Source organism: Acinetobacter rudis (assembly GCF_000829675.1).
GTDB classification, from domain to species: Bacteria; Pseudomonadota; Gammaproteobacteria; order Pseudomonadales; family Moraxellaceae; genus Acinetobacter; species Acinetobacter rudis.
Genome location: NZ_BBRX01000021.1, coordinates 57672 through 115342, shown reverse-complemented (window position 1 = coordinate 115342; position 57671 = coordinate 57672). Strand labels below are relative to the sequence as shown.

Below are 57671 nucleotides of genomic sequence, written 5' to 3'. Positions count from 1 at the left end.
TGTATCGACTAAATAGCGAAAAGTTTTATTTTGAAAAGGTGTCCAGCCACAGTACATAAAATTACGTTGTTGCGAAACTGCCTGCTGGTCATGGTTCTCTTTTATTAACACTAAATCTGCCCAATAACCTTCACGAATATATCCTCGATCTTTGATACGAAATAAATCTGCAACTTGATGTGAGGTTTTTCGTACCAAGGTCTCAATGGGCAAAAGCCGGTCTGCAACGAGATCCATTAAAGCAGGAATTGCATGTTGTACTAAAGGTAGACCTGCAGGAGCCTGAAAGTAAGACTTTTGCTTTTCTTGCCAGGTATGAGGTGCATGATCTGTTCCAATAATATCTAGACGATCTGTATGAGCAACTGCTTCAATAAGTGTTTGCTTATCCATCAGGGTTTTAATTGCAGGATTACACTTAATCAAATGTCCCTGATGAGCATAATCCGATTCATCAAAACTAAGATGGTGAACACAAACTTCTGCCGTAATATATTTCTTGTCTAAAGGTAAATTCTTAAATAAACAAAGTTCTCTGGCGGTGCTAATATGTAGAACGTGTAGTTGTGTGCCATATTTTTCAGCCAAAGCAACAGCCAACTGAGAACTATTAAAACATGCTTGTTTATCTCTAATTTGAGGATGTAAAACTGCTGGTACTGCATCTCCATACTTTTGCCGATAATACTGTTCTAATTGCTTGATGCGCGGTGTAGATTCACAGTGAGACAATAAAATGGTAGGAACATTGGCAAATAAACGCTCTAAGACCTGTACATCATCAACAAGCATATTGCCCGTTGAAGCTCCCATAAATACTTTCACGCCACTTACAAGTTTAGGGTCTAAGTTTTCAACTATATTTAAATTGTCAGCACTTACTCCAAAATGAAAAGCATAATTGGTCATGCTGTATTTGGCTGCAATATCCTTTTTGTATTGTAATGCCGCTAAGTCTAAAGTTGCAGGCTGAGTGTTTGGCATATCCATAATACTGGTGATGCCTCCCACAGCAGCAGCAACCGACTCTGTGGAAAAGCGTCCCTTCTGAGGAGAGCCAGGATCACGGAAATGGACTTGATCGTCAATCATGCCTGGGATTAACCATGCACCATTTGCTTCAATTGATTTAGCATGATAAAAACCTGTAATACTCGATTGAATTTTGGCAATACGTCCTTGTTGAATCAATACATCCCCAATTTGGCAAAGTCCCTCATTGACAATATTGGCGTTATGAATAATCAAGTCAGGCAGCTGTCTAAAATTCATTTTGTAATGCCTTATAACCTTGAACCAATTCGATATTTGTACTTACCACACTCTCAGAAAACTCACTAATTGAAATATCTATTGGTGGAAATTGGCTTAAATCAGTTGTAGCGTGGATATAACTCATCGCGGGTACATAAAAATATTCAGGTAAATTACATCCATCAACAACAGCATTATGCCGAACGGCACTGTGATCTCCGACTTTACAATTAAATAGCACACTATTAAAACCCACAAAGACGTGATTACCGACCTCACAAGGGCCATGAATAATTGAACGATGTGCGATTGACGAATTACAGCCAATTGTGACTTTTGCACCAGCTTTAGAATGAATTACAACACCATCTTGAATATTAGAATTTTCTCTAATCAGAATTGGCTCTATATCACCATCTTCATTCAGTTCATCTGCACGTATTACTGCATAAGGACCTACAAAAACATTGGCCTCTATAATAACTTTGCCACAAATAATCGCAGTCTGGTCGATATAGGCAGATTGATCAATAAGGGGGAGGTGTCCAGAAGGATTTTTACGAATCATAGTATTTCTTACTTTAATCAAAATTAACGTAGGGGCTCAGTTAAGATGGTGACGCTATTACGCTCTAAACCGATATAAAAACAACTTGGACGATTGGTATGACAGGCTACTCCTGACTGTTCAACTAAAAATAAGATACAGTCGCCATCACAATCCAATCGCGCTTCAATTAATTTTTGTCGATGTCCTGAGCTTTCACCTTTTCTCCACATTTTTTGACGGGAACGTGACCAATAACAGACCTGTCTGCTATCAAGAGTTTCGAGTAGGGCATCACGGTTAATCCAAGCCAACATGAGTACTTCTTTGCTTTTAATATCTTGCGTAATCGCTGTGATTAAACCATTCTCATTCCAAGTAATAGCATCTATGACAGCGATAAAATCGTAGTTTTCTCTTGATTTACCTTGTTCCATACTTGTGAAAATTGAATGATTTAGCATGGCCAAGATCCTTGTGCCACAGCGTCATGGGCATGTAAACTTTCGGCATGAATCACTTTAAAATCAAAAGCAGTGATCTCAGGATAATCAATAAAGGCATGATATAAGCGGCGTAAAGCATCTTCACAAAACATCAAGTTTTGTCCATTTGCTAAAGCAAATGCTTGCTCATCTACTCGTTTTACAGCTGTTTGTACAGGGGTTGCGAGTGCTCGCTCTGCATGCTGAATAAATTGCTGAATTGGAATAGACTTCATGCTGGGTGATAAATTAAATTTCAGTTGAGCCGTGCTCCTTTGACTGTGTGGTGTAGCAACGATTGCATCGGTCGTACCTAACCATGTTGAAATTTGATTGACATCGTTTAACTTTAATTTCCCCAGAGAGACTGCATCTTCAAAGCGTTTTTGAATGAGATCTCGAGCCAGTGCTGCCGAACAAGGACAGGTAGAAGAGTAGCCAATTTCAATAGCAAAACTTGCTTTAAATTGCTGTGCTTTAAGCTCAGCAGATAAATGAAATGGATAGCTTTTCCAGCCAGATAAATCGCTGATTAGGGCTGGTTGCTCTAGATGGAAATTTCCCTGTAATTCAATTTTGGCGTGGCTAGATAAACCTTGATGACTGGTTAAAAAGTCCTGTAATACCTGCTGAATATGATCTAATGTGAGATCTTCAATTTTACAAATATCTAAAAGCCGAGTGTAAAGCCTAGACATGTGTATCCCTTTAGCCTGTGGGTCATCTAAACTGACGTAAGCATTCGCCTGACTTATATATCGGATATTTTGTATATATATAGGTAGAGTGATATTTTCCATTCCAACCCAATTTAATGGATAGGGGGGAGTTAAAGACGAAGACTGTGTGGAAATATCTGGCAGTAAAGTATGAGTCATATAGCACAACGTATACGGAATGAATTTATTGTTATGTTATAACATAACAATTATAAAAAGTAGACTAAAAATCAAATGCCTTGCATGTTGGAGATCACGAAACTATGGTAAAAATAATCAGAGCAGGCCATTGATGCTTAATTTAATATTAATTTAATTACATATTAATCAATTTCTTACTACAATATTGTTCATAATTTAAAGCGTAAATAAGAGAATGTCTTTCTAATATTAGTGTTATGTTATAACATAACGTTAATGGTTTTCAGATGTGATTCTCACCTAATCTTTTTCATTTGCTCGTGATAGAAACTTATGCAACGAATCGTGTTTTACATTTTATTTTTTGGTTTAGGTGCTTGTAGTCAGCCAAACATTGAACAAAAAATATCACAACAAACTTTCAGCTCTATAGCAAAAGTTACATCAATGGTATGGCATGAAAATCAAAAGCTAGCACTGACAAAGATACCTTCTAAGCCTTATTTAGATTGGCAATCTGATTTAAATAACCAACATAACATCAAAAGATATAAAGCATTTTTACGGCGTAACAATGTTGATGACATTATTCCAGATTTTGAATTATTTCAAACAGCACGAGACTGGCAAAAATGTCATGCCGAAGCGTTTGAGGTTCCGCCTCAGGAAATGTGGCCAAATATTATACCAACCTTGAAAATTCTAAAGCAGCTGCTTGATCAAAAGATTCTAGATGATTTTACAGTAACCTCTGTCTATCGAAATTTTAATTTAAATCGTTGTGCAAATGGGGCAGATCGTTCAAAGCATGTCTTTAATGCTGCTTTAGACTTTCGAATTTCATCTTTACATCCATCACCAAGTGAACAGCTGATGATTCAACAAAGTAAAAATAAGCTATGTCAATTCTGGAAAGAAAATGGCGCAAGTTTAAATATGGGCTTAGGTATTTATGCTTCAGGACAGATCCATATTGATAGTGCTGGATATCGAACATGGAGAAAAGATCATCGAAGCCGATCTTCTCCTTGCCTGAGTATACAACTCAGTCCTTAAATTTAAATCAAAGTAAATAAGTCCTAGTGAATAGCTTTTAAAGATGACTCAACACTTTATTGACTCTATTCCAATCCTAATCATTAACATGCAAAAGTGAGAAAGCCGATGGATGCTCAGCTAGCCAATCCTGTTAAATTACCAGTCACCGTATTATCTGGCTTTTTAGGTGCAGGAAAGACCACATTACTCAACCATATCTTAAATAACAATGAAGGTCGTCGTATTGCTGTTATTGTGAATGATATGTCTGAGGTGAATATAGATGCAGCGCTACTTCGGGCTGGTGATGCAGCATTATCACGCACCGATGAAAAACTGGTTGAAATGAGTAATGGCTGTATTTGCTGCACGCTACGTGAAGATTTACTTATAGAAGTTCGCCGTTTAGCTCAGGAAAATCGTTTTGATCAATTGGTGATCGAGTCAACAGGGATTTCTGAACCTCTACCTGTGGCTGAAACCTTTACATTTGAAGATGAGCAGGGAATATCACTTAGTGAGTTTGCTCGATTGGATACGATGGTAACAGTTGTTGATGCTTTCAATTTTCTTAAAGATTATAATTCTTATGACAGTTTACAACAACGTGGTGAATCACTAGGAGAACAAGATGAACGCAACGTGGTTGACTTATTGGTTGATCAAATTGAATTTTGTGATGTGCTAATTTTAAATAAAGTCGATTTAATCAATGAGGTAGAGAAACAACAATTATTCGCTATTTTACAAAAACTCAATCCTAGAGCTAAGATAGAGCTTGCTCAATTTGGCCAAGTTGCGCTAGACAAACTACTCAGCACACATTTATTTGATTTTAATGAAGCAGCTCAAGCACCCGGTTGGCTAAAAGAATTACGTGGTGAACATTCCCCTGAAACAGAACAATATGGTATTCACAGTTTTGTATATAGAGCACGACGACCGTTTCATCCACAACGTTTTTATGATTTTGTTCACTCGAAATGGACTGGTGTGGTGCGTTCCAAAGGCTTTTTCTGGTTGGCTTCACAACCAACACTTGCCTGTTCATGGTCGCAAGCAGGAGCAATGGCACGATATGATGTTGCAGGTCAATGGTGGAGTACTGTAGATAAAGAGGATTGGCCACAAGATATAGAGAGTATTAAAGCTATTGAAAAAAATTGGGATATTGATACTGGAGATGCTAGGCAAGAAATTGTCTTAATTGGGATGAATATGGATCAACAAGATTTAATTCAACAATTTGATCATTGTTTGCTAAGTGATACGGAAATGCTACTGGGTTTAGAGCAATGGCAAACTTTTGAACACTGGGAATAAGAAATTTTGGCATCTTCACCCCGCTAAATCATAGGTATTTACACAAATATTATGAATTCGGTTAGATTGGAAAATATGTTCTCCAATCTAACATTTCCAACTTAAACTCTCGTTTAATCAAACGTTATGTAGAGTTAGTCCGAATCATATTTAAAAGAGCAAAAAAGCCGTATTAGATGTTGGTGAAACCCAAAGGCTTTGATCCAGATGGAAAATTATTTCTTGATAAAAAGGTGATCCAATCACTGCACGCCTTATGATTGAAGAAGTTAAAGAATCGGATGGCACGGTTAGAGGTCGGTGGTGTTTGGTCAATAATGTTTCATCCACGATCACGGTTGTAGAATTGTCGACTTGATATTATTAGCGATGGAAAGCTGGATTATCCATTTTAAAAATACACTTAAATTATTATCCGAATATTCAAAAACAACTTGAGTGAAATCGTTGATTTTGCACTTAAAAATCTAGATCAGCACTTAAAGAAATAATATCAAAATATGGCGAACCACTTAGCTGTCAATATATATGTATTTGCATATATATGGATATTCATATATAAATGTCCTGTTACCTTATCAAGTTTAATATTTATGTCACAGGTCAAAATTTACCACAATCCAGAGTGTGGTACTTCCCGAAATACTTTAGCTTTAATTCGAAATGCAGGGGTTGAGCCGGAGGTTATTTATTATCTAGACACCCCTCCAACAGTCGATGAACTGCGTACTTTAATTCAAGATGCGGATTTATCTGTACGCCAAGCAATGCGAACCAATGTTCCGCCTTATCAAGAGTTGCACTTGGCACAGCAAAACTTAAATGATGAAGAGCTGTTGAATATTATGGTCAAACATCCCTTACTTATAAATCGTCCATTTGTAGTAACAATACTTGGCACACGGTTAGCTCGTCCTTCTGAGGTTGTTTTGGAGCTATTGGTCCAGCCTCAGTTGGGAGCATTTAGTAAGGAAGATGGAGAGCAGGTAATTGATATTCATGGACGACGTATAAAAGCAGAGGATAAGTAAATGATCAGTCCTGTTGATTTTTTCAAAGCACTTTCAGATGAAACTCGTCTGAATATCATTCTACTGGTTGCTGCCCATCAAGAGCTTTGTGTATGTGATTTACAAGACAAATTAAATTTAAGTCAGCCTAAAATTTCTCGTCATTTAGCGTTATTACGCACATCTCGTTTGCTTGCAGACCGAAGACAAGGGCAATGGGTTTACTACAGTTTACATCCAGATTTAACAGAATGGGCATTACAAATTCTTGAAACAATGAAAGCAACAGTTGAGTTCCAACACCTAACGCCAAATTCGAATCTTAAAAACAATTGTTGTGAGTAAGGATATGTCACAAAAACGCCTTTCGTTTCTGGACCGTAACTTGACGTTATGGATATTTATAGCCATGGCACTTGGGATTGCGATCGGAAATTATTTTCCTCAGGTCTCGACCTCTCTTCATCAACTCAGTATTGATTCAGTTAATATCCCCATTGCTATTGGCTTAATTTTAATGATGTATCCACCACTGGCTAAAGTTGATTATGCAGCCTTACCCCAGATATTTCAGGACAAGAAAACACTGGTACTTTCACTTGTTCAAAACTGGATTGTTGCACCTATTTTAATGTTTGCTTTGGCTATCCTATTCTTACAAAACTATCCTGAATATATGACTGGGCTGATTTTGATTGGGCTTGCTCGTTGTATTGCGATGGTATTGGTGTGGAATGGTTTAGCGGGTGGTAATAATCAATATGTTGCGGCATTGGTCGCGTTTAACAGCATATTTCAAATTTTATTTTTTAGCACTTATGCTTGGTTTTTCTTAAGTTTTCTACCTCCGTATTTTGGTGTAGCTTCTCAAGTGATTCAAGTCGATTTTTGGACCATTACTCAGGCAGTATTTATATATTTAGGTATCCCATTTTTACTTGGGTTTTTCACACGTCTAATTTTAGTCAAGTTAAGGGGGCTAAATTGGTATCAAAATCAGTTTATTCCTAAGATCAGTCCACTCAGTTTAATTGCTTTATTATTTACGATCTTAGCCATGTTTAGCTTAAAAGGTGGTGATGTAGTTAGTCTTCCATTTGATGTCTTAATGATTGCTATACCATTGGTTATTTACTTTGTTTCAATGTTTTTTATTAGTTTCTTCATGAGTAAATGGATCGGTAATGACTATGCAAAAACCACAGCTATTTCATTTACCGCAGCGGGTAATAATTTTGAACTTGCTTTGGCTGTTGCAATTGCAACTTTTGGTTTGGCATCGCCAGTAGCTTTTACAACAATTATTGGGCCATTGGTTGAAGTTCCAGTACTTATTGCTTTAGTTACAGTCTCACTGTGGTTAAAAAATAAATGTTATTCTCATGGTTAAACTTACAATGTATTTTACTATTTATGTAAATTTAAATAGTTTCGTAAAGAAAACCCATACTTACTTCTTGGTAAGTACTTACTAAAAGTAAGTTTTGATATTAAGATATTTAAATCAGTTCATTTGAATGCATGAAATTAAATATATTTTTACTCAGGAGTGTTGGATATTATGCGTACACTAACAAAAGTTATAACTCTTGGTACTGCTTTATTTGCGAGTGCTACCTTTGCAGCGCCATTAACATATCAAACCTATAACCCACAGCAACAGGCGATATTCCCAGTTTCATCTACGCTCATTTCGGGTGATAAAGATGCAATTTTAGTCGACAGTCAATTCAGTATCAAAGACGGTGAAAATCTCGTTAAAATTATTCAAGACAGTGGAAAAAATTTAACTCATATTGTGATTACCGCAGGCGATCCAGATTTTTATTTTGGTCTTGAACCTGTAGTTCAGGCATTTCCAAATGCTAAAGTTGTTGCAACCCCTAAAGTTGTAAAACATATAGAGCAAACAAAAGTCGCTAAACTGGCGTATTGGGGACCTATTTTAAAAGACGGTGCGCCTCAGCAGGTTATTGTACCCACAGCTTTAGAGAGCAATACATTAAAACTAGATGGTGAAAAGATTGAAATCAAATCTCCTCACTCATATGCTGCCTATTTATGGGTTCCAAGTAACCGAACTATTTTAGGCGGTGTAGGGGTTTCTTCTGGCATTCATTTATGGACAGCAGACACTCAAACGCTTGAGTCTCGTAAAGACTGGTTGAGCACTTTGAGTAAAATGAAAAGATTACATCCAAGTGCAGTCATCCCTGGACATTATCTCGGTGAAATTCCACAAGGAAGTAGTGCAATAGACTTTACGGCTCAGTATCTTAAAGATTATGAAAAAATTCTTAAAGCATATGAGAGCAAGGATTCAGTTCAAGTGATCTCGGCTGTAAAAGAAATATATCCATCATTGGCTGAAGAAAGTTCTCTTGAATTAAGCTCTAAAGTTCATACAGGTGAAATGCCTTGGAACTAATGGTAAAAAATCATAGCTAGGCTGTGATCACTAGAGCATGTTTCAAAATACATCAAATAAAAACAAGGAGTAATATAAAAATATTACTCCTTTTATCTTAATTGCATAAAAATTCTAATCAATTAACTTTAATTTGAACGATATCTTGACTGTATAAATGCTATGACATTAATAACTGCCTAAAAAAATGAAATATATAGAGAATAGCACCAGTTTTAAGCTTGGAAGATGTCTAAAATAAATATTTTGGCCCTATATAAATTAGTACTGAACTTGCTAAATCCTACTTTTTGATGTTCCCGTCATTCACACTGTATTTGAATGGGCTTCACCATTAGACAATAAAAAATATGCAAAAATTCTAAAAAGGCAAAGCACTAATTGAAATGAAATTAGTAATAGGACTGCCGATTTATTTTAAATTAAAGGATTGAAATAGCCATGACTAGCTTTTCAAAGATTGAGACTCAGTCACAGCAAAATGTGCAGAAAGATATAAAAAAATCCTTAGTTGCTAGTGGTATTGGCAATTTATTGGAATGGTATGATTGGACAATTTATGCAGTTGCTTCAGTTTATATTGCATCGGCATTGTTTGATAAAACTGACCCAACATCCGCATTATTAAATACTCTTGCTGTATTTGCGGTTGGATTTGTCTCTAGACCGATTGGAGGATTTGTATTTGGCCCTCTAGCAAATAAATATGGCCGCAAAAATATTATGCTGGTCACTATGGTAATGATGGCATTAGCAAGTTTAATGATTGCTTGTATTCCATCATATGAAAAAATTGGTGCGTGGGCATCAGCTTTATTATTGATAGCAAGATTAGTACAAGGCTTTGCACATGGCGGTGAAACAGCTACATCATATGCATATATTGCAGAAATAGCGCCACCACAAAGGCGAGGCCTATGGTCGAGTATGTCATTTTTTGCAGTCGGAGCTGGCTCATTATTGGCAACACTTTTTTTAGCATTACTTAATGTTATTTATACAGATCATCAAATGCATGATTGGGTATGGAGAGTACCTTTTGCAATTGGTGGCGGTTTAGCATTTTTTGCCATTTATCTACGTAGAAATATGGTCGAAACACATATTGAACAAAACAGTGAGGCAAATGTAGAAGAAGTTAATTGGCCTTTTTCAAAAATCATGAAAGCTGGCATTAAGCTGTTCTTCTATGAAGCGGGTTCAACATTAACTTTTTACACATGGGTGACATGTGCAGCCATTTATGCAATTGGCATTCAAAAAATGCCTGCTAAAGATGCATTTATGATGAGTTGTATCGCCCAAGTCATCTATTTAATTTGTTTACCATTTCAAGGACGACTATCTGATTATATTGGACGAAACAATAATTCATTAATTACTTATGTAGGGTCATCTTTATTACTTTTTCCATTGTGGTCTTTAATTAGCCATGAGCCTTGGACGCTATTAGTCGCTCAAAGTATTGGTTTGTTTACCATGGGGTTTTTAATGTCGTGTAAACCAGCCGCCATGTCTGAACAAATTCCAACAAAATATCGAACCAACTTTCTTGGATTTTTTATGTCATTAGCGGTCACTATTTTTGGTGGTACGGCGTCATATGTAAATACTTGGCTTTATTCTATTGATAAAGGATGGGTGTTTAATATTTATTTAATCGTCATATCCATCATTGCATCTATTGCGGTTTTAACATGGAAAAATAACAAAGGTATTGATTTAAACCAAGTGAAATAAAGCGGTTAATGCAAAGATCTTCGATGGATCTTTGCATTTTTTAATAGGGTTTTTACTCATATTTAATGGAGCTAAGATGCAAACAAGATTATTGAGTGATAGAAAGGTTTTAATTACAGGTGCAGCGAATGGTATTGGTGCTGCTCTAGCTGAGCATTTTGCTCAATTAGGGATGACTGTTGCTTTAGTTGATTATCATGCTGATCGACTAGCGGAAAAACATCGAGAATTGGCAGATCAAGGATATAAAGTGAGTTCATATTGTACAGATATTGCTGATTTCAGCAAATGTCAGGCTGCGTATGAGTACTTCTATAATGAAATTGGCTTTATTGATACGCTCGTAAATAATGCTGGTATATCACCAAAACATGAGGGAAGTGCTCATAAAATCTGGCAATTATCGCCAGAAGAATGGCAACGTGTGGTTGATGTTAATTTAAATGGCACATTCAATTTTATTCGGCTTTTAGTGCCACAAATGATAGAACACAAGTTCGGAAAAATTATCAATACTTCATCTGTAGCTGCACATGCTTACCTGCCTGTCGTGGCATGTCATTACAGTACAACCAAAGCTGCGATTATTGGATTGACTCGTCATTTAGCGGGTGAGCTGGGGACATATAATATTCATGTCAACGCAATTGCACCAGGACGCATCGAGACACCTATGGTATTAGAGGTTGGTGATCAAGTTAATCAACGGGTAATTGATGACACTCCATTAGGCCGATTAGGCTCACCTATGGAAGTCGCAAAAGTTGTAGAGTTTCTGGTTTCAAATGACAGTAGCTTTGTAACGGGTCAAGTTGTTGATATTGCTGGTGGTTGGCTAATGAGGTAGTGAATAAAAGGGAGGTTATCTCCCTTTGTCTTTCAGAATTTTTTAATGATAATGATTGGTCCTGATTATTGCCTGTCTTAAATTTTCTGAGTTTAGTGCAGGTTCAAAATGTTGACTATAATCATTTTGCAGCGTATTGGTAATGATGATATCCAGCATATCATCGCTTATTTCTTGTTGATAACCCAATTCATAGAGCGTAGTCGGTAAGTCCACTGATCTGAGAAAATTAATCAACTCAATAATAAATTGATGCTCTCTATTTTCTAAAACAGCTTGAACAACTGTACCATACGCTACAAGTTCTCCATGTAACTGAGATGCCAATTCGGGAATGGCCGTTAATCCTCGAATAAGTGCATGTGCTAAAGACAAACCGCCACTTTCAAAGGCTAATCCACTCAGAAGTACAGTCGATTCCACAACGCGTTCAACTGAAACACTTATCTGGTGTTGTTTTACATCCTCATAGGCCATTTTTCCCCACTGCATCAGATTGTAGTAAGTATGATTTGCCAATAATAAAGCAGTTTCTAAGGGGGAAGTAGAAAATGAATTTAAGCCATGTGCTTTTTTACACTGATTGACTTCAAACATCTTACTGATCGCATCACCAATACCTGCTGCAAAAAAGCGTGCAGGGGCATGGACAATTGTATCGAGATCGACCAATACAATATCGGGGTTCCGCTGAGTTTTTTCTACTGCCTGAACTTTATGCTGGTCATCATAGATAATAATTAATCTGCTTGTAGGGGCATCGCTAGATGCAACTGTAGGGCAAATAATCATTGGAATATGAAGCCTTTTTGAGATACCTTTAGTGGTATCCATCGCTTTACCACCCCCTAAAGCAATAAGTGAATCTATACCATGTTGCTGCATCGTCTGAGTTAAATACGCTATCAGCTTATAAGTACATTCACCTGCAAATTTATAGCAAATATATTCGACATTTGATTGGCTTAAAGACTTTGTGACTTTATTTAAAATACGACCTTCGGTCGCTGGATCATAGATCAGCCCAATTTTTTTAAACTGCTGCCTGTTCGCAATATCACCAATACTGCTTAGCGCATGTTCTCCTTGAATATACTCTCCAGGAAAGCCCATTATTTTTAACATATTACATCCCTTAATAGTTTTATTTGGTTTTTCAGCAATGAAAATACAAAATGCCAATCATTGGATAAATTGGCATTTTGCGTTGAAGTACATCAGATCACTATCTGATTATTTTTTCTAATTCACTCATTGGAACACCAATTTTTTTATAATGTTCTCTTGTCGCCTCTAACTTTGTAAAAACATCCTCATAACCTACAGCTTTACCATAAGGATCTACATAGGTATAACCACCATGTACAATAAATAAGGTGATCATTTCAGAAACATCTTCAGGAACAAAAAGAGTATGTGTTTCACCCGGTGGTTCATATGCAAATGATTTTTCTTCTGCAACCCAATCATGCTCTAGATAATACCAACGACCTTTTAGTACAAATGCATGTACAGCACCAGTATGACGATGTCTAGATAACACACCGCTTTTTCGTACACGTAATAGGTTTACATAATAACCAGCGCTAGTATTTAAAAGTAATGGTTTAAAACTGACAGATTCAGATGTAGGTACCCACAGTTGATCATCTTTTAATGCTTCATCTAAAACACCCGGTATCACAAGATCTGGTGACATATAAGGTACTTGTGGTAATTGAAAAGGCATCAGTTCTTCGTTGGCTGAGTAATCTGGATTCCTTGGCTCTGACATCTCTTTCTCCTAAAATAATGTATTGGATTAAAAGAGATACTAGCAAAAGTAAATTGTTTGTAGATTGCATCAAATTCAAACTTACTATGAATATCAGGCACAGTTAGTGTAAATTGAAGCTGTTATATTCAAAGTTGGTCGCAGCATGAATGAGAAAAATATAGTGGATAACTATCGACAACTAATGGCCTTTATCTGGGCATATGAACATGGCAGTTTTTCTGCGGCTGCACGAGCGAATGATCTAACACCATCTGCAATCAGTAAACTCATTAGCCGGCTCGAAAATCGCTTGGGGGTCCGACTTATTCAAAGGGGTGCAAGACAACTGACATTAACTGAAGAAGGCGTTGCATATTTAAACAGTGCACGCAATGTAGTTGCAGCAATGAATGAGGCAGACTCATTGTCAGAAGCATTTCCAAACCGAGTGAGTGGTGTCTTAAAGATTAGAACCATGCCAACCTTTGCTCAACATCAAATTTTACCTTGGTTACCTGAATTTTTAGAGAAATATCCATCGTTGAGTGTAGATTTTGAACTGAATGCGGTGTATCAAGATGACTTCGATCGTGGTGTTGATATCGCCATTTATGGAGGAATACTGCCATCTTCATCTCGGATCGCGACTCGTATTGGCGAAAGTGAATGGATTACATGCGCCTCACCGAAGTATCTTGAAAAATATGGCATACCCTTACACCCACAAGCATTATTACAACATCGCTGTTTTCATTTCAATTTTTCTAGTAGTTGGAACAATTGGGATTTTATGGAAAATAATGAAAGTGTTATCGTTCCAGTCAAACCGATTGCATCATTTTCACAAGGCACTTTTCTGCGAGATTTAGCACTTAGAGGGGAAGGTGTGGTCAGGCTGGCTGACTACCATATTGGTGAAGATATTAAACAAGGACGACTTACACCAATTTTGGGAAATTTTCGTTCTGGAATAACTGAACCACAGTATATTATTTATGCCAACCGAAAACTACAAAGCCCTAGAATTAAATGTTTTATTGAATTTCTACAACAAAAGATTAGAAATAAACCTTGGCAAATTGATGTTTAGTTTTTCACCATTTAAAAGTTGAAATGGTCTTTTACAATCTACTTCTATAGTAAAAAGAAAGTGATCTTAGCGATCACTTTCTAAAGCATTTTGAGTTAAATGGAATCGATTTGATTCTATTAAAATTATGCTAGATAAATTATCGAGAGTAACAACTTTTAAAATATAAAGTGGCTTAATATGTCGCAGTTTTCTTTAATGCTTTTATCACGAGAAAACATGCGATTAATTCTAAGAATGCAACGAAATATAAGCCACCAGAAAGGCTACCTGTATTGGTTTTAATAAAGCCAATCATATAGGGTGCAACAAAACCTGCTAGATTACCCACCGAATTAATTAAGGCTATACCACCTGCAGCTGCTGTACCTGCCAAAAATAACGTTGGGATTGACCAAAAAATTGGGAAAGCAGCTAAGATGCCCGCAGCAGCAATTGTTAGACATATCATGGCTAAATAGATATTGTCCATAAAAAATCCAGTTCCGAATAAACCTACAGCAGCGAATAATGTTGCGATAGCGCAGTGGAAGCGACGTTCACCTGTTTTGTCAGAATGATAGCCATTCCAAAGCATAGCAAACGTACCTACGATAAAAGGAATAGCAGAAATTAATCCAATAATCAGATTGTTATCTATGCCAAGAGTCTTGACGATTGAAGGGGTCCAAAATGCAATCGTTGCATTACCAGCAACAATACAGAAATAAATTGCTGTACATAACCATACTTTTTTGTTCGAAAACATACTTCTTAAAGTACTATGTTTGCCCGGAACGAATGCTTCATTACGGATGGTGCTGATAATAAACTTTTGTTCAGATCGAGTTAAAAACTTTGCCTTATCAGGTGAAGCTGGTAAATACTTTAAAACAAAGAAACCAGCGATGACAGATGGAATTCCTTCTAAAATAAACAACCACTGCCAATTTGCAAGACCACCAATGCCACCCACCATTTTATCCATAATCAAACCAGCAATTGGGCCACCCACCACGCCTGCAATAGCAAACGAGGTCATAAATAGTCCATTAATTTTTGCTCGCTCTTTAGCGGGGAACCAATAGGTTAAATATAGAACAACGCCAGGAAAAAAACCTGCTTCAAAAACTCCAAGTAAGAAACGTAATAGATAAAATGTCCATTCAGAGTTGACATAAGCCATTGCAATCGAGGTGAGACCCCAAAGTATAGTGATACGGGCTAAAGTGACTCGTGCTCCGATTTTTTCAAGCAGTAGATTACTGGGTATTTCGAAAAAGAAATAACCAATAAAAAAGATACCTGCACCTAAACCATATACAGCTTCACTAAATTGTAAATCATTCAGCATTGCCAGTTTGGCAAAACCAACATTGATTCGATCAATCCAAGCCAAAATAAATAAGAACACCAAAAAGGGAATCAGCCGCCAAGCAACCTTTGCAAATATCCGTTTTTGTTCAGTCAGACTATATTCGCTTATTCCAACAGATTCTTCCTTGATCATGATTTGGTCCTTGATTGAGAGGGTTGAGCCTTGATTAATTTTTCAATCAACAGTGAGAGATTTAAAATATGCTGATCTTGTCCATGTAGTGCAGCAATTGAAATTCCAACAGGCAGTGCATCCTTACGTTGCCAAGGTAAACTTAAAGCACAACCGTCTAGGAAATTGATGACTGTAGTGTTTCTTAAAACCAAAGCATTGGTTGCAAAAAAATGTGCTTCATCTTGCTCAAGTGGTTCAAGTAATGGCGCAACAATTGCAACTGTTGGGTAGATTAAAGCATCAAAAGCAGCGAGTTTATTTGAGATACTTTGGATGAGATTTTGACGTTGTTGTTTTATATATAAATAGTCTGCAGCATTTATATTTTTTCCACGAACAATACGCTGAGCGACACGTGGATCATATAAAGTATATTTTTCAGGGATCGATAATAAATCGCGATGAATAAACCATGACTCGGCAGCAGTAAGCCCACCAGCATGATTAATTTTTCCAATTTGATCTAGTTCAGATAAATCAATCTTATGAAAGTTGACCCCATGTGATTTTAAAAGCTCAATCGTGTGTTGATACGCCTCAAGTACATTGTGGTCGGCACCATCAAAAAAATAATCATCTGTAATCGCAATATTTAATTGATGCGGCTGGATCTCTATTTTTTCAAACTTTTCACCAGATAAAATCTCATCAACAATAATGTTATCTTCAACGGTGTGCGTAATCGTACCCACTGTATCAAATGAGTATGAAAGCGGGAAAGCTCCCTCAGTCGATATACGTCCTGAACTTGGTTTAAAACCAACTAAACCACAAAATGCTGCTGGAATTCGCAATGATCCACCCGTATCTGAACCCAGTGCAGCAACACAATGCCCAAGTGCAACAGAAACTGCTCCGCCTGATGTTGAGCCACCTGCAATCCGTTTAAATGAATCGGCGAAAGTGGGGGTTCCATAGTGTGGATTTAATCCCAGACCAGAAAAGGCAAACTCGCTCATATTGGTGCGTCCAAGTAATACTGCACCTGATTGGCGGAGTAAATGGACAGCTTCAGCGTCTTTTCGAGCAACACTGTCATCTGCCAATACTTTAGAAGCAGATGCAGTAACTTGATTTTTAACATCATACAAATCTTTAATGGATACAGCTAAACCTGCCAAAGGTGAAGCCACATAACCACTTTTGCGAGCCAAGTCAGCAGACTGTGCTGCTGCTAATGCAACGTCTTCATCTAAAGAAATATAAGCTGTACCACCATCAGCTTGATATTGCTTAATTTGAGCAATAGATTGTCGAATCAGGTTTTCAGAACCCTTTTCCTCAGCGTTAATTATCTGTTGTAGTTTTTCAATCATGTGATCATTGCACCATATCAAGCGTGGTCACTGTATAGTGATGTGTCAATGTACGATTTAAAATAGGATCATGAAGCTCTAAATAAAATGCATCACCATGTGAAATTTGAGTTAAAACTGCTTGGGTACCACACAACATCGCATGATTTTTAGGAAATTGATCACCTTGAGTTAGTTTTTTAATGAGATCAGGTATTGCAAGTAAGTTACTGGTCTGACCTTCTTGGTAAAGTTCTTTTTCACCATTGATCATCCGATAGCTACGCATTACCAAAGCATCCCAATGATCTGCAACATCTGTATATAACCACGCATCTTGAGAGATTGGTTTGCTGCAAACTTGTTTTGAAATCGCAACATTATAACTCTCAACTTTACGATCGGTATGATCAGAGCCAATTGCAATCAATAGTCCATGTTCACTATCGATCAAGACACATTCCACTTCACCTGAGGAATGCGGTTCAATCACTTGAATCTCATTTGAAGTCGTCAATAAATCAGATGACAACTGATAAAAACAGGGCACTGATGTTGGACGCTTTACCCCCAATTCTTCAAGTTCAGCAATGTGCTCTTCTATAGCTTCAATATTACGACCTGCCCAACCTGCAACGATCAGTCGATTGATCTCTAACTCAATAGAAGGGTTAGATTCTTAAGAAGAAAAAGAGTGTAGATTGAGTCTGATCTTAGACATGGCAATATTCCTTTAGAGATTTCAGATAAATCCAACTGCTGAGACACTACGATTTAATAATAGTGATCCGAAATCTATTTGTTAAATTACTGTGAAATTTCACTATAATTTATGATGAAAAATTTTTAAACCCTTTTTTTGTGTAAAAATAGAGAAATTAGTCATATTGAGGATTTTAAGGATGTCTGAAACGAAAACGAGCAAAGTTCAAGCCAAAGACAAAACACGTGCGCTCTCATTGAACGAAATTGCGTATTTACGTTTTAAACAGGCATTGGTGACATTACGTTATAAACCAGGTGAATATTTAAATACGGCACAAGTAATGGAAGATTTGGAGCTGGGTAGGACTCCTATTAATCAGGCAATTCATCGACTTGCAGGAGAGGGCTTGTTGCAAATTATTCCTCGTAAAGGTGTAATGGTCTCACCACTTTCTATTAATGATGCTTTAAAATTGATTGAAGTACGTTTGGCCAATGAACTGTTATGTATCCAATTGGTTTGTAAACGAATTACAGTAGAAGAATTAGATCATTTAAAATCGATTCATGAAAAAGTACTTGCTGCACGTAATGCACTAAATACTGTTGAAATGATGACATTGGATCGAGAGTTTCATGAGGCTTTATCTGAAATCACTGCAAATAAGTGGCTCGCGGATATTTTAAGTGTCATCCACGCTCAAGCACAGCGGTTTTGGACTTCAACCTTATCAAATGAAATACATATGCAAGAGGTTGTAGAGGAACATGCTGCGATTATTCATGCTTTAGAACATAAAGATTTAGCTTTGGCAGAACAGGCAGTCAGTAGTCATATTTTATCGTTTAAGCATTCATTATTAAATTCATAATGATCTGGTTGAACTGAGGAATATATTAGAAATATACATTCCTCAGTTGTGAACTAAATAACATTTCTAAGTTCTCTAGCAGTTTCCTGAAGTAACGGTAAAATTTGCTGAATTAAATAGTCTTTTGTGGATCTAGCGGTCGGAGACACAATATTGAGAGCGGCAACAATATTGCCATTTGGTCCATAGATGGGAACCGCAAGTGCATGTACACCGAGCTCATGTTCTTCGCTTGAATAACACCAATCTTGTTGTTTAATCTCTTCTAATAACGCTAGAAACAAAGCATTGTCGATAATACTGTACTTGGTCAAACGTTTTAATGGATATTTATCAAGCCATTTAACTTGTTCTGAAACTTCCAAATGAGCAAGTAATATTTTACCCGCCGAGGTCGCATGTGCTGGCAAACGGTTACCCAAATGTAAACCATAAGGATTAACTCGATCTGTTTGTTGAGGCGATGCACTGCGTGCGATAGTGATTGCTTCATAGCCATCTAAAACCATCACCGAAAAAATAAGTGAAGTTTGTGTAGTTAAAAGATTAAGTAGTGGTTGGCAAATTTTAGGTAATTGAGAACCACTTAAATAAGCACCTGAAAACTTTAAGACTTTAGCGGTTAAATAATAATAATGCCCATCAAAATCTAAATAACCCAAATATTCTAAAGTAAGTAAATGCCGCCTTGTTGCCGCTCGAGTTAATCCTGTTTTTTCTGCAGCCATAGAAACATTGAGACGATGCTTTTCTGGACCAAAACACTCTAAAATTGCCATGCCTTTACTAATGCCTGCAACAAAATCTTCATGACGGATAATTTTTTGATTATCCATGTTTTTTAGAACTTTTTTAGTATCCATAAGCAATTTTTTCTCCCTAAAAAGTCGCCATTTATAGAATATTGAATCCGCATTGAGCCTAATCTAAATTATGCATAATATAACGCAGGAATAGAACAATTGTTCGATCATCGAACACAAAACCCAATCATCGAACACTAATGTATTTTTCAACTAGATGAATTTAAAAAAAAACATAAGAATTGACCATAGGAATTCTAATGAAATTACTCGGGATTGAGTAAAACCCTTTTTTGCCTCTTGAGTACGCTTTCATTGAATTTCGTTTTTGAGACATTTAGCTAGACGGAGTTATCCCCCTAATGATCGATAAAAGCTCAGCTTCAATGACAGAAGCACTCTCACAGATTAAAGATGGTTCGACCATTATGATTGGTGGTTTCGGTAGTGCAGGACAACCGGCTGAACTCATAGATGGTTTAATTGAGCTTGGTATTAAAGATCTGATTATTGTGAACAATAACGCAGGAAATGGGGATTATGGTCTAGCAAAACTGCTTAAATCTGGTGCCGTAAGAAAGATGATTTGTTCTTTCCCTCGCCAGTCTGATTCTTATGTTTTTGATGAGTTATATCGTGCAGGTAAAGTTGAATTAGAGCTGGTACCACAAGGTAATTTAGCGTGCCGTATCCAAGCAGCAGGCATGGGCTTGGGGCCAATTTATACACCTACAGGTTTTGGTACTTTGCTTGCAGAAGGCAAACCGACCATGAACTATGACGGCAAAGATTATGTCTTAGAACTTCCAATTAAAGCAGACTTTGCATTAATCAAAGCATTAAAGGGTGATCGTTGGGGTAACTTGGTTTACCGAAAATCTGCACGTAATTTTGGTCCAATCATGGCAATGGCAGCAGGGGTAACAATTGCACAAGTTTCAGAGATTGTTGAACTTGGTAGCCTAGATCCTGAACACATCATCACACCAGGGATCTTTGTGCAGCATGTTGTTCAAGTGAATACAGCTCAATAATTAGAGACGGAGCCTTAAAATGAGTTATACAAAATTAACCCGTGATCAAATTGCTGAGCGTGTTGCCCAAGATATCCCAGACGGTGCTTATGTGAACCTTGGTATCGGTTTACCAACGAAGATTTCAAGTTATTTACCTGCAGATAAAGACGTATTTTTACATTCTGAGAATGGTCTTTTAGCATTTGGTCCGCCTCCTAGTGAAGACAATCGAGATCCTGAACTGATTAATGCTGGCAAAGAGTTTGTCACTTTACTTGATGGTGGAGCTTTCTTTCACCACGGCGACTCTTTTGCCATGATGCGAGGCGGTCATTTAGATATTGCTGTGCTTGGTGCTTTTCAAGTTGCAGCAAATGGAGACCTTGCAAACTGGCATACAGGAGCCCCAGATGCGATCCCAGCTGTAGGCGGAGCGATGGACTTAGCAGTTGGTGCAAAAAAAGTCTTTATTACCACTGATCATGTTACGAAAAAAGGTGAACCCAAAATTGTATCGAAACTGAGTTATCCAGCCACGGGACTAAGTTGTGTGGATCGTATTTATACAGACCTGTGCGTGATTGATGTCACAACTGAAGGTCTAAAAGTACTTGAGATGGTCGATGGACTGAGTTTTGAAGAATTACAAAGTATGACGGGTGCAATTTTGTTGCCAATGGGGAGTTAAATGAAAATCTCACCTTAAGTCAGTCCTTGCTAAAACCCGTTGAATAAAACAAGGCAATTCGAGATTTTCAAAGATAATTTTTTAAGCAATATGGCTTAGAAAGAACACCCCATCGACTGTTCACCTTGGCAAATAAATAAGGAAATACACATGAAAAATGCATACATCATCGACGCGATTCGTACACCATTTGGGCGCTATGCAGGTGGGCTTGCTTCTGTACGTGCAGATGACTTGGGCGCAGTTCCCATTAAAGCACTCATGGAACGAAATTCATCAATTGATTGGGAAAAAGTAGATGATGTCATTTATGGCTGTGCAAACCAAGCTGGTGAAGATAATCGTAACGTTGCACGTATGTCAGCCTTATTGGCAGGTGTTCCATACCAAGTCCCTGCAACGACTGTAAACCGTTTATGTGGCTCATCACTTGATGCGATTGCCATTGCAGCACGAGCAATTAAAGCGGGTGAAGCAGATCTCATCATCGCTGGTGGTGTTGAATCTATGTCCCGTGCACCATTAGTGATGGGTAAATCCGAAAGTGCTTACAGTCGTGTACAAAAACTTGAAGATACTACGATGGGTTGGCGCTTTATTAACTCAAAACTAAAAGCATTGTATGGCGTTGAAACTATGCCACAAACTGCTGAAAATGTAGCAGAACAATTTAAAATCAATCGAGAAGATCAGGATCAATTTGCGCTAAGCAGTCAACAACGTACAGCAGCTGCACAAGCACGCCATTTCTTTGATAAAGAAATCGTTCCTGTAACCGTTATACCCGCTAAAGGTGATCCCAAAGTTGTGCAGATTGATGAGCACCCACGTGCATCAACCACCCTCGAAGCATTAACTAAACTAAAACCAGTGGTTAAGGCTGAAGGCTCTGTAACTGCTGGAAATGCTTCAGGTATCAATGATGGGGCAGCAGCATTACTGATTGCATCTGATGAAGCCATCGAAAAATATACATTAAAGCCACGTGCAAAAATTATTGCTGCAACAGTAGTGGGAGTTGAGCCTCGTATTATGGGGTTTGCACCAGCACCTGCGATTAAAAAGCTATTGGCTCAATCAGGCTTAACTTTAGAACAAATGGATGTCATTGAACTCAACGAGGCTTTTGCAGCTCAAGCATTGGCAGTGACACGTGATTTAGGTTTGGCTGATGATGATGCTCGGGTGAACCCCAATGGTGGTGCAATTGCCTTAGGCCACCCACTGGGTGCTTCAGGTGCACGTTTGGTCACTACCGCATTGAATCAGCTTGAGGTCATTAAGGGTGAATACGCATTATGTTCAATGTGTATTGGTGTGGGTCAAGGTATTGCCTTGATTATTAAGCGCATTTAATGAGGAATTTAGCACCATGAGTCAACTATATGCCAGTTTATTTTATCAACCACAGGTGACTGAAATTTTCAGTGATCGTGCGTTGGTGATGTACATGGTTGAAGCTGAAACTGCATTAGCCAAAGCACAAGCAGAAGTCGGCGTTATTCCGCAATCTGCTGCTACTGTGATCCAACAAGTTGCTCAAAATGTGCTTGATAAAATTGATTTTGATGCATTAGCCGTTGCGGCAGGTTTAGCAGGCAATATTGCAATTCCTTTTGTGAAACAACTCACTGCGATTGTAAAGGCACAAGATCCTGAGGCAGCCCGCTTTGTGCATTGGGGAGCAACAAGTCAGGATATCTTAGATACCGCATGTATTTTGCAATGTCGGGATGCTTTAGCACAAATTGAGACGCTACTTCAGCAGTGTTATCAAACCACTTTAATGCAAACCGAAATTTATCGGCATCAAGTCATGATCGGGCGAACCTGGCTACAACAGGCTTTACCGATAACGTTTGGACACAAATTGGCACGTTGGGCATCAGGATTTAAACGAGATTTAGATCGTCTGGAAACGATTAAATCACGTGTATTTACTGCACAATTGGGCGGTGCTGTAGGTTCATTGGCATCATTGCAGCAACATGGTTCAGCGGTTGTAGCTGCTTATTCCAAATGTTTAGGGTTATCACAGCCAAGCTGTACTTGGCATGGGGAGCGTGATCGACTTGTTGAACTCGCCAGTACTGTTGCACTGATCATGGGTTCACTTGGAAAAATGGCGCGTGACTGGTCATTGATGATGCAAACTGAGATTGGTGAAGTTTCAGAGCCAACAGCAAAAGGCCGTGGTGGTTCTTCAACAATGCCGCATAAACGTAATCCTGTAGCCGCAGCAGCGATATTAGCAGCTGCTAACCGTGTTCCTGTCTTAATGTCTAGTCTGTACCAAAGCATGGTGCAAGAGCATGAACGTAGTTTAGGAAGTTGGCACGCAGAATGGCTGGCTATCCCAGAGATCTTTCAGCTAACAGCTGGATCGTTAGCGCGGACATTGGACGTTTTAAAAGGGATGGAAGTTGATGTTGATCGCATGAAAAACAACCTAGAGTGCACATCTGGCTTAATTATGGCTGAAGCTGTGATGATGGCTTTAGCACCGAAAATGGGTCGTTTACAAGCTCATCATGTTGTAGAGGCAGCTTGTCAAACTGCGATTGAAAATCAAGTTCATCTTATGAGCGTTATTTCCGAGCTTGATGAAGTTAAGCAACATTTTACTCTGGATCAAATTCAACAATTTTTTAGCTCTGACTCGTACTTAGGCAACATTCAAGATCAAATCGATACAGTGTTGCAGGAAGCAACAGGAGAAATTCAATGAGTTTTACCGTTACCAATCGGCAAGGTAGACATTTATCTGTAAGCAAATACGGACCAGAGCATGCTCCAGTCATTGTACTCTCTAATTCATTGGGCACAGATCAACAAATGTGGCAGGCCCAAGTTGAGGTTTTGGCTCAAAATTATCAAGTGATCACTTATGACACACGTGGACATGGCCAAAGTGAGGTCATCGCTGCAAGTAGCTTAAAAAACCTCGCAGAAGATGTGATTGATATTTTAGATCAATTGCAGCTTAAACACGTTCATTTCTGTGGTATTTCCATGGGGGGAATAACTGCCCTGTATTTAGGCATACATCATGCAGAACGCTTTTTAAGTATTACGGTTGCTAACTCTGGTGCAAAAATATGGACTACCGAAGGTTGGAACTCACGTGCAGATGATGTAAGTGCAAATGGTCTAACGGATATCGTGGCTTCAACCCACACACGTTGGTTTAGTGATCATTTTGATTATCAAAATAGCGCAGTGGCACAGCGTACAATTCAAAGTTTGGCCACGACCTCAGCTGCGGGTTATGCAGAATCTTGCCGTGCTTTGGCACATGCCGATTTGCGTGAAGAGCTGCAACAAATTTCAATTCCTACGCTGATTATTGCAGGTCAAAACGATCCTGTAACGACAATTGCAGATGCCCAATTAATGCAGCAAAAAATTCCGCTCAGCGAACTTGTTGTACTTGATGCATCACATCTTTCAAATATTGAGCAAGCAGATAAATTTACCCAGGCATTAAGCCAGTTTATCGCATCAATTCAATAGCTTAAAGATTTAAATGGATTTAACGCCTAGGAGGTAGATATGGCATCTCAAGGTTCTTCTGCTCAAAATTTGAGTATAGATGCCCAAGCAATTATCAATGATGCACCCATTAGCCGATATCAATGGCTCATTGCAATTGTTTGTTTTCTAATTGTTTTTGTCGATGGAATCGACACTGCTGCGATGGGATTTATTGCACCAGCTTTAGCACAAGATTGGGGTATTGACCGATCTCAACTGGGTCCAGTCATGAGCGCTGCTCTTGGTGGCATGATCATTGGTGCTTTAGTTTCTGGCCCCACAGCTGACCGATTTGGCCGCAAAGTTGTGCTCACCATTTCAATGCTGATCTTTGGTGGCTTTACTTTAGCTTCAGCTTATGCAAATGACCTCAATACGTTGGTGATATTGCGCTTTATAACAGGAATTGGTTTAGGTGCAGCTATGCCTAATGCCACGACCTTGTTTTCTGAATATTGTCCAAAACGCTCACGTTCATTGCTTGTGACCTGTATGTTCTGTGGTTATAACTTAGGGATGGCCATCGGTGGTTTTATTAGTAGCTGGTTAATTCCCAACTTTGGTTGGCACAGTCTATTTCTTTTAGGTGGATGGGCACCATTACTGCTCACCATATTGGTCTTACTATTTTTGCCAGAATCTTACCGTTTTTTGATTGTTAAAGGCGGTCATCACGACAAAGTTAAAAAAATTATTGGACGTATTGCAGCCGATAAAATTCAAGGTGTGAATGAGTTTCATGTACCTGAAGAAAATATTGATGGTAATGAAAAGAAAGGTGTTTTTGGTATGTTGTTCTCCCAAAAATATGCCAAAGGAACAGTCTTACTCTGGCTGACCTACTTTATGGGCCTAGTCATGATTTACCTTCTGACCAGCTGGTTACCGACCCTGATGCGTGAGACAGGAGCCAGTATGGAACGCGCTGCATTTATTGGTGGCTTATTCCAATTTGGCGGTGTGGTCAGTGCCTTATTTATTGGCTGGGCGATGGATCGTTTTAATCCAAACAGAATTATTGCAGGTTTCTATCTGATTGCAGGGCTATTCGCTTTTGCCGTAGGTCAAAGCTTAGCAAGTCCTACATTATTGGCTATTTTAGTGCTTTGTGCAGGGGTGGCAATGAATGGTGCGCAATCTGCAATGCCAGCGCTAAGTGCACGTTTCTATCCCACTCAATGTCGTGCAACTGGTGTGGCTTGGATGTCAGGTATTGGTCGTTTTGGTGCAGTGTTTGGCGCTTGGATCGGTGCTGTATTGCTCGGAAATGATTGGTCGTTTAGCGCAATCCTCAGTTTACTTTTGATTCCAGCAACAGCAGCAGCTTTCGCAATTTTTATTAAATCATACGTTGCACATACCGATGCAACCTAATGGAGATTTGAACATGAATGATGATGAGCGTTATCAACAAGGCATTGCCGTTCGTACTGAAGTTTTAGGCGAAAAACATGTCAATCGTTCAATCGATAACTTAAATGACTTCAATGCTGATTTTCAAAACTTCATCAGTCGCTTTGCTTGGGGTGAAGTGTGGTCTAGACCAGGCATGCCACGTCATACACGTAGTTTAGTGACTATTGCTATTTTATTGTCATTAGGTCGTGAAGATGAATTAAGAATGCATCTACGTGCATGCTTCAATAATGGCGTGACCAAAGATGATTTAAAAGAATTACTTTTGCACTGCTCACTCTATGCAGGTTTACCAGCAGCAAATGCAGCAATGCATATCGCAGAAGAAGTATTTGCAGATCTGGGGATTAGCCCAGAAAAGCTCAACGGATAAGTAGAAAAAGGAAGAGGGTTATGTCAAAACTTATTTTGGGTGCATATGCACAACGCAATACAGATGATCATCCGCCAGCTTATACGCCAGGCTATAAAACGAGTGTATTACGCTCGCCTAAAAATGCATTGATTTCAATTGCAGAAACCTTAACTGAAGTCACTTCACCACGTTTTAGTGATGAACATTTTGGTCCCAAAGATAATGACTTAATTTTGAACTATGCCAAAGAGGGTTTACCAATTGGTGAGCGTATCGTGGTGCATGGTTATGTACGTGATCAGTTTGGTCGTCCAGTAAAAAATGCTTTATTAGAAGTCTGGCAAGCAAATGCCTCGGGCCGTTATCGTCATCCAAATGACCAATATATTGGTGCAATGGATCCTAACTTTGGGGGATGTGGTCGTATGATGACAGATGCCAATGGTTATTTTGTTTTTCGTACCATTAAACCCGGCCCTTATCCTTGGCGTAACCGTATTAATGAATGGCGTCCTGCGCACATTCATTTCTCACTACTTGCAGATGGTTGGGCACAGCGATTGATTTCACAGTTTTATTTTCAAGGTGACACATTGATTGATAGCTGTCCGATTATCAAAACGATTCCATCGGAAGAACAGCGCCGAGCACTTATTGCACAAGAAGATAAGAGTAATTTCCTTGAAGCAGATAGCCGTTGTTACCGTTTTGACATCACACTTCGTGGTCGCCGTGCAACGTATTTTGAAAATGAATTGACTTAATTTAGGGAAGAATAAAATGACACAGTGGAATTTTCAGGAATTACATGAAACTCCATCTCAAACTGGAGGCCCTTATGTTCACATTGGTTTATTACCTAAACAAGCCAATATAGAAGTATTTGAACAAAACTTTGGCAATCAACTTGTTCAAGAAAAAACACTCGGTGAGCGTATTCGTCTAGAAGGACGTGTATTTGATGGCTTAGGTCTGCCACTACGTGATGTTTTAATTGAAATATGGCAAGCAGATGCGAATGGTGTTTACCCAAGTGATGCAGATATTCAAGATCAATCTGCAGATCCTAACTTTTTAGGCTGGGGACGTACAGGCGCTGATTTTCAGACAGGTTTTTGGAGTTTTAATACCATTAAACCTGGCGCTGTTCCAGGACGTAAAGGAACAACTCAAGCTCCTCATATCGCACTGATTATATTCGCACGTGGTATCAATATGGGCTTGAATACTCGCGTTTATTTTGATGATGAACCACAAGCGAATGCTGATGACCCTGTGCTAAATACTATCGAATGGGCAACACGTCGCCAAACATTAATTGCAAAGCGTTTAGAGCGCGACGGTGAGGTTGTTTACCAATTTGACATTCATATTCAAGGTGATAACGAAACTGTATTTCTAGATATTTAACCACCATCAGATGCAAGCATTAGGATGAGCTATGAGATATTGGCTGATCCTAATGATTGGCTATTGTGTGATTGGAGAATCACACAACTAAAACTTGTTGGATAGCACTGAAATAGTAAGGAACTCCAATGTCAGTGATCAAAAAATCATTCATGCATATCTGTATGGGGACGCTCATTTTTACTGCGACGTCTCATATAAAAGCTGCGGAACCAACCAAGATGTATGCACCATCTTATGTAGTTAAAAATATTGATCTTACTGAAAAATCAGTCAAGACAATTGTACCAATTACAGCAAAAACTGCTGAGCAAGCGTTGGCTCAGGCGCAGGTCATTGCAAATAACCCCAATGCTGATTTGGCTGAGTTTCGTATTGACTTACTCGATTTTGCTAAAGATGCTAAGCAAGTCGTCACATTAGGACAAAAACTCAATCAAATACTTAAAGATAAGCCTTTGATTGCAACGATTCGCACCCACAACGAGGGCGGCAAACTTGTGGTTTCTGATTTGGAATATGCAGATCTATATCAACAATATTTAAAGCATCCTTTTATGCAATTAATCGATATAGAAATGTTTCGAGATCAAAAGCTAGTGGCTGAGTTAACACGACTTGCACATCAAAATAAGGTTTTGGTGATTATGTCCAATCATGATTTTTCAAAAACTCCAGAACAGGCAGAAATAGAGAAGCGCCTCTTGCAACAAGATCGAATGGGCGCAGATATCTTAAAAATTGCAGTAATGCCGCAGTCTAAAACCGATGTGATGACTTTAATGAATGCCACACTAAAAGTTAGTCAACAAACGCAAAAGCCTTTACTGACCATGTCTATGGGACAGCTCGGGACAATTTCACGTATTGCAACCTCCAATATTGGCGGAAATTTAAGCTTTGGCATGATTGGAGAGGCATCGGCACCAGGCCAGATAGATGTTTCTCAGCTCAAGCAGTTACTTAAATTAGTTCAACCTACAACACCATAATCTCCTTCAAGATTTAAAAGGAATTTGATAATGAAATCTTCAATTTTAAAGATGACGACACTGAGCATAGGTCTCGCACTGGTCAATTTTGCACATGCTCAAACATATATTGTTGATCGTTATCAAGATGATCACAATAAAGGTTCATTACGTTGGGCGATTGAACAATCTAATGCAAATAAAGCGCAAGAAAATGAAATTTTAATTCAAGCAGTTGGTAAAGCACCCTACATCATTAAGGTTGATCAACCCTTACCACCGATTAAATCTGCTTTAAAAATGGTGGGTACACAATGGGAAAAAACAGGAGAATTCATTGTCATTGATGGATCTAATTACATCAAAGGTGAAGGTGCGAAAGCATGCCCGGGAGCAAATCCAGAACAATATGGTACCAATGTACGTACAACAACATTACCTGGTTTAGTGCTGCAAGATGTTCATGGTGTGACATTAAAAGGTTTAGATATTCATCGTTTTTGTATTGGGGTACTGATTAACCGCTCAAGTAATAACTTAATTCAGCATAACCGAATAAGTAATAACTATGGCGGTTCAGGTGTCATGTTGACAGGTGATGATGGCCAAGGAAATTCGACATCAACCACAACCATCAATAATAAGGTGATTGACAATCTTTTTGTCGACAACGGTGATGGTTTAGAATTGACGCGTGGCGCAGCATTTAACCTAGTTGCCAATAATACTTTTACATCAACGCCAACCAATCCAGAGCCATCTCAAGGTATTGAAATTTTGTGGGGCAATGACAACGTTGTTGTGGGTAATAAATTTGAAAATTATTCGGATGGTTTACAGATTAACTGGGGTAAGCGTAATTATGTTGCTTACAACGAGTTAACCAATAACTCTATTGGACTAAGTATCACAGGTGATGCCAATATTTTTGACAGTAACCGTGTTCATGGCAACAGAGTGGGTATTGCAATTCGTTCTGAAAAAGATGCGAATGCTCGTACAACACTCAGCAAAAATTTAATTTGGAATAATGGACAAGAGATTAAGCGCTGTGAAGCTGGTGGTTCTTGTGTGGAAAACCAAAAAACAGGTGCAATTGTATTTGGAGTTCCTGCACTAGAACATGCAGATTTCGTTGGTTCACGAGGTGGTGGGGTCGTTATTGAAGAGAAGAATCTTCAAAAAACATGTACAGATCCTAAGCAACAAAATTGCAATGCATTGCCAAATCAATCCATTCAATCGCCAAAACTTAGCCTCAATAAAGGCGTAGTGATAGCGCAAATTCACGGCCAACCTAATCAACGTTATCAATTAGAGTTTTTTGCCAACTCGAAAGTAAATGCTCAAGAGGCTGAGCGCTATTTAGGTTCTGCTACGGTAAATACCAATCAACAAGGACAGGCACAACTGACATGGAAGAAAGTCGTTGGTCAAGCTTCTGTTACAGCCACGATCACAGATCACCTTGGTGCAACTTCTGAATTAAGTCCTGCACTGTACATCAAATAAAATTATTTGGATCGATAAGCTCCAGACAAGAGAACTCATGGAGTGTGAGTTTTCTTGTCTAAAAAAAGGAATTTTAAAATGGAAAAAATGTTTAAAATCAGTTTATTAGGTTTTATAGTGTGCGGTTCACAGTTGAGTCTGGCCAATGACTTTTGGTCAGATGATCGGCAGTGGTTACTTGGAGATTGGGGAGGAGAACGTACTCAACTTGAAAGCAATGGATATAAATTTATAGCAGCCATCACCAGCGAAGCAGCAACCAATCTAGACGGTGGATATAATAAGAATCATACCTTTGAAAATGCAGCTCAACTCGCCTTGGGCGTAAACTTTGATTTAAATAAAATTGCAGGATGGGAAAATACAACAGCAGCCCTCATGCTAACAAAACGCGATGGTAATGCACTCACCATGTCACGGATCAAAGATCCGCGCAGTAGTGCTTTAGGAAATAATCAGGAAATTTACGGTCGTGGTAAAATATGGCGTTTAACACAAGCGTGGATTAAAACGGAGTCAAATGACCATAAAGTGCAATTTAAAATTGGACGTATGGGAATGTCTGAAGATTTTAATGCTTCACACTGCGAGTTTCAGAACTTATTACTTTGTGGTGGGCAACTCGGTAAATCGATTGGATCTATTTGGTACAATTGGCCAGTAAGTGTTTGGGCTGCCAATGTTAAATATCAATTTTCTCCAGATTGGACAATATCTACAGGGGTTTATGAGGTCAATCCAGACAACGCCAAAGCCAAATCAGACAGTGATGGTTTTAACCTTGATATGAATAATGTTGAGGGCGCCATGATACCGGTTGAATTGACGTGGAAACCTAAACTTGAGTTTTTTAATGGCCTTGCTGGTGAATATAAGCTTGGTGCACTGTATTCAACTGCAGAAGCAAAGGATATAAAAAATGCAGGAGAAATCCATGAGGGTAAATATAGTTTTTGGCTCAATGCTCAGCAGAAACTCACACAAAAAGAAAATGACGCTAAACGTGGTTTATATGTCAGCGTAAATGCTGCTTTTAATGATAAAGCAACTACCACTGTAGAAAGTACGCAACAACTGGCCTTGTGGTACAAAGGTGCTTTTGATTCACGGCCAAATGACACGATTGGATTGGGTTTTGCAAATTATGTGGTTAATAAACGTGCTCGTGAGTATCAAACTGCGGTAAATGAAAGCCGTGGCTATGATCATTATCAAGCTTTTGCAACAGACTATATCCCCGTACAGCATGGCGAACTCAATGTAGAGCTCAACTATAGTTATCAATGGTCACCAGCTGTCATGTTAAGGCCTAATCTTCAATATGTTTATCAGCCTGCAGGAGTCAAAGAGGTTGATAACGCTTGGGTTGCAGGCTTAACAATGCGTGTAAATTTCTAAATTTATTAGAGCAGGAAATTCAGCGCATTTTCTGTGCTGAACTCCCTTTGGTTTTAAAGATGGGCTAGATGAATAATTTCACCTCACTTTTCCGCCGTACGCATTAATGCTGATGCCAGCTCTTGCACTCGTTGTTGATTAAGACGAAATGATGGCCCCGCAATACTGACTGTGCCAAATGGCTTTTACCCTTGCAGTGGCTTTGCTTTACAAAAGACATCACTCATTTTTAATAAATTTTCTGTAAAAACTTTTAATGTCTGCTCAATAATAGCTATTTACATATGATCTGACTAAATAGATTTTTAGCACTAGATAAATCTTATGCCTAGTTTACATATTTTTTTTGATTCTCTTAGAATAAATTTAACTTATAAATATTTGCATAACAGCACTGCATAAACTCAAAAATAAATATCAAAAATTAGTCTTATAGTTATCCTGAATAATTTTATATTTAAAATCTATATTCATATTTAAATAAAACAAATATTAAATATTTGATTATTTTATTGATCACTTTTCTTTATGATTTTCAAATAGTAGGGAGTGTTAATATGAGTAATATTGTAGTGAACATATCAAAAGTTGATAAAGAGTTCAAAACCAATGATGGTAAATTTAAAGCAGTTAATCAGGTTTCATTAGATATTAAAGAAAAAGATATCTATGGGATTATTGGTTTTAGTGGAGCAGGAAAGTCAACTTTATTAAGAATGATTAATTTATTGGAAGTACCCGATCAAGGTGATATCCAGGTATTTAATCAATCACTGCTAACACTTTCAAATAAAGATTTACTCAAGCAACGTAAAAATATTGGAATGATTTTTCAACATTTTAATTTACTTCAAAATAAAACAGCACTTGAGAATGTTGAACTGCCTCTAGAGTTTGCAGGTGTTGCACGTAAAGAGAGAAAGAAAATTGCATTAGAATGTCTAAAAATCGTTGATTTAGAAGATAAAATCAATGTGTATCCAGCAAAACTCAGTGGTGGGCAAAAACAACGCGTGGCTATTGCTCGTGCTATAGCATCTCAACCTAAAATCCTACTTTGTGATGAGCCTACTTCAGCAGTTGATCCACAAACCAAGCAATTAATTTTGAAATATCTGAAAAAAATTAATGAGCAATTAGGTATTACGATCATTATCGTTACTCATGAAATGCAATTGATTCATGATATTTGTAATCGTGTATCTGTAATGGAAAATGGTGAAATAGTTGAATCCTTTGATTTAAATGAAATACATCAGCAAGAGCCTAAGTCACTTATTTCTAAAATACTATTTAATGAAATAAAACATCAAAATAGTGAGAGAAAATATGCTTAGTTCAATTATCCCTATTTTACCAGAAATCAAAAAAGCATTATTTGAAACATTATATATGGTTTCAATTACAGTTTTTCTTGGTGTGCTGTTGGGTTTATTCGTTGGAACACTTCTTTATATTAGCCGTGAAGGTTCTTTTGCAGAAAATAAATGGGTCAATTCAATCTTAAACTCGGTAGTGAGCTTTATTCGGTCATTCCCATTTCTGATATTGGCAATCGCTGTTGTGCCGATTAGTCGTTTTATTGTCGGCTCTTCGATAGGAACCAGTGCCGCAATAGTGCCATTAACCATAAGCTGTGTACCTTATTTTGCTCGATTTGTTGAGTCGGCCTTGCTAGAGGTAAATCGAGGTGTAATCGAAGCTGCACAATCTATGGGGGCAACTCGATATCAAATCGTAACCAAGGTGCTATTTTCAGAAGCTCGTTCAAATATTGTAAATGCTATCACGATCGTAACCATTAGCTACTTTTCATACTCAACCATTGTGGGAATAGTCGGTGGAGGGGGGATCGGTGATTTTGCAATTCGCTACGGATTCTACCGTTTTGAAACTGAGATTCTTATTTTTACTGTAGCAATCATTATCGTGATCGTGCAGGCACTTCAAATTATTGGCAATTACTTTGTTCGTATTCTAGATAAACGTATTTAATCATTAGGGCATCATATGCATCATTTAAATAAATCTTTCGCTGTTATTTTTACACTCAGCACGACATTTGTACTCACTGCTTGCTCAAAAAGTGAAAATCAGACGAACTCGCCATCAAGCAATGTCCAAGTCAATGAGGTGGTTACGGTTGTAGCAACAGATACCAAACCTTATTCTAGTTTGCTGGAATATGCTAAAGAAGAGTTAAAAAAACAAAATGTAAAATTGGAGATTACTTACTTAACAGATCCGCTAAGCATTAATCGAGTCGTTGCTGAAAAACAATATGATTTAAATTATTACCAGCATGAAGCTTATCTTGACTCGGTTCGTATAAAAAATAATTGGGATCTTAAACCGATTGCTTATACCTTCAACACCATTTTCGGAGTGTATTCAGTTAAGTATAAATCCTTAACTGAACTGCCTAATGGTGCAACGGTGACCATTCCTGGTGATCCTGCGAATAATGCACGTGCGCTTGAACTTTTAGCGCAAGGACAGCTCATTAAACTCAAAGAACATGCAGCGGATCATCAAGTTAGTCAACGCGATATTATATCAAATCCACATCATTATAAATTTGTAGAAGTGGAACAGCCGATGTTACCTACAGCATATCGTGATTCAGATTTAACAGTCATTACTGGGGTTTATGCTGATCGCGCTGGATTGATTCCTAATCGAGATGCGCTGTTAAAAGATCAAGCTGCAAAAAAATGGGCTGCTGTTTTAGTCGCAAATTCTGACTCTGCAAAAAAACCTGCCGTTATCAAAGTCCAGCAATTCTTTGACTCACAACCTGCCTATGATTTTGTCACGAAAAATTATGCAGATTTCATCATCTGGAAAAAATAATCAAAGGAGAAAGGTGTGAAAAAACAAATACATTTTAATGCCTTTGAGATGAATACTGTGAATCACATGGCGCATGGTTTATGGACACATCCAGATGATCAACGTATTCACTATAAAACAGCAGAGTATTGGGTAAATTTGGCAAAGTTACTTGAGAAAGGTCTATTTGATGCAATTTTCCTTGCGGATATTGGTGGTGTCTACGAACCATATCAAGGTTCTTATGACGCTGCAATTAGACGAGGTATGCAAACGCCGATCAATGATCCCTTTATCAATGTCGGTTTAATGCTTGGTGTAACAAAGCATTTAGGTTTTGCTGTAAGTGCTTCGACAAGTTATGAAGATCCATTTAACTTGGCTCGTCGTTTTTCCACCATCGATCACTTATCAAATGGTCGTGTTGCTTGGAATGTAGTGACTTCCGCACTTGAGTCAGCGGCACTCAATCATGGACATGATGCAATCATTCCTCATGAAAAGCGCTATGAAATTGCCAACGAGTTTTTAGCCGTATGTTACAAACTTTGGGAGCATAGTTGGGAGGATGATGCTGTTTTGGCAGATAAGTCCAATTACCAATATGCTGACCCCAATAAAGTACATACCATCGATCATGCTGGCCAGTATTTCAAGGTTCGAGGTCCACATTCGAGCGAGCCATCCATTCAAAGAACTCCTGTGCTTTTTCAAGCAGGATCATCGACTACAGGGCAAAAGTTTGCAGCCAAACATGCAGAAGGTGTTTTTGTGGGCGGACAAGAACCTGAACAAATCAAAAAAACAGTACAAAAAATCAGACAGTTTGCTATCGAAAATGGACGTTTTGCTTCGGATATTAAAACTTTTGGGTCACTGACAATCGTCGTTGCCCAAACTGATCTTGAAGCGTCTCAAAAGTTAGATGAATTAAATCGTTATTTTTTGCCTGAAGCATCGTTTATTCAATTCTCTGGAAGTACAGGAATTGATCTTGGTTCATTAGCGAATAAGGACCTATTTGGGCAAAGGCATTCGGAGGGCAACCAATCTACAGCGCAATTTTATAATCACAAAACAGACTATACCGTTGCTGATGTAAAAGATGAATTATCAAAGTTTGGTGCGCGTTCTATTTTAATCGTTGGTACTCCTGAAGAAATTGCAGACCAGATTGAAGAGTTAATCGAATACACCGATCTCGATGGATTTAATATTTATCAAGCGATCACCCCAGCTACTTTAAAAGACGTGGTTGAGTTGGTCATACCAGAACTGCAAAAAAGGGGCCGTTACCGTACAGCATATAGCGATACTTCATTTAGAGATCGCTTATTTAATCATGGAAATAGAATTTCTCCACGACATATCTCACATCATCATCAAATCGAGGTTGAAAATGACAGTTCTAATTGATCCAAGTCGAAATACTATAAGCCGTAAATACAGCTATATTCAAAGTGAAGAATTTCTTAATTTTTTGGACTTTTTAAAGAAAGATACTCAAGAACGTCAGGCACTGGGCGGAGCTGCACCTTTTAATGCTGTAGCTCAAGTTAAGGCTTTAAAACTTGGTGCATTACGCTTACCAGTCGAGTTTGGTGGAAAGGGCTTAAGTATTGAGGAACTCTTTAAAGTTCTAATTGAAATTGCCCAATATGATAATGATCTACCACAAATATTACGCTCACATTATCAGTTTGTTGAAGAAGTATTACGTTCAACAGATCACAAGTTCCAAAACTTTTGGATTACAGAGTTTGCTAAAGGTGCCATCGTCGGCAATGCATATACAGAGCCAGTAAATAAAACTGTAGTCGGTAGTGGCGAATATCAAACAAAATTAATAAGTGTAGGCGAACACTACACCGTGTCTGGTACGAAAATATTTTCTACAGGAACCTTATATGCAGATTATGTTTCTACTAGAGTTAATAACGAACAAGGAGAAGCTCTTTCAGTCATTATTCCTACCAATAGAGAAGGAGTTCAACGTCTAGATGATTGGGATGGTATTGGTCAAAAATTTACAGCCAGCGGCACAACATTATTTGAAAATGTAAAAGTGTTTGAGTCTGAAATTAATCCAATATCTCCTGAACAAGTCAAATTTAAGCCATTTACTCAATTATTTTTACACGCAATTATTGCTGGAATAGTTAAGGCAATATCACGTGAAGCAACTGAGTTGGTTCAAAACCGAAAACGTACTTTTATTTATGCAGTGAATCCTAATCCTCGACAAGATCCGTTATTACTTGAAACCGTAGGGGAGATTGCGGCAAATGCTTATATCATTGAAAATGCTGTACTCAATGCAGCACATGCGCAAGATATTGCGTTTAAATCAACAGTCAATGGAGTGTCAGATTATCATCTCAGTCATCAGGCTGCACTTGAAGCCTCTTTAGTAAAAATTGCAATAGAGCCTTTAGCCTTGGCAGCAGCAACTAAACTCTTTGATGTAACTGGCGCATCTTCGACACGTTTAAAATACGACCTAGATCGTCATTGGCGTAACATCCGGACTTTAAGTTCTCACAATCCTGCAAGTTTCAAAGCTTACGCAATCGGAAATTTATTGGTTAACGAACAAGACCTTCCCAATAACGTCTATTTTTAAACTTTTTAGATACTGAAAATCAGAAATCATCTCATCTACCTAGTTATCTAAGTAGGTGGGTGCTCAGCTGACAACATAACTTATATTATTTGATTGAAAACACTTAAGAATAATAAAGTTTTTAAGTGTTAATAATTTTCAAAAAATAAAAGAAAAATTTATATTTTCAGCCTGTTTAATGCTGTATTTAATCGCGTAATATTTCAATATCATACTGATTATTTTTGCAATTTTATGAGTATAAAATTGATATCTATTTTTCATGAGTAATTATATTCTTCATAATGTAAATTTTTTATAAAAATAAAGTAATAATCCATTAATAAGAATATAAAGTGTTAAGTGGCTTCTAATAAAAAATTAATTCAATTATTGAAATCTAATTGCATATTATGAGGTAATAAAAATGCTATATAATTCAATAGATAAAATAATCAATGACAATGTATTTATTAAGTTTCATAAATTTTGTGAACACATAGATGTCTTTTTGAAAATAGAAGGCATGAATACAGGTGGTTCGATAAAAATGAAAACTGCAGCAGCATTAATACAAGATGCTATTGATAATAAAGGATTGAATCAATCCAAACGGTTTATAGAGTCAAGTTCAGGGAATCTCGGAGTTGCTTTAAGTGTTATCGCCGCGGCAAAAAGATTTCATTTTATTTGTGTGGTCGATAAGAACACCTCTCGACAAAATATTAAAATGATGCGTGCATTAGGTACTCAAATCGTAATTATAGAGCAGAAAGATGATCAAGGAGGTTACCTCGCTAATCGATTAGCTTACATCAAAGAGGCTACCAGTAATGACCCTGACTTAGTTTGGTTGAATCAATATCAAAATAGATCAAACCCTAATATTCATGCAAAAATGACAGCCAAATCTATTTTAAATGAGTTTAAAAAAGTTGATTACCTCTTTATAGGCGCAGGCACTACAGGTACTTTGGTTGGCTGTGCACAGTATTTTCATCAGCACTCTCCAGAAACCAAGTTAATAGCTGTTGATTCAATCGGTTCAATTACTTTTGGTACACCAAGCCAAGCACGTTATTTACCAGGCTTAGGCTCTAGCATTCAGCCCTACTTTTTCCAAAAACACCTAGTGAATAGGATGATTCAAGTACCAGAAACAGAAACTATCATGATGTGTCGTGAAATTGCTCTTCGCTTTGGTTATGTTGGCGGTGCATCTACTGGGACAGTACTCGCTGCAGTGAAATATATGCAGAAAGATATCTTAAAAAAACAAGACGCGACTATAGTTGTTATTTCACCCGATCTCGGTACTGGATATTTAGATACAGTATATAACGATGAATGGTGTGATCAGACCTATGGTTCGAATTGGAAAACAATAAATAAAGAGATAAAGGACATAGGTTATGCAGGATAAACAGTTTTCTTTTGAAATAATTTCTGGCGATTATATAAATGATGTTATTTCCACTTCTCGTAGAGCGATTATTAAACTTATAAGTCAAACTTACCTTACTCATCATTTAGGTAAAACAGAAAATCCTGATAGTTATTTTTTACATTTTAAGAATAAACCAGAAGCAAGAATTATTGCATTACCAGCAGCTATAGATGATCCTGAAATTCATGTTTGTGTTTCTGGTATTAAGTGGATCGCTAGCTATCCATTGAATATAGATAAAAATTTACAACGTGCATCTGCAGTAATTATATTGAATGATTATAAGACTGGATATCCTTTTGTCTGTTTGGAAGCATCTCAAATTAGCGCAGCAAGAACTGCCGCATCTGCCGTACTGGCTGCTCAATATTTAAGTACAAAAGGAAAAAAATCAAAGAGTCTATCCATTATCGGCAGTGGGATCATTGCTCGCACGATTTTGACTTTTTTTATCGATGATGGTTGGTGCTTTGATGAAATATTAATTTATGATCTTTCTGAAGAGCATCGTATCAATTTTTTCAAAAGTTTAAACCTGAAAAAAACTTGCTCAGTTCGTGTCGTCTCTAATTTAGAGGAATCATTGTCAGCGGATATTGTCCTTTTTTCAACGACTGCCACTTCTCCATATGTAACGGGTGATTTTAGATTTGCACCGCAACAACTCATACTGAATATATCCTTACGTGATTTATCTCCTGAAATTATTCTAAACAGTAATAATGTTTTAGATGATATTGAACATTGTATGAAAGCAAATACATCTGCGCATTTAGCAGAACAAAAATACGCTCACCGTGATTTTATAAATGGCACCTTGTCACAAGTTATAAATAATGAAATAACTCTAGATAAAAGAAAAGCGACCATTTTTTCACCCTTTGGTTTGGGCGTCCTTGACCTGAGTCTAGCCATGTTTATTTATCATTGTAATAAAGAGTCTTCTGGCCGGTATATAATCCCTAATTTTTTTAAAAATCCAGAGCGCTGGAGTTTTAAATAACAATATATCAAGCAGTTGCTTAAGTAAAAAATAATCAATTCATTGGTGTTTTCAAATTTTTTCTTAAAAGATCGGTTAAATAAGATTATTTAGTCATATGGATTAGAATGAGCGTTTAAAAACTTATTCAGCATATTTCTAACAATGGCTAAATCCCATCATAGTGACAATAAGTTTCAGTAAGGAGCTGTATGATGTCGATTATAAATAATAAAGAAATTATCGTACTTGTTGATGCTTGGTCAGGAGGTAAAAATTTAATTCCAGCATTTCAGTCTCTAGGATATTACTGCTTGCATATCCAGTCATTATTTTTAGCAGAAATATTCTATGCAGATAATCAGTTGGCAATTTCTCGAAGTGATAAGCATATTATTTTTGATGGTAATCTAGAAAAACTTGTAAATAATTTAAAAGATTTCAACATTAAAGCTGTATTAGCAGGAAGTGAGAGCGGAGTTGCACTTGCAGATTACCTTAATCATGTACTGAATCTTCCTTTTAGCAATCAGTTTAAACTTTCAGAAGCCAGACGTAATAAATTTTTGATGCAAGAACGACTTGGTGATTGCGGTGTGGCCTCAATAAAACAACAATTGATTTCACGTAAGGATAGATTACGGCATTGGTTAACTAAACATGGTCAATGGCCAGTTGTATTAAAACCAGTGCAAAGTGCTGGCACAGACCATGTTTTTATTTGCCATAACATCACACAATGTTTTGAGGCATTTGATTCTATTTTATTGAGTAAAGATATTTTCGGTCAGCCCAATCAAGCAGTATTATCCCAAGCATTTCTGCTGGGTGAAGAATTTGTGGTTAACGGGGTTGCCTGTGAAGGGAAATATTTTTTTACCGAGTTATGGCAATCAACAAAACAATATCGTAAAGACGTCCCTATCTATGAAACGCAGTACCTTTTGCATGAGGAAAGTGCCAAGTTCAGTAGTTTAACGGTATACACGACACAAGTATGTCAGGCACTCGGTATAGAGAATGGGGCATTTCATGCAGAAGTCATGATGACCATAGATGGACCTGTGTTAATTGAGATTGGCGCTCGAGTCGCAGGTGGTGCAGACCCTTATGTGATTGAAGAGTGCTTAGGACATTCTCAGATTGGTAAATTATTGCAAGCGGTTTTACAGCCAAAATTATTCCATCATGACATGCTATTTCGCCGTGACTTAAGTAGTCGTCAGTGCGCAGCCTATGTTTACTTAATTTCCCCATTTAAAGGTCAATTACGTCGCTCACCAGAAGCGTTTTTTATTTCTATCGAGGGGGTAATTAGTGTTAATTACCACTATAAAGCAGGAGATATTCAACAAGAAACTAAAGATCTGATCAGCTCACCAGGTTTGGTGATTGTTATCAGAGCTAATATCTATTTATTAAATAAAACAATTGCAGAAATTCGTAAATTAGAAAAAGAGTTTTTCCAAAAAAATCTAGTCGCTTACCAAGGGGAATAACATGAATCTAGAACTATTGATAAATCAATATAGTATCGATTTTCCTTGGTATTTAAAATTACTTAGAAATAAGAAAATAGATTACTCTCGTATAGAATCATTGCCATTGATGACAGAAAAAATATTAACTCAGCATTATTACCATGCAAATATAAATTTTTCTTCTTACCATCGTTATTTTACCTCTGGCACTACAACTGGAAAGCCTAAGAGCATTCTATATTCTGAAAAAGATCAGCATCATTATCTACAACAAAGATTAGCTGTTATTGGTCATTTCTGTGGTGGCATGAATACTCGCGCATGCGCTGATTTAGGTACAGGGCATGCAGCTGCTACTGCTGGTCAAATCTTTGAAATGATGGGCTGCAATGTTGAATTAATAAACTTTACTCAACCAATTGACCAACACATTAATGTGCTAAACAGCTTCCAACCCGAAATATTTTTTACTATGCCAATGATTCTCGATAGGCTCATTGCGACTGGAAAACTTAATTTCCAACCGAAGAAAATTATCACACTAGGTGATGTCGCTAGTCAGGTTTGGCAAAGAAAAATAGCAGATTTTTTTAATATTGACCAAACACAAATACTTGATCTTTATGGCAGCATTGAAATCGGTTCTATTGCTCATTTTAATCATTTATATGGGCATTATCAGTTCGATCCATATATTTTACCAGAAGTAGTACCAGTACAAAGTATTTACCCTGATTCAAACTATCAAGGGAGGGGAGGTATTTTATTACTCACTTCTTTTGCTCGTGAATACTTTCCAGCGGTTCGATTTGTCAGCAATGATTTAATTGAGGGATTTTCATATAAAAAACTCAAGGATCGTACAATTTATACGTTTCAACGTTGTCTCGGAAGGTTTTCCAATGAGTTCAAGCATGGAGAGCGAATTCATCTGAGTGATATTAATGATGTTATGGCTAAAAATTTACCGTATCACAACTTTGACCTTGATGACCAAAGTGGAAGATTAGCCATTCGTATTGCAACAAAATCAATCATTCCGATGTCAATAATTAAAAATATTAAGCATGACTTGTTAGCTAAAAACCCAGATGTTGCTCAAATGATCTCTTCTGGGCTTGTCCAAAACATTCTTATTCAGTGTGTGGATGAAAAGGAAATAAATATAAATATCAGTAAACGTCGTTATTGATGTGCTATGAATGAGGAAAATTTATGTGTGGTATTGCAGGAGTTATTAATTTTAATCGTCAACCAGTATCACCTTACACATTGTCTTTAATGTTAGATGCACTAAAGCATCGAGGACCTGATCAACAAGGGGTTTACTGTAAAGATCATATTAGTATAGGAATGCGACGTTTAAAAATTATTGCTTTGGTGAATGGACAACAACCTTGTTACAGCAACGATGGTCGCTATATTTTAGTATTTAATGGTGAAATCTATAATTACCGAGCTTTACGCTCTGAACTTATATCAAAAGGATTTCAATTTAAAACAGAGTCTGATGCTGAGGTGATCGTTAATTTATATCAGCTCTATGGTAAAAACTTTTATCAAAGGCTTGATGGAATGTTTGCTTTGGCTATTTATGACAATAAAGAAGATATCGTCCTATTAGCACGGGATCCTGCAGGTAAAAAGCCACTGTTCTATTCATTTCGCAATGGAATCTTAAGTTTTTCATCAGAGCTAACCTCATTACTCAAAGATTGTAGTATCCAGCGCAGTATTGATCTCGTCGCATTAGATTATTATATGTGTTTTCGAGTCGTTCCAAGCGATCGTTGTATTTTTAACAACATTCATAAAGTACCAGCAGGATGTAGCGTCAGTTTTAAGCGCGGAAATGAAAGTCTATATCAACATTGGCAAGTTAACTATCAATCAAGGGAAGATAACAAGACACTGACACAATGGGTAAATGAAATAGATGAATATTTGAATCAAGCTGTTGCAAAACGTCTTATGGCTGAAGTACCTATTGGCACGATGCTTAGCGGAGGATTAGATTCAAGTCTAATAACAGCTATAGCCTTGAGGCAAAGAAAACAACATCAATTAAAAACTTTCGCGGTTGGTTTTCATGAAACGAGTTTTAACGAGTTGGATTATTCAAAACGCTTAGCTCAAGATCTGGGTACTGAGCACTATGATTATATAATTACAGCACCAAAGGCACTTGAGGCTGCACATGACCTAATTTGCCATTTTGGTGAACCATTTGCATTTCCATCTTCTATAGCAAGCCATTTTATGTATCAATTGGCCTCTAAACATGTCAAGGTCGTATTAGGCGGAGATGGTGCCGATGAACTTTTTGGTGGCTATGCGCGTTACGAGCTGGTGAATACTTTTCCTCATTTACCAGTTCAATATAATCTGCCACGCAAAGTAGGTGTTATAGATCGAAATTGGAAACAAGATGAATTCCCAACATTCTATCAAACATTATTAACAGATGGCGTGAGCAGGGCGTTGCGCCAAGAACTGTATAGCAAAAAATTAAAGCAACAATTATTGCAAAAGAGCAACGAATTAGGCTTAGAGAGCTATAAATATGAGCTTGAAGCGCATAAAGATCAGCTTTCATCTGCGATGGAATATGACTTCAATCATTGGATGCAAGAAGCACAAATGGTTAAAGTCGATATCGCCTCCATGGCAAACTCCCTAGAGGTTCGCATCCCATTTTTAGATAAAGAGGTTATTGCATTTGGGAGTAACTTACCCGCTCACTTAAAACTTAATAAAGATAAAGAAAAATACCTATTGTACTGCCTCGCAAAACGTTACCTCCCGGACTATATAATTAATCGTAAAAAACAAGAGTTGGCAGTACCTATAGAACAGTGGATGGTATCGTTAATGAAACATACAATTATTGATACTTTGACCAGTGAACAATCATTATCAAGAGGATATTTTAACCCTGATAAAATGAGGGCTTTTATAAAGCAATTTAAGCATAGCCATAGTTATGCCATATGGACGCTATATATGCTCGAAAAGTGGCATCAACAATTTATTGATACTTGGTGAAATTGATGATGAACAAAAAAGAGCATTTTATCGGTGTTTTTTGCACTTTAATGTATATTTTGATCGCATCAATACAGAGTGTAATGCTGAATACTTGGCTATTGAATGTAAATGTTTTTTTGATCGTTGCATTGAGTTTTTTTGTTGTGACTATGGTATTTGCTATCATCAGTTTTTTAAAGCACCGACACGTTTATAATTCTTTATTTTCTAAACCGTATTTGCTCATCGCATTAAATTTATTGTCAGTTTTTAATTGGCTTTTTTATTTTATAGCAGTTAAATACCTTGAACCCTCTGTCGCTGTGACCTTAACACAAGGCATTGGGCCTGTGAGTATGACAATTTATTTGCTTATAAAAAATCAACCTGTCAGTTTAGTCACACGTTATTGTCATTTTGTCATCTTCATAGGAGCGATATCTTTATCACTCTATACAGTCATTTATAGTGTCCATAATGTATATAGCCGTCCAGAATTGGTTTTAGGGATAATTATTGCAATTATGTGTAGCATAAGTATTACAGCTACTGTATTGATCTCTAAACAGTTTTCTATAAAAGAAATACCAGCTTCCGTACTCTTATCTGTGCGATTTCCTTTATTGATTATCATTTGTTCTATTGTATTACCATTTCAAAATAATATAGTTATAAATAGAAATACTCTATTGATCATCTTATATGTTTCACTTATTGGCGTGAGTACTTCGCTCTATTTTTTACAAAAGGGTATAGAGCTAGCTACACCATTAACAGTATCAACTGTATTAGCGCTTTCACCAATGACTGTATTTTCTATTCAATTGATTAACAATCACATGCAATTTAATTCATTTATTTTTATTATCATCGCATTAATTACTATCGTTTCAATGGTTTCTATTGGCTATGACTCAAAAAAAACTTAACCTGATCCAAGTTAGCATTAAAACCATATATAAATGGATCAAAAATATTTTCGAAAACATCGCTTAACAAAAAAATGAAAAACCAATTATGATTTGCAATGAGATTTAGCTCATGTGTTATAGAAAATCTCAGATAATATCTAAATCAAAAATAAGCATTCATTGAGATAAAATACATAAAAAAGCAAGTTCCAGAATCAGTAAACTCAAATTATTGTAACAATATAAATCAATAAAATAAAAGAAAATATGAAATTTTTAAAATATATTCGTTGTTATTAAAAATATCTTAAACAAGAATAATAAATTATTTAAAACTCAATATTAAGTATTATTTCCATTTGAAAACAACTATGGTTTCGCATTAATTGCATGCAGCAATTCTTTATGACAAGATCAAATTCAACTTTAGAATAAATATATTCAATGAATAATTTTTCTATTGTATTTAATAAGCTTATATTTTTCATTGTTTTAATTTAAAAATCTTATTGAAATTTTTAGTGAAACTGAAAATGGAGTATAAATAATGACTATTGATTTGGATGATGCAATTGCAGCAGAAACAAAGTTGTCTCATGTTGACGGTGATAATGGTGAGTTAATAATCTTGGGTGAAAATTTAAAAGATATCGTAAAACTGGAGTTTGAAGAGGTATTATCAAAACTTTTTAAAAATCTTTTTCATATAAACTACACTCATGATGAAATTAAAGTTTTATTGGCAAAAGCAAGAAAAGAAGTATTTAGCCTTTATGAACCAAATGATGTATTTCTTTCCGAAATGCCAATTGTCGATGCAGTTCGCACATTAATTTCAAAAATTAAAGATGGAAATGATATTGAGACTGCTATAAAACTTATTGCAGCCATCGGTGTGTTTACCGCAGCACTCATTTCAAAGCGTAATCATAGAAAATTACTTGTCCCTGATCTAAACATCAACCATGCAACTGATATTTTACGAATAGCAGGACTCGATTACTCAGAAATTCATTCGACAGCATTAAATACATATTTGGTCACTATTATTGATCATGGACTGAATGCATCAACATTTACGAGTCGTGTTGTAGCATCAACTCATGCGGGGTTAACATCCTCTGTTATAGCAGCTTTAAGCGCTTTAAAAGGGCCATTACACGGAGGTGCTCCAGGTCCAGTTTTAGATATGATTGATCAAATATCCAGTCAAGAAAATGCGTTACCGTGGCTTGAAACTACACTTAAGAAGGGTGAAAGACTGATGGGGTTTGGTCACAGAATATACAAAGTGAGAGATCCTAGAGCGGATGCATTAAAAGAAGCACTTCTAAGCTTAAATGATTCTTTTGTTGTCGATAAAAATAAATTAAATTTAGCTTATTTCATCGAAATAACAGCTTTAGATGTACTCAAAAGAACTAAGCCGAATCGTCCTTTACATACAAACGTAGAGTTTTATACAGCGCTATTATTAGATAGTTTGGGCTTTAATCGAGCTGACTTTACGGCTATTTTTGCTGCAGGCAGAGTTGCGGGCTGGTTAGCACACGCCAGAGAGCAAATAATGTATGGACGTCTAATTAGGCCTCAATCAAAATATATAGGTAATCTACCTAATAACAATACCATGACCTAAATTGAGCTATCCATTTTCTAAATTAGTCTATAAAGCTCTTGATTGAAACTAAAAAGCCTAAATAATTCTATATTTAGGCTTTTTATATATTTATATCATTTAATATAAAAGTTAAATCCAATGAAATAGAGAGTTTAATGAGATTAAAAAATATTGAGCCTCTTAGTCACCACTTAAAACTTCAAACCACAAATTATCTCAATAAAAACTATATGCATCATCAAGATAAAAACATTGATTCTTAGTACGCTACTGTTTACCTTAAAAATTATTTATTTTCTATAAAAAAATAAAAAATATAGAGAATCAAAAACAAAAAAAACTCAAAATAAAATACCAGCTTAATAAATTTAATATTTTTAATTAATCGAGATTATTACTTAATATTTAATGCGACCAAACAGTTATATTTAAAATAAACAATTAAAAACATAATATTACACACAGGTATATTTATTTTTATTCAGCTCAATTATATTAAAAAAACCAAACATCGCTCTAAAATAGGAAATCAAAACTAGACTTTAAGGGTTTAAATCTTTATCCATCATACTTACTTAACTTTGTTTTTAATAAAATTCTTAATATTTTAAATGGAATTCAATAGTAGTTAACCACAAGATTTTCATAAAAATATAAAACAAATCATTTAAACTTGGTAGATACAACTATGGTGAAAATAATTGATTGTACATTAAGAGAAGGTAATCAGGCGCGGCAATGCAACTTTAATGCGGATAATTCTTATATCTTATCTAAAGAAATTAGTTCCTTAGGTATTGATATGATAGAGGCTGGCCATCCATTAATATCTTCAGATGAATTTTTACGTGTTAAGACCATTATAAACGCTGCAAAAGTCCCTGTACTTGCTCATGCAAGGTCTAGAATAGAAGATATTGATGCAACCATAGCAGTGGGTGCAAAGTGGATTGGCTTATTCGCCTCTATAAATGAGATATCACTGGCCACTAAATTTAAAGGAAAATCAAAACAAGAGGTTTTAGATATGTTTGCGCAAGCGATTACATATTCAAAATCAAAAGAACTGAATGTTAGAGCGACTATTGAAGATGCTTCAAGAACAGAGATTATTGATGTTATTGAAATGATCAATTATGCAAGTAGGTCAGGAGCAGACCGTATCTGCTATTCAGATAGTGTCGGCGCATTATCACCTAAAGAAACCTATGATACATTGTCTTTACTTGTGAAAAAATTTCCAAATATAACTTTTGAATATCATGTTCATAATGATTTAGGCTTATCTTTAGCAAATACTTTGGCAGCAATAGATGCTGGAATTGAATGGATATCAACAAGTTGCAATGGGATAGGCGAAAGAGCAGGGATAACTGATACATTGCAATTGATTAATTTTTTATATAAGAAAAACCATGTAGATCGTTTTAATATTCTCAAAATCCCCCAAATATCTAAATTAGTAGAGATATTTAGTCGTATTAAAATTTCACCAATGAGTCCAATTGTAGGAGTAAATGCATTTAATCATGTTTCTAGGCTACACCAATTAGCCGCTTCAAAAAATGATAATGCATATAACTATTTAACACCGAGCGATTTCAATCTAGAAAGTACATTTATTCATGATTCTCCAATTATTGAAAAAGAATTATTCCTGATTCCGTTTGAAAAATCTGCTACAGAGTTGAAGCACCACAGAGAAGGGCCTGGGGTCAGATATGTCATGATTGACAAAAGGTTATTAGAAATTAGTCCATATTATTTTATCGCTAGAAAATTTAATCACCCTAATAGTCCTGCTATGCCAGGTCATGTTGATGGGCATACACACAATTGTGACTCTGTATTTTTATTTCTTGGCAATAAGGAGAACTATGAAGGCCTGTGCGTTGAAGTGATATTGGGCTGTGAAAAAAAGATCTTAAAAAGCCCTGCAACAGTATTTATTCCGGCAGGAATGTATCACACATATAGGCATGTTAGTGGAGAAGGAACTTATATAAATTTCGTAAATTCAGGGGATTATAACAGTAGCTTATTATAATAAAGGAGTGAATTATGTGCGGTATATTAGGTTTCTTCGCAAAAAAATATGATGCCATAACATTTCAAAAATCACTTAATATGTTGAATCATCGAGGTCCATATGGACAAGGATTTGTAAATATAGCAAATGGTTCGCTTGGTATGGTCAGGCTACCCATGTCGAGTAATACCCCAGAACCCGTCCCACTAAAAATTGGCAAATATATCGCATCATTTAATGGAGAGGTATATACCACAGGCTATCAGATTAACGATGAAGCCATGTCATTGATCAATGGAATAAATCACAATACTGTCCCAGATGGGATGTATGCAATTGCATTCTGGAATGATCTCAGTAAGGAATTGGTTTTATATCGAGATAGATTTGGAATAAAACCTCTTTACTACACATACAATAAAGAATGTGAATTTCTGGCTTTTTCTTCAGAAATTGAACCTCTGATGAATATCTTAAAACAAATATATTTTAATAAAATTAATTATGAGGCGATAACACAAATTATATCGACGGGCGTATCTCTAGATTACTCTACTTTAATTAAAGAAATAAATATTCTCCCTCCAAATACTAAACTTGTTTTTCAATATGATGGCATCAAATTTACCCTCAAAGAAAATTCAAAGTTAAAATATAAAAAAAATCCAACCGCTGTTGATTTAGAAGGCATGATTCTGAAGTCTTTGAATTTATGTAATGCTTCATTTAGAGAAACAGCATTATTAATCAGTGGTGGTGTAGACTCCAATCTGATTAGTTCTTACTTAAATTCTAATTTCAAAAGATTTAATTTATCTGTATCTGAAACAAATGATTATCCGATTACAACAGAGTACCCGATAAATAGAGTCAATTTTGATGAAAATATGTTTATGGAAACATTTAGGAATGCGGTTAGATCCTTTGCTTCCCCGAGTAGAATGACCAGTTTATTACTATATCAAAGGCTTGCAGAGGCTGTAAGTAAAGCAGGTTATCATTGCGTATTGGTCGGTGAGGGCGCTGATGAGTCATTTTGGGGCTATCCCAGGCATGTCCAGTTATTAGATTCGAAATCAAATCTATCACCGAATGATTTTGCTCATAAGTGGTTTGGTGATTATGAAAAAAATTCAGATTTATTTAGTGATAAGACTCAGAAAGAGTTAAATCATAAAGTTTTCACACTCGCTCAAAAAACACTCTCCGAGGGTTTTACCTCAGCCATTGAAAAATTTGACTTAGACTATTCTTTAGAGCCTTTATTGCGAAGAACAGATCACATCCTGATGCGCAAAACAATAGAGGCGAGAACTCCTTTTCTACATAACGACATTCCATTTTCAATTCTGGCAGAGCTGCGAGTGAAAGATGGCATCAGTAAATATGATTTATATCAATTGGTTTGTAAGCGAGCAAATAAGCATTTTCACAATAAAAAAATACATTTCAGAATACCTTTGGATCATTGGAAAAATGCTCAAAGAGAGCAACGTTTTAAAATAAACCAAGCAATACCGTTTTTAAAGGACTTAGGCCTAGAAAAGATCACATCAGAAAAAGTTGAAAAACTAGATACTAATCAATTATTTACATTAACATCATTGGTTATTTGGAGTGAAGAATATGCAAGATACATATGACAACATGATTCATGTCAAAATCATGGCGAGGCAATCATGTTCTTAACAATGACTTGTTTGAAGAGATCGAACTTATTTTTAATGAATTTTTAAATAAGAATCTCACCGATACAACTCAATATTCTAAACTGCGAGAGAAAATACACCAAGAACTTGAGTATGGAAGTGGTGTATTTGTACATTGTTCAGAAGTATTAAAATGTCTAGATAAAAATAAATTTCAGGAGATTTTTAACAAATTTTCCCTATGGTTAGGTGTACCTGCTGCAATTAATAAACAGGGTGACTATATTAAGGAGGTTAGTGATACGGGTGTTAAGGATAGTTTGATCAATCCACAACGAGGTCATATGACCAATCAAGAATTGGCCTTTCATTCAGATCGAGCAGACTTAACTATTCTTTGCTGTTGGTCACAAGCGTATAAAGGCGGGGTATTTAGAGTGCGCTCAGCCATAGATGTGGTGCGTGGTTTAGAGGAAAAATATCCTGAGATAAAGACATTACTTAGAAAAAGTATTGCGCATGATTTACGAGGAGAGGCTACACTTCATTATTGTTACATTCCGATATTAACTACTCAAAAAAATAATTTTGTTTTTCGATATATAAGAAAGTTTAATGATTCAGTGATAAGACACGGCGTTCACCTCTCAGAAGAAGAAAAAAAGCTTCTTGATCTGATTGATTCCGAAATTAATATTCCATCTAGCTACGCAGAAATAAGATTTGAAAAAGGAGTCATCGCCATTGTCAATAACCACATAACATTGCATATGAGAACGAAGTTTGAAAATAGTATAGACAAAAAAAGATGCTTATTTCGATGTTGGTTAAGTAGTGAATTTACCAGAGAACTGCCTGAAAGTTTCATGGTAATTTTTCACGATATAAGGGCAGGCCAACCTAGAGGAGGTATAAAATAATATTTTTATGAATAGGTTAAATGTCAATAATAGTGTTCATTGGATGATACTATCTTTACTGACGATCATAATTTATTATCCATTTTCATTTTTCACACCCTCATCTATAATTATTTCAATTTTAGTGAGTATTATTTATGCTAGAAAAATAAAAGAACTACGATTAAACAATTATGTTTATCTTTTATCTCAAATTATTATTGGTTGCTTTATTGGTTTGTCTATAAATTTAGATGATATTATTTCCAGCAATATTCCATTCTATTTTTTAATTTTTATATCTACATTATTAATAATTTTAAGCTTGATCGTTGGTTTACTGGCCGTCAAGTCTAAGTTTCTTCCAGGAACAACAGGGCTATGGGGAATGCTTCCAGGAGCTGCTCCTGTAATGATTATTCTGTCAGAGCAAAAAGATGCTGTTCCTGGTCTTGTCGCATTTATTCAATATACACGAGTGATTTTTGTTTCTCTATTGGCCTCCACAGTAATAATTTTGCATGATCATGCTAAATTACAAGAAAATTTGGATCAAAATAGTCACTATGGGATTGAAGTCATTTTATTTTTCATAGCAATTATCTTTTTTATTTTTTTAACATTAAATTTTTTAAAGAAGAATTTGAATATTTTTTTATTATCAATTTTATATGCTTTTATCTTGAACACGATAGCACCACCAATTAAAGTCCCTAATTTAATATTAGCCTTTGGTTTTATAATCTTAGGCTGGAACATTGGATTTAATCTAACAACAAAAATTTTAATTGCAGCAAGAAAGTCTTTTATGAGAGTGTTTTTCTTAATTACTGTATTGATTTTATTATGTTATTTTTTAAGTTTTTTATTGATATACTTTTTCAACATCGATCCATTAACAGCATATCTCGCTACAAGCCCAGGTGGAATTGACTCAATCGCAATAATTTCTTCAGGAACTTCAGCTGTTTTGCCTATAGTCATTAGTTTTCAACTGATAAGGTTTCTTATACTATTATTTTTTGGTGAAAAAATTGTTAATTTCTCATATAAAATATATATTAAATTTATAGACCCTAAAATAGAAAATAAAAATTGAGAGATGTATCCTCTTAAATATTTTAAAAAATAAAATCAGCTTACTGTCACTTATTTTTTAAAACACCCTGAGAAAACCAAGCATTCAAATCGGATTAAAAACCCGAATATTTAAAATTTACAATCTATTTTAGTGACCATTAGGTCTATTTTCATCACATTAAAAATCCAACTATTTCCTTATTGATGTTTTTATTTAACATATTATTTGTATGTGATTTATTTAGGCTAAAAATTGACTAATTACAGAGAAAAAACACTTGTCAAAATCTTTAACATACGCTTTTTTAAAACGGTGATATTAATGAACAAGTATATTCTGAGTGTTTTACTCATATTTATAAGTAGTTCTTCAGGAATTTCATACGCCAACGATTTTAAATTAAAGAGTACAGATTTAACCAATGGCGAAATAATGGATAAGAAACTTGAATTCAATGGCTTTGGTTGTACTGGTGAAAATAAATCACCTCAATTATCGTGGACAGGGGCTCCTCATAATACCAAAGCTTATGCAATTATGGCCTACGATCCCGATGCACCGTCTGGCAGTGGTTGGTGGCACTGGCAAGTCGTCAATATCCCTGTAGAGATTACCTCTCTAGCTTCTGGAAACGGCAAACTCAACGACAAAGGTATAATTAATATCGTCAATGATTTTGGAGATACTGGTTTTGGCGGAGCTTGCCCACCAGTGGGCCATGGTATACACCGTTATCAATTTACAATATATGCGCTTTCAAAAAAACTAGAGCTACCAGCTAATGCCTCTGGTGCGTTGACGGGTTATATGGTTAAAGCACATAGCTTAGCATCAAGCACAATTGAAGCGCTTTACAAAAGATAGAATGGTTAATTCACTTCCTCATTCATTTTAATCCCATGCTGGGGTTAAAGCGTATATTTGCAATACATTTTTCCTCTAGATGGAAATACGTGTAAGGAAAGTAGCATGATTGCTAAAGGGCATCTAACCCATAAAACGAAGGGAAAAATTTTAGCCCTTCACGGAATGAGTAGTAATCAAACAATTACGAAATTACAATTGAATAACCTGGGGCTTGACGAAAAAGATTTTGATGTAGTTTATCTCGATGGAACAATTCAAGTCACCTCTCCTGATCACAGCTTATTAGAAATGATTGGGTTAATTGAAGGGCCTTGGTATTCATGGCTACCGCCTAAGGAAGAATGGAAGAATTTAGCACGTTCTGAGTTATTAAATAAAATTTGTATCGCTATTGAACATGTATTAGATGCAATAGATAGATTTGGCCCTTTTGATCTCATCTATGGATTTAGTCAAGGCGGGTATATTGCAAATTTAGTTAACAGCCTAGCCAATGATCCATTACTCTTTAATGCATATAAAGAGTATAAGGGCATTTTAGTTAACTCACAGGTTGAATTTAGCATACCGTTTAAAAGCATAATTTATGCTTGTGTTGGTACTTCTGAATCAATTAAAGATCTTCGAAGATATGCAGGTTTATCGGTAAATGTTGAACATTCAAAACTCAATCAATCCATATATTTGATTGGTAGGAATGACCCACTAAAACCTTGGTCTGAATCTTTTGTTCTTGATGACAACAGTCCAAATCCAACGCTTTATTATTTAGATGGTGCTCATGAAATAAATAACATTATCCCTGAAAAAGTAAAATCCGATTTAAAGCATATACTACTTGAATCTCGCCCTGAAATAGACAATCCAGTCTATAGCAAAAGATTTTCGAGTCGCCTAAGTACACGTATAGTCGATCCGATGGTTCAAGTGGTCGATGTAAGTATTGACACAGCAGGGCAACCGAAGACAATTATAGAGTTGCTAAAAAAACGCCCATCTTCATCGGCATTATTTAGAAATGCGCGATGTTCTAAAGGAATATATACAACCTATGGAGAAGTGCTTAGTTTTATAAGCCCTGGTGGTGAAGGTGATCTCAGGAGAGTTGGAGTTGAAAAAGGGCAAGTTGTTGCATATTTAGCACCTCAAGGAGGAACTGCTGAAGGCGCCGTTTCTTTTCTAACAGTAACAACTCAAGCATGCGCAGTTCCACTTTCAGCATCAATGACTAAAACAGAAGCACTGATTGCGTTAAAACAACTCAAAGTAGATCATATTATTTTGTTTGAAGCAGTCAATGCCAAAGGGGTTATTGATGCTTGTAAAGCGTATTGTGAAAGCCATAACTGTTATATACATAACGTTTCAGCCATTTCTCCATCATTGCCTGGTTTATTTAAGTTTAAAGAATCTTTTGAAAATTTTTTAGATTCCCCTGAATTGATCACTCAAGCAGACGATGACTGTCTATTACTACGAACTTCAGGCACAACATCAACTCCAAAAGTTGTGCCACTTAAACAAAAAGATTTAGTCATTAATAGTGCAATCTTAGCAGACAGTATTGGTATTAATGAGTTTGATATCACCTATAGCATCATGCCCTTAGATCATATGGGGGGTATATCTGCTTCACTTTTAGCGAGTTTATCGGTGGGTGCCGCGATGACTTGTGATGGATTATACAATCCACAGCTCATGGTTGAAGCGCTAATACATTCTCATCCTAAACCAACATGGTATTCAGTCGTACCGACCATTCAAGTTGCAACTTTACATTATCTTCAAACTCATCATGAAAAGTATTTAGATCCAGAAGGTGTTTGGTCTGGTCATAATATAAGGTTAATACGATCTGGCGCAGCAGCGATAAAAGAAGAAGATCGTATTGAGCTCATAAAAACTTATGACTGTCCAGTTTTACCCACCTATAGTATGTCCGAATTAATGCCAATATCCCAACCGGCTCAAACGGATATCAGTTGGGAGATTAAAGCAAGTTCGGTTGGCGTACCTTTAGTTGCATCTTTAACGATTGTTGACCCAATAACATTTAAGCCACAGCCCTATGGCGTTGCTGGAGAAGTTGCAATTTCCGGCGAGACTGTTTTTGCAGGTTATAAAGATAATCCCGATGCCAATAGTAATTCTAGATTTTTAATGCAAATGCCAAATTCGAGTGAAATACGAACATGGTTTTTAACTGGGGATTTGGGAACAATTGATGCATTTGGACATTTAACGCTTGAAGGCCGATTAAAAGAATTAATAAAAAAAGGCGGAGAGCAAATAGCACCAGCTGAAATTGAAGATCGCTTAACCAGCCATCCAAGTATAGATGTTGCGATTTGTTTCTCTGTTCCCTCTGAAACTTATGGTGAAGAAGTTGGCTGTGCCATTGTCTCAAACGACTCTCAGCTTAGAGCGGACATTCTCAATGGAAATAGCAGCGAATTACGTACATTTTTAATTAAGGGTGGGGTTTCAATACATAAACTACCTACGATTTGGCGAATCGTAGATAGACATGATATTCCCATGACGAACAGTAAGAAATATAAACGAAATTCAATGGCTGAATTTCTGGGGATATCCACGATAACATCGGTTGAAAATACAGAAATTTCTTCAAAAGATCCTGTTAAAAACAAAAATAATAAAACGCTATCATTAGATAAACCTAAGGTTGATTGGGATACGATCGCAGGCTTTAGATTTATTCTTGCTTGTTATGTCATGTTTATGCACTTTGGATCAAACAATTCATGGGAAGCTTTCAATAACTTACGTCAGTTCCAATGGCATGTGAATAGCTTTTTTATCTTGGCAGGCTTTTCATTGGCAATCTTAATGCCAACATTGATTCAAAAAAAGTTTGCTTTTATTAAAGCACGAATAACGGTGATGTATCCGCTATATGCCTTAGCAATCCTTTTTGCGATGGGCAATTTATTTATTAGTTGTCAACCATCAACATTCATACCCGATTTTAGTTGGGGACCTTTATCGCATAGCGCTTCGTCTTATTGTCAAGGAACGCCATGGATCGAAGGTTCATGGTTCGCAAATGTCCTCTTCTCTTTGGGGATACACGCTACAGGTTTACAAGCAACACCTCTGTGGGGAGCGAGTTGGTTCATTGGATTCTATTTGTGGTTCATCTCAATGTACTTTCAGTGCATTATTGTATTTCCGATGATTTACAATGCCTTGTATAAGAGTAGAGGCAACGTTAAACGAATATTAATATACACAGCTTTATGTTTAGGCTTAAATGCCGCCATTTTAATGGGCTTTTGGTACGGATTCGCAGCAGACTTTGTCGGTTATGGCTTATTCGATGCGATGACTGGTCTACGTACAATCCCATCCGCTGAGCAAGTGACTTTAGCGGGTCATGAAAACGCATTAGCTTTGGGTTTTTATTTATTTGCCCCGTTCTGGATGGTGTACTTTTTATTAGGGATGTGTGCTGCATTTTTATATGATGCAATAAAACCAACAGAACAAAAGCGTGCATATTTATGGGGGTATGTGGCTGATACGATTACCCTGATCATTATTTGTGTCAGTATTGCGCATATCTCACAGGGTTTCTTCTATTATGGTCCTGATGTCAGCCAAGTATCCGCTGATGCATTCTTTATGAGGCCTGAAGCCGCCAACAGTTATGCAGACCCTGCTGTGACCAATCGAATATGGGATGAAATTTATAGCCGTTCTTTTGCACCATTAACACTTCTTTGGATATTTGCATTAAGTACCGGTCGGGGAATTACAGCACGTATTTTAAGAGTAGATCCTTTATCAAAAGTTCTCGCACCGACGGCATATGCATGTTTCTTATTTCATCAAATGATCGGGCAGTGGTACTATGCCGCAACCAGAAATGGTGAGTGGTGGAATTGGTGGGATTATCGCAAAAGTTTTTATTGGTTTAGTCCTGAACCAGTACCGGTAGAATGGTATGAATATTTTTATCTTGTCGGTTTGGTAGTGATTTTTGCCAAACTCATTCAACCAGCTGATGACTTATTACGAAACTTCATGTCGATGTTGTTAAACTTGTTTAAAAAACCTAAAGATAAACAAGTAGTCGCTATTGATACTGCTGAGATTGTCCTCGATATCGCAACAAAAATTTCAGGTCTTGAAGTAGATAGAGAGCTGAGTCTCAATGATAATGGATTAGCTTCACTCGGGGTTGTTCGATTTATCAGTGAAGTTGAGAAAAGATTATCAACCCAGACTCGACATGTATCTCTACCCATTTCGGATATTATATCCGCTAAAAATCTAAACGAAGTGATTGAAATAGTTAATAAAACTATACTAAACATACAGAAGGTAGATCCTGAT

Annotated in this window: 50 protein-coding genes (2 of these 50 cut by a window edge); 40 read left to right on the top strand and 10 right to left on the bottom strand. The window is 36.6% G+C overall.

What is annotated here, in order from left to right; all coding sequences use genetic code 11:
* The 4 genes in view from Aru01_RS05485 to folE2 are tightly spaced (at most 23 nt apart) and all read right to left on the bottom strand, a layout consistent with a single transcriptional unit that may run on beyond the window.
* A protein-coding gene (locus Aru01_RS05485) for a dihydroorotase (RefSeq protein ID WP_016656191.1) crosses the window boundary here: on the bottom strand, window positions 1–1272 show its 5' portion. 84 nt of this gene lie to the left of the window's left edge; the window shows 1272 of its 1356 coding nt (coding positions 1–1272); the start codon lies at window positions 1270–1272; the stop codon falls past the left edge of the window.
* Window positions 1262–1822 (bottom strand): gamma carbonic anhydrase family protein, encoded by a 561-nt coding sequence (locus Aru01_RS05480; protein ID WP_016656192.1) that lies wholly within the window; start codon window positions 1820–1822, stop codon window positions 1262–1264. The genes Aru01_RS05485 and Aru01_RS05480 overlap by 11 nt, the downstream gene beginning before the upstream one ends.
* 23 nt (window positions 1823–1845) lie before the next feature.
* Complete coding sequence (gene hisI, locus Aru01_RS05475) at window positions 1846–2265, bottom strand: phosphoribosyl-AMP cyclohydrolase (RefSeq protein ID WP_016656193.1); 420 nt, start codon at window positions 2263–2265, stop codon at window positions 1846–1848.
* Complete coding sequence (gene folE2 / locus Aru01_RS05470) at window positions 2259–3164, bottom strand: GTP cyclohydrolase FolE2 (protein ID WP_016656194.1); 906 nt, start codon at window positions 3162–3164, stop codon at window positions 2259–2261. The genes hisI and folE2 overlap by 7 nt, the downstream gene beginning before the upstream one ends.
* A 315-nt stretch (window positions 3165–3479) precedes the next feature.
* Between folE2 and Aru01_RS05465 the strand changes: the two genes are divergently transcribed.
* From Aru01_RS05465 to Aru01_RS05430, 8 genes are all read left to right on the top strand, one after another.
* The gene (locus Aru01_RS05465; protein WP_016656195.1) at window positions 3480–4202 is read left to right on the top strand and encodes a D-Ala-D-Ala carboxypeptidase family metallohydrolase; all 723 of its coding nucleotides are present in this window, start codon (window positions 3480–3482) and stop codon (window positions 4200–4202) included.
* Window positions 4203–4310: 108 nt separating this feature from the next.
* Complete coding sequence (gene zigA, locus Aru01_RS05460; protein WP_016656196.1) at window positions 4311–5507, top strand: zinc metallochaperone GTPase ZigA; 1197 nt, start codon at window positions 4311–4313, stop codon at window positions 5505–5507.
* A gap of 593 nt (window positions 5508–6100) precedes the next feature.
* Window positions 6101–6538: an arsenate reductase (glutaredoxin) gene (gene arsC / locus Aru01_RS05455; RefSeq protein ID WP_040331203.1), complete on the top strand. Its 438-nt coding sequence runs from the start codon at window positions 6101–6103 to the stop codon at window positions 6536–6538.
* Between the two features lie 3 nt (window positions 6539–6541).
* Complete coding sequence (locus Aru01_RS05450; RefSeq protein WP_155757974.1) at window positions 6542–6862, top strand: metalloregulator ArsR/SmtB family transcription factor; 321 nt, start codon at window positions 6542–6544, stop codon at window positions 6860–6862.
* Between the two features lie 4 nt (window positions 6863–6866).
* Window positions 6867–7907: an ACR3 family arsenite efflux transporter gene (arsB, locus tag Aru01_RS05445; protein WP_016656199.1), complete on the top strand. Its 1041-nt coding sequence runs from the start codon at window positions 6867–6869 to the stop codon at window positions 7905–7907.
* 171 nt (window positions 7908–8078) lie between these two features.
* Window positions 8079–8945 (top strand): Vmh family MBL fold metallo-hydrolase, encoded by an 867-nt coding sequence (locus Aru01_RS05440; RefSeq protein ID WP_016656200.1) that lies wholly within the window; start codon window positions 8079–8081, stop codon window positions 8943–8945.
* Window positions 8946–9386: 441 nt separating this feature from the next.
* Complete coding sequence (locus tag Aru01_RS05435) at window positions 9387–10685, top strand: MFS transporter (RefSeq protein ID WP_016656201.1); 1299 nt, start codon at window positions 9387–9389, stop codon at window positions 10683–10685.
* A gap of 76 nt (window positions 10686–10761) precedes the next feature.
* A complete protein-coding gene (locus tag Aru01_RS05430) occupies window positions 10762–11532 on the top strand; it encodes an SDR family oxidoreductase (protein ID WP_016656202.1) in 771 nt (256 codons plus the stop codon).
* Window positions 11533–11574: 42 nt separating this feature from the next.
* On the opposite strand, the gene Aru01_RS05425 is transcribed toward Aru01_RS05430, so the two are convergent.
* Both Aru01_RS05425 and Aru01_RS05420 read right to left on the bottom strand, forming a co-directional pair.
* Window positions 11575–12657 (bottom strand): glycerol dehydrogenase, encoded by a 1083-nt coding sequence (locus Aru01_RS05425; protein WP_016656203.1) that lies wholly within the window; start codon window positions 12655–12657, stop codon window positions 11575–11577.
* Window positions 12658–12757: 100 nt separating this feature from the next.
* Entirely contained in the window at window positions 12758–13306 is a 549-nt protein-coding gene (locus Aru01_RS05420) for a 2,4'-dihydroxyacetophenone dioxygenase family protein (RefSeq protein ID WP_016656204.1), read from the bottom strand.
* A 145-nt stretch (window positions 13307–13451) separates the two neighbouring features.
* Here Aru01_RS05420 and Aru01_RS05415 point away from each other — a divergent pair, with 145 nt between their 5' ends.
* Entirely contained in the window at window positions 13452–14378 is a 927-nt protein-coding gene (locus Aru01_RS05415; RefSeq protein ID WP_016656205.1) for a LysR family transcriptional regulator, read from the top strand.
* A 175-nt stretch (window positions 14379–14553) separates the two neighbouring features.
* Here the strand turns inward: Aru01_RS05415 and Aru01_RS05410 are convergent, their stop codons facing one another.
* From Aru01_RS05410 to Aru01_RS05400, 3 genes are read right to left on the bottom strand one after another with little or no spacing between them, the layout of a single operon-like run.
* Window positions 14554–15867 carry an MFS transporter gene (locus tag Aru01_RS05410; protein WP_016656206.1) on the bottom strand — a complete coding sequence of 438 codons (1314 nt, stop codon included), beginning with the start codon at window positions 15865–15867 and terminating at the stop codon, window positions 14554–14556.
* Entirely contained in the window at window positions 15864–17225 is a 1362-nt protein-coding gene (locus tag Aru01_RS05405) for an amidase (RefSeq protein ID WP_016656207.1), read from the bottom strand. The genes Aru01_RS05410 and Aru01_RS05405 overlap by 4 nt, the downstream gene beginning before the upstream one ends.
* Before the next feature lie 4 nt (window positions 17226–17229).
* On the bottom strand, window positions 17230–17844 hold the full coding sequence (locus Aru01_RS05400; RefSeq protein WP_228128746.1) for a DUF2848 domain-containing protein: 615 nt from the start codon (window positions 17842–17844) through the stop codon (window positions 17230–17232).
* Between the two features lie 262 nt (window positions 17845–18106).
* On the opposite strand from Aru01_RS05400, the gene Aru01_RS05395 reads away from it, so the two are divergent.
* Complete coding sequence (locus Aru01_RS05395; protein WP_016656209.1) at window positions 18107–18781, top strand: GntR family transcriptional regulator; 675 nt, start codon at window positions 18107–18109, stop codon at window positions 18779–18781.
* 53 nt (window positions 18782–18834) lie between these two features.
* Here Aru01_RS05395 and pcaU read toward each other — a convergent pair whose 3' ends face one another.
* Window positions 18835–19644, bottom strand: a complete 810-nt coding sequence (gene pcaU, locus Aru01_RS05390; RefSeq protein ID WP_016656210.1) for an IclR family transcriptional regulator PcaU — start codon at window positions 19642–19644, stop codon at window positions 18835–18837.
* Window positions 19645–19946: 302 nt separating this feature from the next.
* On the opposite strand from pcaU, the gene Aru01_RS05385 reads away from it, so the two are divergent.
* The 30 genes from Aru01_RS05385 to Aru01_RS05240 form a co-directional block, all read left to right on the top strand.
* Complete coding sequence (locus tag Aru01_RS05385; RefSeq protein ID WP_016656211.1) at window positions 19947–20618, top strand: 3-oxoacid CoA-transferase subunit A; 672 nt, start codon at window positions 19947–19949, stop codon at window positions 20616–20618.
* A 19-nt stretch (window positions 20619–20637) separates the two neighbouring features.
* Window positions 20638–21288, top strand: coding sequence for a 3-oxoacid CoA-transferase subunit B (locus Aru01_RS05380; RefSeq protein ID WP_016656212.1), 651 nt, complete (start codon window positions 20638–20640; stop codon window positions 21286–21288).
* Between the two features lie 150 nt (window positions 21289–21438).
* Window positions 21439–22644 (top strand): 3-oxoadipyl-CoA thiolase, encoded by a 1206-nt coding sequence (pcaF, locus tag Aru01_RS05375; RefSeq protein WP_016656213.1) that lies wholly within the window; start codon window positions 21439–21441, stop codon window positions 22642–22644.
* A gap of 16 nt (window positions 22645–22660) precedes the next feature.
* Complete coding sequence (pcaB, locus tag Aru01_RS05370; protein WP_016656214.1) at window positions 22661–24016, top strand: 3-carboxy-cis,cis-muconate cycloisomerase; 1356 nt, start codon at window positions 22661–22663, stop codon at window positions 24014–24016.
* A complete protein-coding gene (gene pcaD / locus Aru01_RS05365) occupies window positions 24013–24801 on the top strand; it encodes a 3-oxoadipate enol-lactonase (protein ID WP_016656215.1) in 789 nt (262 codons plus the stop codon). Before pcaB ends, pcaD begins: the two co-directional genes overlap by 4 nt.
* A gap of 39 nt (window positions 24802–24840) precedes the next feature.
* On the top strand, window positions 24841–26196 hold the full coding sequence (gene pcaK / locus Aru01_RS05360) for a 4-hydroxybenzoate transporter PcaK (protein WP_016656216.1): 1356 nt from the start codon (window positions 24841–24843) through the stop codon (window positions 26194–26196).
* A 13-nt stretch (window positions 26197–26209) separates the two neighbouring features.
* Window positions 26210–26611 carry a 4-carboxymuconolactone decarboxylase gene (gene pcaC, locus Aru01_RS05355; RefSeq protein ID WP_016656217.1) on the top strand — a complete coding sequence of 134 codons (402 nt, stop codon included), beginning with the start codon at window positions 26210–26212 and terminating at the stop codon, window positions 26609–26611.
* Between the two features lie 20 nt (window positions 26612–26631).
* The gene (gene pcaH, locus Aru01_RS05350) at window positions 26632–27357 is read left to right on the top strand and encodes a protocatechuate 3,4-dioxygenase subunit beta (protein WP_016656218.1); all 726 of its coding nucleotides are present in this window, start codon (window positions 26632–26634) and stop codon (window positions 27355–27357) included.
* 16 nt (window positions 27358–27373) lie between these two features.
* Window positions 27374–28003, top strand: coding sequence for a protocatechuate 3,4-dioxygenase subunit alpha (gene pcaG / locus Aru01_RS05345; protein WP_016656219.1), 630 nt, complete (start codon window positions 27374–27376; stop codon window positions 28001–28003).
* A 221-nt stretch (window positions 28004–28224) separates the two neighbouring features.
* Window positions 28225–28995, top strand: a complete 771-nt coding sequence (gene aroD, locus Aru01_RS05340; RefSeq protein ID WP_370736879.1) for a type I 3-dehydroquinate dehydratase — start codon at window positions 28225–28227, stop codon at window positions 28993–28995.
* 30 nt (window positions 28996–29025) lie between these two features.
* Window positions 29026–30486, top strand: a complete 1461-nt coding sequence (locus Aru01_RS05335) for a right-handed parallel beta-helix repeat-containing protein (protein WP_016656221.1) — start codon at window positions 29026–29028, stop codon at window positions 30484–30486.
* Window positions 30487–30564: 78 nt separating this feature from the next.
* Window positions 30565–31884 carry a carbohydrate porin gene (locus Aru01_RS05330; RefSeq protein ID WP_016656222.1) on the top strand — a complete coding sequence of 440 codons (1320 nt, stop codon included), beginning with the start codon at window positions 30565–30567 and terminating at the stop codon, window positions 31882–31884.
* 557 nt (window positions 31885–32441) lie between these two features.
* Window positions 32442–33221, top strand: a complete 780-nt coding sequence (locus Aru01_RS05325; RefSeq protein WP_016656223.1) for a methionine ABC transporter ATP-binding protein — start codon at window positions 32442–32444, stop codon at window positions 33219–33221.
* Window positions 33214–33879: a methionine ABC transporter permease gene (locus Aru01_RS05320; RefSeq protein WP_016656224.1), complete on the top strand. Its 666-nt coding sequence runs from the start codon at window positions 33214–33216 to the stop codon at window positions 33877–33879. The genes Aru01_RS05325 and Aru01_RS05320 overlap by 8 nt, the downstream gene beginning before the upstream one ends.
* A gap of 15 nt (window positions 33880–33894) precedes the next feature.
* Window positions 33895–34737 (top strand): MetQ/NlpA family ABC transporter substrate-binding protein, encoded by an 843-nt coding sequence (locus tag Aru01_RS05315; protein ID WP_016656225.1) that lies wholly within the window; start codon window positions 33895–33897, stop codon window positions 34735–34737.
* A 15-nt stretch (window positions 34738–34752) separates the two neighbouring features.
* On the top strand, window positions 34753–36132 hold the full coding sequence (locus Aru01_RS05310; protein WP_016656226.1) for an LLM class flavin-dependent oxidoreductase: 1380 nt from the start codon (window positions 34753–34755) through the stop codon (window positions 36130–36132).
* Complete coding sequence (locus Aru01_RS05305; RefSeq protein ID WP_016656227.1) at window positions 36116–37339, top strand: acyl-CoA dehydrogenase family protein; 1224 nt, start codon at window positions 36116–36118, stop codon at window positions 37337–37339. The genes Aru01_RS05310 and Aru01_RS05305 overlap by 17 nt, the downstream gene beginning before the upstream one ends.
* A gap of 406 nt (window positions 37340–37745) precedes the next feature.
* Complete coding sequence (sbnA, locus tag Aru01_RS05300) at window positions 37746–38741, top strand: 2,3-diaminopropionate biosynthesis protein SbnA (protein ID WP_016656228.1); 996 nt, start codon at window positions 37746–37748, stop codon at window positions 38739–38741.
* The gene (gene sbnB, locus Aru01_RS05295; protein WP_016656229.1) at window positions 38731–39768 is read left to right on the top strand and encodes a 2,3-diaminopropionate biosynthesis protein SbnB; all 1038 of its coding nucleotides are present in this window, start codon (window positions 38731–38733) and stop codon (window positions 39766–39768) included. The genes sbnA and sbnB overlap by 11 nt, the downstream gene beginning before the upstream one ends.
* 194 nt (window positions 39769–39962) lie before the next feature.
* Window positions 39963–41246 (top strand): dapdiamide A synthase, encoded by a 1284-nt coding sequence (gene ddaF / locus Aru01_RS05290; RefSeq protein ID WP_016656230.1) that lies wholly within the window; start codon window positions 39963–39965, stop codon window positions 41244–41246.
* A gap of 1 nt (window position 41247) precedes the next feature.
* Window positions 41248–42420, top strand: a complete 1173-nt coding sequence (gene ddaG / locus Aru01_RS05285; protein ID WP_016656231.1) for a fumarate--(S)-2,3-diaminopropanoate ligase — start codon at window positions 41248–41250, stop codon at window positions 42418–42420.
* A gap of 23 nt (window positions 42421–42443) precedes the next feature.
* Window positions 42444–44273, top strand: a complete 1830-nt coding sequence (gene asnB / locus Aru01_RS05280) for an asparagine synthase (glutamine-hydrolyzing) (protein ID WP_016656232.1) — start codon at window positions 42444–42446, stop codon at window positions 44271–44273.
* A 5-nt stretch (window positions 44274–44278) separates the two neighbouring features.
* Window positions 44279–45184: a DMT family transporter gene (locus Aru01_RS05275; RefSeq protein ID WP_016656233.1), complete on the top strand. Its 906-nt coding sequence runs from the start codon at window positions 44279–44281 to the stop codon at window positions 45182–45184.
* A 529-nt stretch (window positions 45185–45713) separates the two neighbouring features.
* Window positions 45714–46805, top strand: coding sequence for a citrate synthase (locus Aru01_RS05270; RefSeq protein WP_016656234.1), 1092 nt, complete (start codon window positions 45714–45716; stop codon window positions 46803–46805).
* A 670-nt stretch (window positions 46806–47475) separates the two neighbouring features.
* Complete coding sequence (locus Aru01_RS05265) at window positions 47476–48834, top strand: LeuA family protein (protein WP_016656236.1); 1359 nt, start codon at window positions 47476–47478, stop codon at window positions 48832–48834.
* A 14-nt stretch (window positions 48835–48848) separates the two neighbouring features.
* Entirely contained in the window at window positions 48849–50459 is a 1611-nt protein-coding gene (locus Aru01_RS05260) for an asparagine synthase-related protein (RefSeq protein WP_016656237.1), read from the top strand.
* An 11-nt stretch (window positions 50460–50470) separates the two neighbouring features.
* On the top strand, window positions 50471–51385 hold the full coding sequence (locus Aru01_RS05255; RefSeq protein WP_016656238.1) for a TauD/TfdA family dioxygenase: 915 nt from the start codon (window positions 50471–50473) through the stop codon (window positions 51383–51385).
* A 124-nt stretch (window positions 51386–51509) separates the two neighbouring features.
* A complete protein-coding gene (locus Aru01_RS05250; protein ID WP_162183599.1) occupies window positions 51510–52463 on the top strand; it encodes an AbrB family transcriptional regulator in 954 nt (317 codons plus the stop codon).
* Between the two features lie 303 nt (window positions 52464–52766).
* On the top strand, window positions 52767–53309 hold the full coding sequence (locus tag Aru01_RS05245) for a YbhB/YbcL family Raf kinase inhibitor-like protein (protein WP_016656240.1): 543 nt from the start codon (window positions 52767–52769) through the stop codon (window positions 53307–53309).
* A 105-nt stretch (window positions 53310–53414) separates the two neighbouring features.
* Window positions 53415–57671, top strand: the 5' portion of a protein-coding gene (locus tag Aru01_RS05240; RefSeq protein WP_016656241.1) for an AMP-binding protein. The gene runs 45 nt beyond the window's last position; only the first 4257 of its 4302 coding nucleotides appear in the window; its start codon is at window positions 53415–53417; its stop codon lies beyond the right edge, outside the window.

What these genes read in the sequence shown, in the direction of transcription:
- Aru01_RS05480 (WP_016656192.1), bottom strand. Translation starts at nt 1,822, where the DNA reads ATGATTCGTAAAAATCCTTCTGGACACCTCCCCCTTATTGATCAATCT.
- hisI (WP_016656193.1), bottom strand. Translation starts at nt 2,265, where the DNA reads ATGCTAAATCATTCAATTTTCACAAGTATGGAACAAGGTAAATCAAGA.
- folE2 (WP_016656194.1), bottom strand. Translation starts at nt 3,164, where the DNA reads ATGACTCATACTTTACTGCCAGATATTTCCACACAGTCTTCGTCTTTA.
- Aru01_RS05465 (WP_016656195.1), top strand. Translation starts at nt 3,480, where the DNA reads ATGCAACGAATCGTGTTTTACATTTTATTTTTTGGTTTAGGTGCTTGT.
- zigA (WP_016656196.1), top strand. Translation starts at nt 4,311, where the DNA reads ATGGATGCTCAGCTAGCCAATCCTGTTAAATTACCAGTCACCGTATTA.
- arsC (WP_040331203.1), top strand. Translation starts at nt 6,101, where the DNA reads ATGTCACAGGTCAAAATTTACCACAATCCAGAGTGTGGTACTTCCCGA.
- arsB (WP_016656199.1), top strand. Translation starts at nt 6,867, where the DNA reads ATGTCACAAAAACGCCTTTCGTTTCTGGACCGTAACTTGACGTTATGG.
- Aru01_RS05440 (WP_016656200.1), top strand. Translation starts at nt 8,079, where the DNA reads ATGCGTACACTAACAAAAGTTATAACTCTTGGTACTGCTTTATTTGCG.
- Aru01_RS05435 (WP_016656201.1), top strand. Translation starts at nt 9,387, where the DNA reads ATGACTAGCTTTTCAAAGATTGAGACTCAGTCACAGCAAAATGTGCAG.
- Aru01_RS05430 (WP_016656202.1), top strand. Translation starts at nt 10,762, where the DNA reads ATGCAAACAAGATTATTGAGTGATAGAAAGGTTTTAATTACAGGTGCA.
- Aru01_RS05425 (WP_016656203.1), bottom strand. Translation starts at nt 12,657, where the DNA reads ATGTTAAAAATAATGGGCTTTCCTGGAGAGTATATTCAAGGAGAACAT.
- Aru01_RS05420 (WP_016656204.1), bottom strand. Translation starts at nt 13,306, where the DNA reads ATGTCAGAGCCAAGGAATCCAGATTACTCAGCCAACGAAGAACTGATG.
- Aru01_RS05415 (WP_016656205.1), top strand. Translation starts at nt 13,452, where the DNA reads ATGAATGAGAAAAATATAGTGGATAACTATCGACAACTAATGGCCTTT.
- Aru01_RS05410 (WP_016656206.1), bottom strand. Translation starts at nt 15,867, where the DNA reads ATGATCAAGGAAGAATCTGTTGGAATAAGCGAATATAGTCTGACTGAA.
- Aru01_RS05405 (WP_016656207.1), bottom strand. Translation starts at nt 17,225, where the DNA reads ATGATTGAAAAACTACAACAGATAATTAACGCTGAGGAAAAGGGTTCT.
- Aru01_RS05395 (WP_016656209.1), top strand. Translation starts at nt 18,107, where the DNA reads ATGTCTGAAACGAAAACGAGCAAAGTTCAAGCCAAAGACAAAACACGT.
- pcaU (WP_016656210.1), bottom strand. Translation starts at nt 19,644, where the DNA reads ATGGATACTAAAAAAGTTCTAAAAAACATGGATAATCAAAAAATTATC.
- Aru01_RS05385 (WP_016656211.1), top strand. Translation starts at nt 19,947, where the DNA reads ATGATCGATAAAAGCTCAGCTTCAATGACAGAAGCACTCTCACAGATT.
- Aru01_RS05380 (WP_016656212.1), top strand. Translation starts at nt 20,638, where the DNA reads ATGAGTTATACAAAATTAACCCGTGATCAAATTGCTGAGCGTGTTGCC.
- pcaF (WP_016656213.1), top strand. Translation starts at nt 21,439, where the DNA reads ATGAAAAATGCATACATCATCGACGCGATTCGTACACCATTTGGGCGC.
- pcaB (WP_016656214.1), top strand. Translation starts at nt 22,661, where the DNA reads ATGAGTCAACTATATGCCAGTTTATTTTATCAACCACAGGTGACTGAA.
- pcaD (WP_016656215.1), top strand. Translation starts at nt 24,013, where the DNA reads ATGAGTTTTACCGTTACCAATCGGCAAGGTAGACATTTATCTGTAAGC.
- pcaK (WP_016656216.1), top strand. Translation starts at nt 24,841, where the DNA reads ATGGCATCTCAAGGTTCTTCTGCTCAAAATTTGAGTATAGATGCCCAA.
- pcaC (WP_016656217.1), top strand. Translation starts at nt 26,210, where the DNA reads ATGAATGATGATGAGCGTTATCAACAAGGCATTGCCGTTCGTACTGAA.
- pcaH (WP_016656218.1), top strand. Translation starts at nt 26,632, where the DNA reads ATGTCAAAACTTATTTTGGGTGCATATGCACAACGCAATACAGATGAT.
- pcaG (WP_016656219.1), top strand. Translation starts at nt 27,374, where the DNA reads ATGACACAGTGGAATTTTCAGGAATTACATGAAACTCCATCTCAAACT.
- aroD (WP_370736879.1), top strand. Translation starts at nt 28,225, where the DNA reads ATGTATGCACCATCTTATGTAGTTAAAAATATTGATCTTACTGAAAAA.
- Aru01_RS05335 (WP_016656221.1), top strand. Translation starts at nt 29,026, where the DNA reads ATGAAATCTTCAATTTTAAAGATGACGACACTGAGCATAGGTCTCGCA.
- Aru01_RS05330 (WP_016656222.1), top strand. Translation starts at nt 30,565, where the DNA reads ATGGAAAAAATGTTTAAAATCAGTTTATTAGGTTTTATAGTGTGCGGT.
- Aru01_RS05325 (WP_016656223.1), top strand. Translation starts at nt 32,442, where the DNA reads ATGAGTAATATTGTAGTGAACATATCAAAAGTTGATAAAGAGTTCAAA.
- Aru01_RS05320 (WP_016656224.1), top strand. Translation starts at nt 33,214, where the DNA reads ATGCTTAGTTCAATTATCCCTATTTTACCAGAAATCAAAAAAGCATTA.
- Aru01_RS05315 (WP_016656225.1), top strand. Translation starts at nt 33,895, where the DNA reads ATGCATCATTTAAATAAATCTTTCGCTGTTATTTTTACACTCAGCACG.
- Aru01_RS05305 (WP_016656227.1), top strand. Translation starts at nt 36,116, where the DNA reads ATGACAGTTCTAATTGATCCAAGTCGAAATACTATAAGCCGTAAATAC.
- sbnA (WP_016656228.1), top strand. Translation starts at nt 37,746, where the DNA reads ATGCTATATAATTCAATAGATAAAATAATCAATGACAATGTATTTATT.
- sbnB (WP_016656229.1), top strand. Translation starts at nt 38,731, where the DNA reads ATGCAGGATAAACAGTTTTCTTTTGAAATAATTTCTGGCGATTATATA.
- ddaF (WP_016656230.1), top strand. Translation starts at nt 39,963, where the DNA reads ATGTCGATTATAAATAATAAAGAAATTATCGTACTTGTTGATGCTTGG.
- ddaG (WP_016656231.1), top strand. Translation starts at nt 41,248, where the DNA reads ATGAATCTAGAACTATTGATAAATCAATATAGTATCGATTTTCCTTGG.
- asnB (WP_016656232.1), top strand. Translation starts at nt 42,444, where the DNA reads ATGTGTGGTATTGCAGGAGTTATTAATTTTAATCGTCAACCAGTATCA.
- Aru01_RS05275 (WP_016656233.1), top strand. Translation starts at nt 44,279, where the DNA reads ATGATGAACAAAAAAGAGCATTTTATCGGTGTTTTTTGCACTTTAATG.
- Aru01_RS05270 (WP_016656234.1), top strand. Translation starts at nt 45,714, where the DNA reads ATGACTATTGATTTGGATGATGCAATTGCAGCAGAAACAAAGTTGTCT.
- Aru01_RS05265 (WP_016656236.1), top strand. Translation starts at nt 47,476, where the DNA reads ATGGTGAAAATAATTGATTGTACATTAAGAGAAGGTAATCAGGCGCGG.
- Aru01_RS05260 (WP_016656237.1), top strand. Translation starts at nt 48,849, where the DNA reads ATGTGCGGTATATTAGGTTTCTTCGCAAAAAAATATGATGCCATAACA.
- Aru01_RS05255 (WP_016656238.1), top strand. Translation starts at nt 50,471, where the DNA reads ATGTCAAAATCATGGCGAGGCAATCATGTTCTTAACAATGACTTGTTT.
- Aru01_RS05245 (WP_016656240.1), top strand. Translation starts at nt 52,767, where the DNA reads ATGAACAAGTATATTCTGAGTGTTTTACTCATATTTATAAGTAGTTCT.